Genomic DNA, 57,671 nt, shown 5'->3' with positions numbered 1-57,671 from the left:
TGGAAGCCGTCCGTGAAGAGCTGGCCGAGGCCGCCGTCGCCGATGTACGTCGCCACGGAGACCAGCGAGATCGACATGACCGTCGCGATGCGGACGCCCGCCATGATCACCGGGAGCGCGAGGGGGAGTTCGACGGTGAGGAGGGCGCGCAGGGGGCGCGTGCCCATGGCTTTCGCGGCTTCCTTCGTCTTCACGGGGACGGAGTCGAGGCCCTCGACGGTGTTCCGGAGGAGGACGACCAGGCTGTAGATCGTCAGGCCGATGACCGTGGTGGTGCGGGTCAGGCCGGAGACCGGGAGGAGCAGCACGAAGACCGCGATCGACGGGATCGTGAAGAGGACGTTCGAGAGGCCCAGGAGGAGGCCTCGCAGGGGGCGGATCCGGTGGGCCACCACGGCCAGCGGGAGGGAGATCAGCAGGCCGACGAAGACGGCGGAGAGGGCCGCCTGGAGGTGGGAGAAGGTGAGGGTGGTGAGGTCGTCGGTGTGGTCGCCTATCCACGACCAGTCGATGGTCATCAGGCGACCCGGGCTTCCTCGTGGGCGAGTCCGGCATGCGCGTGGATCTCGTCGCGCGACGTCACGCCGGTGAGGGCGCCGTCGGCGTCGACGCGGGCCACGAGTCCGGTCGGGGAGGCGATGGACTCGTTGAGGGCGGCGAGCAGGGAGTCGGCGTCGCTCAGCGGCCGTACGGGGAGTTCGGTGTCCTCGGTGCGCCAGTGCAGGGGCCTGCGGGCGCCGTCCAGCACCAGTTCCCAGGTGCCGCCCTCGGGGGCCGGCGCCTGCGGTATGCCCTTGAGCGCTGTCAGCGACAGGAGCTTGAGGCTGCGCTCGGCGCCCAGGAAGTCCGCCACGAACTCGTCCGCGGGGTGCGCGAGCAGCTCGGCGGGCGGGGCGCACTGGACGAGGTGGCCGCCGGTGCGGAAGATCGCGATGCGGTCGCCGAGCCGGACCGCCTCGTCGATGTCATGCGTGACGAAGACGATCGTCTTGCTCAACTCCTTCTGGAGTCTGAGCAGTTCGTCCTGGAGCTGGGTGCGGACGACCGGGTCGACCGCACCGAACGGCTCGTCCATCAGCAGCACCGGCGGATCGGCGGCGAGCGCGCGGGCGACGCCGACGCGTTGCTGCTGGCCGCCGGAGAGCTGGTGCGGGTAGCGCTTGCCGGCCTCGGTGGTCAGGCCGACCGTCTCCAGCAGTTCCGCCGCCCGCGCCCGTGCCTTCCTGCGGCCCCAGCCGAGGAGCAGCGGCACGGTCGCGATGTTGTCGAGCACCGTGCGGTGCGGGAAGAGGCCCGACTGCTGGATGACGTAACCGATGGAGCGGCGCAGCTCCGCGGCGTCCTGTTCCAGCACGTCGCGGCCGCCGACCCGGATGGTTCCGGAGGTCGGGTCGACCATCCGGTTGATCATTCGGAGGGTGGTCGTCTTGCCGCAACCGGAAGATCCCACGAGGACCGTCACGCCACCTTCGGGCATCTCCAGGGAGAGGTCGTGGACCGCCGTGGTGCCGTTCGGGAAGCGCTTGTGGACCGCATCGAATTGGATCATGAGGTGTCCCTTGCCCGACGTGTATATCGTCATGCAGAGTTCTTGGTATCTGAATAGGTTGTCAACGCTCCCGGGTAAATCGCTGGTTACAGATGACTGTCAGGCGAGATGGGATGTCTGTGTTTGGGAGGAGTTTGCGCGTGATGTCGTCTCGAATCGTGGACGTACCGGGGACCGCCGGCCCGAACTCCGGTGTCCCCAACCCGGGTTCCCGTGCCGCCACGCCCGGTCTGGTGGTCCTCGACGGGTACAGCACCGGCGTCGCCGACGTCGTGCGCCTCGCCGACGGGGCCGCCCGGCCGGTCCCCGGCACCGAGGCGCTGAAGCGCGTCGAGGATTCCTGGGACGCGGCCCGGCGGATCGCCGCGACCGGGCGCGTGTACGGCCGCTCCACCGGCGTCGGCGCCAACCGGAACGAGGACGTGCCGACCGAGGCGGCGACCGGCCACGGTCTGCGGCTGCTGCGCAGCCACGCCGGCGCGATCGGCGCGGAGCTGCCCGCGCGGCAGGTGCGGGCGATGCTGGCGGTACGGGCGAACCAGCTGCTCGCGGGCGGGGCCGGGCTGCGGCCCACCGTGGTCACGGCGCTGTGCGAGGCGCTGGAGAGCGGGGCGTATCCGGTCGTGAACGAGTTCGGCTCGGTGGGCACCGGGGACATAGCGGCGCTGGCCCAGGTGGGGCTGGCGCTGGCGGGAGAGCATCCGTGGCGCGGGGCGGGCGCGCCCGCACCACAGCCCCTCGACAACAACGACGCCCTCGCCCTCATCAGCAGCAACGCCCTCGCCCTCGGCCAGGCCGCGCTCGCCCTGCACGAGCTGCGTGGGCTCATCGGGGCCACGCAGGTCGTCGCCGCGCTGTCACTGCTCGCGGTGGACGGCTCGTACGAGGCGTACGCGGCACCCGTGCACGCCGCGCGCCGGCACCGCGGGACGGCCGAAGTGGCGCGGCGCATGCGCGAGTTGCTCGGCGCCGCCGACCACCCGACGCCGCCGCTCGGACGCCTCCAGGATCCGTACGGATTCCGCTGCCTGCCCCAGATCCACGGCCCGGCACACGACGCGGCCGATGCCCTGGAAGAAATCCTCGCCGTCGAGATCAACGCTGCCGCCGAGAACCCGCTGATCTGCGTCGAGGACATGGCCGCGTACCACCACGGCGGCTTCTACCAGGCCGGGCTCGCCCTGGCCCTCGACCACTTCAGGCTCTCCCTCACCCAGGTCGCGCGCCTGTCGACGTCCCGGCTGTCGACGCTGAACGAGCCCGCCTACACCCGCCTGCGCCCTTTCCTCGCCGACCACGAGCCCGCCTCCTCCGGCGTGATGATCCTGGAGTACGCCGCCGGAGCCGCCCTCGGCGATCTTCGCGCCTTCTCCGCACCCGCCTCGCTCGGCCACGCTGTACTCTCCCGAGGCGTCGAGGAACAGGCCAGCTTCGCCTCCCTCGCCGCATCTCAGACGCTGCGCGCGTGCGATGCGTACCGCCTCGTCGTCGGTTGCGAACTCGTCGCCGCCGTACGGGCGTTGCGCCAGCGTGAACTGCGGCCGGAACCGGATCTTCCGGTGGGCCGGGCGCTGGAACTCGCCGAGTCGGTGCTCGACCCGGGCCAGGCCGACCGGCCGCTCACGGACGATGTGACGGCGGCGGCCGCACTGCTCGACCGGTTCACGGACATCTGGAGGGGGAGCACGGCATGAGCGTGGACAGGGGTACGGATGCGAGTGCGGGCGTGGAAGGAGACCCGGGCGTGGGCAGGAGCAGAAACGTGATGGACAGTTCTGCCGCGCGTCTGCAGGCGCTCTTCGAGGGTCACCGGCTGACACCGACGCAGCGGCGCATCGCGCACAGCATGGTGCGGCGGGCGGCCGAAGTGCCGTTCCTGTCGAGCGTCGAGCTCGCGGAGCTCGCCGGCGTCAGCCAGCCGTCCGTCACCCGCTTCGCGGTCGCGCTCGGCTTCGACGGCTATCCGGCGCTGCGCAGGCATCTGCGGGAGGTCACGCCCACGGAGCCGGTCGCGGACACGGCCTCCTACAACGAGTACCAGCAGGCCGTGGAGGCCGAGATCGAGAACCTGCGGCATCTGGCCTCCGCACTCGCGGACCCGCGGCCGGTGGAACGGGCCGGGCGGCTGCTCGCCGCGTCGCGTCCGCTGCCGGTGCTCGGGCTGCGGGCCGCGGCCTCCCAGGCGTACGGCTTCTCGTACTTCGCGGCCAAGGTCCATCCCGACGTACGGCTGCTGCACGAGGGCGGCACCATGCTCGCCGACCGCATCGACGCGGCGGCCCGGGCGGGAGCCACGGCACTGCTGTGCTTCGCGCTGCCGCGGCATCCGCGCGAGGTCGTGGACGCGCTCACGCACGCCAAGGAGACCGGACTGACCGTGGTCACCGTCGCGGACTCGGCGTTCGCGCCGGTGGCGAAGGTGTCCGACCTGCTGCTGCCCGCCGCGGTCGGTACGGGCCTCGCCTTCGACACGGCCTGCGCGCCCATGCTGCTCGGGCGGGTGCTGCTGGAGGCGATGTGCGACGGCCTTCCGGACGCGCAGGCGCGGCTCGAGGAGTTCGACGCGCGGGCGGCGGCGCGGGGACTGTTCGTGGAGTAGGCGCGGGAATCGGAGAGTTTCTCAGACTCGTCTCACCTTCGGTCGCTACCCTGCGCGCCCGAAGAGACTTCGTACCTTCGACGAGGACGACGAGGACGAGGAGGCGGGAAGGTGACGCGCGGAGGTCAGGGACTGGCTCGGGTGGCCGTCGTCGTACGGGCCGGGGTCGTGCCGTTGTGGTGGCTCGGAGTGTTCGCGGCGGGCATCGGACTGCTCGTACCGGGCGTGACCGGACGCCGGATCGGGGTGATGGCGGGAGCCGCGCTCTTCCTCGTCACGGTGGCCGCGGTGCTGGTGCCGCGCAGGAAGCGGTACGTCGCGCTCGCCGACGGCGCCGCCCGCGCGGGCAAGCACGATGTGCTCCAGGACCGGGCCGTGACCGTACGCAACTGGCGCCGGGGACATCGCTGGTGGCTGCTCCTCGCCTTCGTGGCCGCGCTGGGCAGCGCGTTCGCGGTGCCCGCCGCGGGCGGCATGCTGCTAGCCGGGGCGGGGGCCGGCCTGCGTCTGAAGGCCGCCTGGCTCGGCCGCCTGGAGCGGGGCTCCGACGCCTTGCTGTGGGTCCGGGTCGACTGGCTCGGCCGGGGGGCGGGTGCGCCCGCGGGCAAGCGGGTGAAGGGGTACCGGGCCACGGGGATCGCGGCGGGCGACGCCGCGCCTGGTGGGGCGCGGCGTCGGGGCGAGGTGCTGGTGTAGGACCGCGCCTCGGCCTGCGGCCGGGCGTTGTTCTCCCGCCCGCGCACCGGCCGTGCGGGTATCGCAGTTCTGGGCGGGTTTCTTGTCGGGGTTTCTCGTCGTTGGCGGCTGCGGCGTCGTGCTTCAGTCCTCGCCCCGGGCCCGGAGCACCAGCTTGTTCACCGCCCACAGCCCCACGCCGATCGCGAGCAGGACGCCCGCGCGGATGTAGACGTCCGCCGGGCGGTCGGCCAGGGGGCTGGCGAGGATCAGGGCGGTGACGGCGCCGAGCACCGGGAGGGCGGTGGGGGTGCGGAAGTGCGTGTGGTCCACGGGGTCGCGGCGCAGGACGAGGACCGCGACGTTGACCACGGCGAAGACGCACAGCAGCAGGAACGCCGTCGTGTCGCCCAGGCCCTCGATCTCGCCCGTCGAGACCAGGCCGATCGCGAGCAGGGCCACGAAGACGATGCCGACCACGGGGGTGCGGCGGCGGCGCAGCACGCGGCCCATGGCGCGGGGCAGGATGCGTTCGTTGGCCATGCCGTAGCACAGCCGCGAGGCCATCATGATGTTGATCAGCGCGGAGTTGGTGACGGCGAACAGTGCGATGAGCGCGAAGAGCTTGTGCGGGAAGTCGACGCCGCCCGCCTTCACGACCTCCAGCAGCGGGCCGCTGGATCCTTCCAGAACCTTGTAGTCGACGAGGAGCGACGAGACGAGCGCCACCAGCACGTAGATCGTCCCGGTCACCGTCACCCCGATGAAGATCGCCCGCGGGAAGGTGCGGACGGGGTCCTTCGTCTCCTCCGCCATGTTGACCGAGTCCTCGAAGCCCACGAAGGCGAAGAAGCCCAGGGCCGTGGCCCCCAGCACGCCGGTGATCAGGGCGTATCCGGTGCCGCTCGCCTCGAACTCGGTCAGCCGGGACGGCTCCCCGTCGCCCGTCAGTACGGCGTACGCCCCGATCGAGAGGATGATCAGCAGGCCCGTCAGCTCGACCAGGGTCAGGATCACGTTCGTCTTCACCGACTCGGAGACGCCCCGCAGGTTCAGCGCGGCGAGGAGCAGGATGAAGCAGATCGCGACGAGCGTCGGCGGCAGGGCGTCGCCCGTCAGCTCGGCCAGATAGTCACCGCTGAACGCGCGGGCCGCCGCGCTCGCGGACGACAGGCCCGAGCACATCACCATGAAGGCGATGATGAACGTGAAGAAGGGGACCTTGAACGCCTTCTGTGTGTAGAGGGCCGCCCCGGCTGCCTGCGGATACTTGCCGACGAGTTCGACGTACGAGGCCGCCGTCAGGATCGCCACGGCGAAGCCGATGACGAAGGGCAGCCACAGCGCTCCGCCGACCTTCCCGGCGACGCTGCCCGTGGTGGCGTAGATGCCGGTTCCGAGGATGTCGCCGATCACGAAGAGGATCAGCAGCTTGGGACCGATGGCACGTTTGAGTGCCGGTTCCTCGGCCGGAGACTGCGCGTCGGTGCTTGTTTCGGTCGTGGACAAGAGAACCTCCCCCGGTCGGTGATCTGTCCGGGGGAGTACTGCCCGGTCGAAGGCCCGCGATGCGTGCGCGATCGATTCTCAGAGGTTTGTCAGAGGTTGTGCGCGACCCTCGTCGTGCCTCGCGGCTCCTCGGAGCTCCGAGGAGCCGCGAGGAGCCGCGAGGTCGCCTTCGCCGGACCTCTCCAGGCCGGTGTCAGACCTCCAGGTCCGCCTCGATCTTCTTCAACTGATGGCGCGCCATCGCCAGGTTGGCCCGCTTGGAGTCGAGGACCAGGTAGAGGAAGAGGCCGTTGCCGCCGCGGCCCGACATCAGGCGGATCAGGTGGTACTGGTCGGACAGGGTGATCAGGATGTCCTCGATGTCGCCCTTCAGGCCGAGGTGCTCCATGGTGCGCAGCTTGGCGCGTACGACGTCGGTGTTGCCTGCGGCCGCGACGTTGAGGTCGAAGCCCTTGCTGCCGCCCATCGTGCCCAGCGCCATGCCGCTGGTGTAGTCGACGAGCGCGGCTCCGGTCGCGCCCTCGATGGAGGCGAGGGCTTCCTTCAACGCGGTTTCGGTGTTCGCCATGGTGTGGTGTCCTTTCAACTCTCAGTGGCGGTAGGGGGATTCGGGATCGCGCGGGTGTTGCTCCGCGCGCCGGCCCGGGCGTTCGCCCGCGCATTGGTTCGCGCGGTTCGGGCTCGTGCAGGGACGGACTTGTCGGTGGAGGTGGAGGTGGCTTCGGAAGGGGTTGTGGAGGTGGTCTTCGCGGTCCCTCTGGAGGGCAGTGGGGCCGAGGTCTTCGCGGGAGTCCTGGCTCCGGCTCCGGCGGTCCGCGGGGGTGGTTCGGCGCGGGCCGCCGCGGCGTCGACCAGCTCGCCGATGCGCGTGCCGGCGCGGCGCCCCTCCAGGTGCAGGCGTCCGACGTTGACCCGGTCCTGCGCCAGCAGCGTCAGTACGGCCGACGAGCCCGCCGCGTACGTCGCCACATAGCCGTTCACGCCGCGGACGAGCAGCTCGCGGAAGTCGCCCTGCCCGGTGGCGTCCGTCATCCGCAAGCCGACGCCCAGTACGGCGGCCGTCAGCGCGGCGAGGCCCTCCGGTTCCACGCCGGGGGTGTCCTGGGCGAGCACGAGCCCGTCGACGCTGGCCGCGAGGGCGCCGGTCAACTGGGGCACGCGGGCCCGCAACCGATGGAGCTCATCGAGGACTTCGGCCTCCGCCGCCATGAGCAGTCTCCTCTCGGCACGCTGTCGAAGCGCGCGGATCACAGGTCCTCCCGTACGTCGCCGCCGGTCAGGGGGGTGTCTTGGGCGCCGCCGGTCACAGGGCCTCCAGGGCGTCTCGGAGCCGGCGCAGCAGGGCGATGTCGGGGTCGGCCGAGGTCTGGGTGAGCAGGGCGGACACGGGGTCGTGGTGCGGGGGCGGCGGCTCGGGTGCCGCGTCTGCCGCGGCGGGGCCCGTTGCCCCGGGCACTTGGGGTGCCCGGAGGGACTGGGGGGCGGCCGTCGTGACGATGCCCGCCGCGGCCAGCCTGCGCAGATCGACCAGGGTGTGGAACGCCGGGCGGCCCAGGGCGAGCGAGATGTCCGCGGCCGTGCGGACCCCGTTCACCTGGTCGAGTACCGCTTCCTGGCGGGACGGGACCGGGGGCTCGGCGGCGCGGTCGGCCCTGATCAGCGGGGCGGTGTCCGTCGCCGGTGCGGGCCAGATGCGGTGCAGCAACTCGCGGCGGCGCAGGCTCTCCCGCTCCAGCGCGGCCACCGGTACCGGGCGCACCGCTCCGAGCCAGTGCGCGGCACCGTACCGGAAGCGCGCCGGGGCGCCGGACGGCCCGAGCACGAAGTACGCCGCGTCGAACAGGGCCGCCACATGGCACAACTCCAGCGCGCCCTCGGCGACCCGGCCGCTGTCGACGAGGAACCGCCCGACCTGCCGCCGCGCCCCGGCCCGCGCGATCGCCTCCCGCCAGGACTCGGCGTCCAGGGCGCCGCCGGTGGCGAGCAGCACGTCGAGGCCCGGGGTCTCGGGGCTCTCGGCGTGCGTGACCTGGCCGTCGGAGAGGTAGAGCGTGCCGTGCTCGCGCAGCAGTACGCCGGTGGCGCGCTCGGCGGCGAGCCGGTGCAGCATCGGGGAGACGCCGGGGCCGGTCGTCGGGGATACGCCGGGTTCGGCCGGCGTCTGCCGTACGGGCAGCCGGGGCGGAGGCGTGTCGATCACGGTCATCCCAGCACCAGCCGTCCGGCCATCTCGCCGAGCCGTATTCGGGCCAGCGCGAGGTTGCCGTCGGCGCGGGCGAGCCACAGATGGAGGAAGACGCTGCTGTCGAAGGTCGTCGCCACGAACCGCAGGACGTGGTACGTGTCCCGGTTGCTGACGATCAGGTCCTCGACGGGCGGGTCCTGCCCCTCCTGGTCCGGGCCCTTCTCCGGCGCGAACGCCCCGTGCTCCGCCGCGAGCCGCGCCAGCTCCGCGGCCTCCGCCGCGGTCGTCTCGTGGTCACCGCCCGGCGCCTCACCGACCGTGCCCAGCGCCAGGCCACTGGTCCAGTCGACCACCGCGGCGCCCAGGGCACCGGGCAGCCTCATGGCTTCCACCAGACACTCGTCGATTCCGGGCACCGTGGCTCCCCTCCCGCCTCGGGTACGGCTGAGTGACGACGAAGCTACGCAACGTGTGCGTGGGAGGTGAGAGTTACGGCATTTTCCAGTGGAACATGCCCGCGCTGACTAAAGTGGGTCGACTGGCCGTCTTCCGGGGCGAGTTGACGCCTGGCGCGCCGTTGGCGCTCTGACGTGAGCGGATGGCTCCGAGTGACGTCTCAGGGTGGCGGCATCACCGCGTCAATGCGGCAACGGCGCGCGAATGAGTTGAAGCACGGCACTCAGCCGCGCGCCGGGCGCACCTGTGGGTGCGTACGCCGGGCGCGCAGGCCGTTGGAGTCCTTGTGCTACAGCCCCGCCAAGCCCCCCACATGGCGACCGCCCGACTCCGCCACGATCTCCTCCAGCGTCTGCGGCGTCCGTACGGTCGCGAACCGCACCCCGCCTTCCGTATCCGGCCCGAACCCGTAAATCCCCGGCCGCGCCAGCGAGTTGTACGCGTAGTGGTGCGCGAAGTAGTAAGCCCCCGTGTCCAGCACGGCCGCGTAGTCGCCCTGTTCGAGCAGCGGCAGCGAGCGCCCCTCGGCCAGCAGGTCACCCGCGAAGCACGCCGGCCCCGCCACGTCCTGCACCACGTCGGGCCCTGCCTTGGGGCGTCCCTTCGCGTCGTACGCCCCCACCCGCAGCGGCCATGACGCCGGCGCGTACACCGTGCGGGCCGCCACCTGCACCCCCGCGTGCGTCACCGCGATCGCTCGCCCGCCGGCCGTCTTCGCGTACTCGACCCGTGCCAGCACCACCCCGTGCTTGGCGAGCAGCGACCGCCCGAACTCCGTGACCAGCCCGTAGCGCCCGTCGAACAATCCCGGCACGCTCGCCGCCAGCAGCCGCGCGTACTCCCCGTACGTCGGGCTCTGGGCGTCCGCGGTGAAGTTCACCGGCAGCCCGCCGCCGATGTCGAGCGTGTCGATCTGCCGTCGCCCGGCGCGCGCGTTGATCTCCTCGGCGAGGCCGTACGTCTCCGCCACCCCGCGCGCCATCAGCTCCAGCGGCATTCCCTGTGAACCGGAGTGCGCGTGCAGCCGGGTCAGCCACGGCCGGTCCAGATAGGCCTGTACGACCCACTCGCGCGCCCCCTCGTCCCGCAGCGCGACCCCGAACTTCGAGGTCGCCGTCGCCGTGGACAGCGCTTCGATGGAACCCCCGCCGACCTGCGGGTTCACCCGCAGTCCCAGGGGGGAGCGGGTGGCAGCCGACTGGACGAGTGCGTCGATGCGGGCCAGTTCCTGCGGGTTGTCCGCGTTGACCGCGATGCCCAGGGCGAGCGCCTCGCGCAGCTCGGCCGGGGTCTTGGCGGGGGAGTCGAGGACCGTCCGGGACGGCGGCACCCCGGCCGCGCGGGCGAGGGCCAGCTCGCCGGGGCTCGCCACCTCCGCGCCGATGCCCGCCTTGTGCAGCAGCCGCAGTACCGGCACGAGCGGAGTCGCCTTCACCGCGAACGCGTGCAGGACGGGTGTGCCCGGTGCGGCCACCGCGTCGAAGGCCGCGTGCAGCGCCGCCGCCGCGGCGCGGATGCCGGTGACGTCGAGGAGTCCGATGATGGGGGTGGCGGGGCCGACGAGCCCCTGTTCCACGGCCGCGCGGACGGCCTCGTCCCGCCGCGCGCCCCCGTCCGACGCCGTGTCCGGCGCCCGTTCTGTGGGGTCCGTGTCCCCTGTGTGTGCCGCCATACATCCAGCCAAACACCCGCGGCCCGCTCGTGCGGACGTACGAACGTATTGACTAGCTCTATTCATGAAGACAGGATGTGAATAGCTACTCCAACATTGGAGCGTTCACGTCCGCTAGGAGGCAGACCATGTCAGGACCCCGCCCCGTACGAGCCCCGCGCGGTACGGAACTGAGCGCCCTGGGATGGCAGCAGGAGGCCGCCCTGCGGATGCTCCAGAACAACCTCGACCCCGAGGTCGCCGAGCACCCCGACCAGCTCGTCGTCTACGGCGGCACCGGCAAGGCGGCCCGCGACTGGCGCTCCTTCGACGCGATGGTCCGTACGCTGCGGACCCTGAAGCAGGACGAGACGATGCTCGTCCAGTCCGGCCGTCCCGTCGGCGTCATGCAGACCCACGAGTGGGCCCCGCGAGTGCTCATCGCCAACTCGAACCTGGTGGGCGACTGGGCGAACTGGGAGGAGTTCCGGCGCCTGGAGCAGCTGGGACTCACCATGTACGGCCAGATGACGGCCGGTTCGTGGATCTACATCGGTACGCAGGGCATCCTGCAGGGCACGTACGAGACGTTCGCCGCGGTGGCCGCGAAGCGGTTCGGTGGTTCGCTCGCCGGGACGATCACGCTCACCGCCGGGCTGGGCGGCATGGGCGGCGCCCAGCCGCTCGCCGTCACCATGAACGACGGCGTCGCGATCTGTATCGACTGCGATCCGCGTGCGATCGAGCGGCGCATCGAGCACCGGTATCTGGACGTGCGGGCCGACTCCCTGGAGCACGCACTCCAGCTGGCGGTCGAGGCGCGCGACGCCCGCCGCCCGCTGTCGATCGGCCTGCTCGGCAACGCGGCGGAGCTGCTGCCGCGCATGCTCGCCGAGGGCGCCCCCGTCGACATCGTGACCGACCAGACCTCGGCGCACGACCCGCTGTCCTACCTGCCGCTCGGCGTGGACTTCGACGACATGGGCTCCCGTGCGGCGAAGGACCCGGCGGGCTTCACCACCCTCGCCCGCGAGTCGATGGCCCGGCATGTGGAAGCCATGGTCGGCTTCATGGACGCCGGTGCCGAGGTCTTCGACTACGGCAACTCCATCCGGGGTGAGGCCCAGCTCGCCGGGTACGGCCGGGCGTTCGCCTTCCCCGGCTTCGTGCCCGCGTACATCCGGCCGCTGTTCTGCGAGGGCAAGGGCCCCTTCCGGTGGGCGGCGCTCTCCGGCGAGGCCTCGGACATCGCCAAGACGGACAAGGCGATCCTCGACCTCTTCCCGGAGAACGAGTCCCTGCACCGCTGGATCAAGATGGCCGGCGAGCGGATCCACTTCCAGGGCCTCCCGGCGCGCATCTGCTGGCTGGGCTACGGCGAGCGGGACCGGGCGGGCGAGCGCTTCAACGACATGGTGGCGAGCGGGGAGTTGCGGGCCCCGCTGGCGATCGGCCGCGACCACCTCGACTGCGGCTCCGTGGCCTCGCCGTACCGCGAGACCGAGGCCATGCTCGACGGCTCCGACGCGATCGCCGACTGGCCCCTGCTGAACGCCATGGTGAACGTGGCCTCCGGTGCCTCCTGGGTCTCCCTCCACCACGGCGGCGGCGTGGGCATGGGCCGCTCCATCCACGCCGGTCAGGTCACCGTCGCCGACGGTACGCCGATCGCCGGGGAGAAGATCCGGCGCGTGCTGACGAACGACCCCGGGATGGGCGTCATCCGTCATGTGGACGCGGGGTACGAGAGCGCGGAGTCGGTGGCGGACGAGCGGGGCGTGCGGGTTCCCATGCGCGAGGGTGACGAGGCGTGAGCCCGTACGACGGCGCGTCTGCCTCCTTTCATGAGATGTGGCGGGAGCTGAAACCCATCGGGCGGCACCCCGACTCCGGTGGGTACCGGCGGTTCGCCTGGAGCGAGGCCGACATCGAATGCCGGGCCTGGTTCCGGGCGCAGGCCGAGGGGCGCGGGCTGGCCTATGAGGTGGACCGGAACGGCAATCAGTGGGCCTGGCTCGGGGACCCCGAAGCCGGGGACGCCGTCGTCACCGGGTCCCATCTGGACTCCGTTCCCGACGGAGGTGCCTTCGACGGGCCCCTCGGTGTCGTGTCCTCCTTCGCCGCGCTGGACGAACTCCGCGGCCGGGGCGTCGAGTTCGGCAAACCGCTCGCCATCGTCAACTTCGGGGACGAGGAAGGTGCCCGGTTCGGGCTTGCCTGTGTCGGGTCCCGGCTCAGTGCCGGGCAGCTCGGCATCGAGCAGGCGCGGCGGCTCACCGACGCCGACGGGATCAGCCTGCCGCAGGCGATGGAGCGTGCCGGGTACGACCCGACCGCCATCGGGCCGGACCCGGAGCGGCTCGCCCGGATCGGGGCCTTCGTCGAGCTGCACGTGGAGCAGGGGCGTGCGCTCGACCTCTCCGGGGACCAGGTCGGTATCGCCAGCGCCATCTGGCCGCACGGGCGCTGGCGGTTCGACTTCCGGGGCGAGGCCAACCACGCCGGTACGACCCGCCTCGTCGACCGCCGCGACCCGATGCTCTCGTACGCCGAGACCGTTCTCGCCGCCCGGCGGGAGGCCCGGCTCGCGGGCGCCGTCGCCACCTTCGGCAAGATCTCGGTCGAGCCGAACGGTGTGAACGCCATCCCCTCTCTCGTGCGCGGCTGGCTCGACTCGCGCGCGGCCGACCAGGCGACCCTCGACACCGTCGTCACCGGCATCGAGAAGGCGGCCCGCGAGTACGCCGACGCCCATGGCGTCGAACTCGACATCGTCCGCGAGTCGTTCACCCCCGTCGTCGAGTTCGAGCACGCCCTGCGTGACGAGATCGCCCGCATCCTGGAAGGCGCGAGCGATTGCCTGAAGGTCCCCGTCCTGGGTACCGGTGCGGGACACGACGCCGGGATCCTCTCCGGCTCGGTCCCCACCGCCATGCTGTTCGTACGCAACCCCACCGGCGTCTCGCACTCCCCGGCCGAGTACGCCGCCGAGGACGACTGTGTGGCCGGGGTGATCGCACTCGCCGACGTACTGGAAGGGCTGACCCGCAGGTGACGCAGACGTACTGGCTGGAGCATGCCTGGCTCGACTCGTTCGTCGAGCCGGGCGTGGCCGTCGAGGTCGCGGACGGCAGGATCGCGGTCGTCCGCAAGGGCGTGGACACCCCACCGCCCGGCGCCGAAGTCCTCCGCGGCCTGACCATTCCCGGCCTCGCCAACGCCCACAGCCACGCCTTCCACCGCGCCCTGCGCGGCACCGTCCAGGTCGGATCCGGGACCTTCTGGACGTGGCGTGAGGTCATGTACTCCTTCGCCGACCGGCTGACCCCGGAGACGTACCACGCGCTCGCTCGCGCGGTGTACGCCGAGATGGCGCTGGCCGGTGTCACGGCGGTCGGCGAGTTCCACTACGTCCACCACGCACCCGGCGGCACCCCGTACGCCGACCCGAACGCGATGGGTGAGGCGCTGATCGAGGCCGCGGCGGACGCGGGCATCCGCATCACGCTCCTCGACACCGCCTACCTCTCCTCCGCCATCGTGAACGAGCACAGCGGGAAGCCCCCGAACCGGCACCAGCTCCGCTTCTGTGACGGCACGGCGGAGGCCTGGGCGGAACGCTGTTCAGTTCTCAAGGAACGGGATCACGCGCGGATCGGTGCGGCCATCCACTCCGTACGGGCCGTGCCCGCACGGCAGTTGGCGACGGTGGCGCGATGGGCCGAGGAACGGCGGGCCCCGCTCCATGTGCACCTGTCCGAGCAGACGGCGGAGAACGACGCCTGCCGGGCCGCGCACGGCTGCACCCCCACCCGGCTGCTCGCCGACCACGGCGTGCTCGGCCCGCGCACCACGGCCGTCCACAGCACCCATCTCACGGCCGAGGACATCATGCTGCTCGGCGACTCCGAGACCGGCACCTGCATGTGCCCGACCACCGAACGCGATCTCGCCGACGGCATCGGGCCCGCCGCAGCCCTGCAGAAAGCAGGCTCGCCGCTCTCCCTCGGCTCTGACAGCCACGCCGTCATCGACCTGCTCGAAGAGGCGCGCGCGATGGAGCTGAACGAGCGCCTGCGCACCCGCACCCGCGGTCACTGGACGGCGGCCGCACTCCTGCGCGCTGCCACCGCCGACGGCCACGCGGCCCTCGGCTGGGACCGGGCGGGCATCCTGGAGCCCGGCGCCCTGGCCGACTTCACCACCATCGCCCTCGACTCGGTCAGAACAGCGGGACCGCTGCCACGCCTCGGCGCCGAGACCGCCGTATTCGCCGCGACGGCCGCGGACGTACGCCATACGGTCGTGGCCGGCCGTCACGTCGTACGCGACGGGGCGCACACGCGTGTCCCCGATGTGCCGTCAGCGCTCGCGGACGCCGTCGAAGCCCTGCGCGCCTGAGCCCCGCGCGCCTGACACCGACCGCCCCCAGCCCCCACGCCCCCGAGGACGCCATGAGCAGCACGACCACCGTCATCACCAACATCGCCGCCCTGGTCACCAACGACCCCTCCCTCGGTGACGGATCCCCCCTCGGTCTGATCCAGGACGCGGCCGTCGTCATCGACGGCGACCGCATCGCGTGGACCGGTGAATCAAGCAAAGCACCCGCCACTGACAATCGGGTCGACGCCGGCGGCCGGGCGGTCATCCCGGGCTTCGTCGACTCCCACTCGCACCTGGTCTTCGCGGGCGACCGCACACAGGAGTTCAACGCCCGTATGTCAGGCCGGGCCTACAGCGCGGGCGGCATCCGTACGACCGTCGCCGCGACCCGCGCCGCGACGGACGAGGAACTGGAGCGGAACCTCACGCACTACCTCGCCGAAGCCCTCCGCCAGGGCACCACCACGCTGGAGACGAAGTCGGGCTACGGCCTGACCGTCGAGGACGAGGCCCGCGCCCTGCGCATCGCCGCCCGCCACACCGACGAGGTGACCTACCTCGGCGCGCACATCGTCAGCCCCGACCTCGCCGACGACCCCGCCGGCCCCGCGGAGTACGTCGCCCTCGTCACCGGCGAGATGCTCGACGCCTGCGCCCCGTACGCCCGTTGGATCGACGTCTTCTGCGAGAAGGGCGCCTTCGACGGCGACCAGGCCCGCGCGATCCTGACGGCCGGCAAGGCGAAGGGACTGCACCCGCGCGTCCACGCCAACCAGCTCTCGTACGGCCCCGGCGTCCGGCTCGCGGTCGAACTGGACGCGGCGAGCGCCGACCACTGCACGCACCTCACGGACGCCGACGTGGACGCCCTCGCGAACAGCTCGACGGTGGCCACCCTCCTGCCGGGCGCCGAGTTCTCCACCCGCGCCGAGTGGCCCGACGCCCGCCGTCTCCTCGACGCAGGCGCCACGGTCGCCCTCTCCACCGACTGCAACCCGGGCTCGTCCTTCACGTCCTCCGTCCCGTTCTGCATCGCCCTCGCGGTGCGGGACATGAGGATGACCCCGGACGAGGCCCTCTGGTCGGCGACAGCCGGCGGCGCGGCAGCGCTCCGCCGTACGGACATCGGCCGCCTCACCCCTGGCGCCTACGCCGACCTGGCGCTCCTCGACGCCCCGAGCCATGTCCACCTGGCGTACCGCCCGGGCGTACCGCTGGTCAGCCAGGTGTGGCGGCGCGGGGTCCGGGAGGCCTGAGCAACTGCCTGCAGAATTCTGAACAACAGCCCGAGCACAATTCCCTCACGCTGCGCACTTGGCCCGGTGCTCACTGTTCTCGCTATCGTTGCCCGTCACGGCAAGAGGCGTGAGCACAACGGGGGTTGTCTGTGAGCACACACACCGGTCCTTCGCACAGGTCGGGCGATCCGGGTGGGGAATGGCTCGAACTCGCGGCGCGGGTCGGAGCGTTGGCCAGGAGGGCGGGGCTCGGCACCACGGCCACCGCACTCGACACGCTCGTCACGCGCCTGTCCAAGCCCACACGCCGGATCGGCTTCGTCGGCAGGACATGCGTCGGAAAGTCGCATCTGATCAACCAGTTGATCGGGCAGGACGTGCTGGACACCGGCGAGGTGCCGACCACCACGCGATGCCATCTCCTGCGCCCGAGTTCGGCCGACGACGCCGGTCCGGTCGGCCCGGCCTGGATCACTGTCCCGTGCGACCATTCCTGGCTGGTCGACGAGCGTCTCGAACTCGTGGACATGCCCGGCATCGACGTGGAGGCCGACGAGAGGTTCGCGGGCCTCGGATCCTCCGGCTTGTTCGAGGGAAGAAGGGCCGTCGCGGCCAAGGACGTCCAGCAGGTCGTCGACCACGCCCTCGCGGGCTGTGACGTCGTCGTGCTGGTCACTTCGGCGACCCAGCCCCTGCCTCGCACGGACCAGGCGATCCTCAAGAACCTGGTCGACTCCTCCGCCGTGCAGGCGTTGATGGTGGTGGTCACCATGACCGACCAGGTCAAGGGGCAGACGGAGGACGTACTCCGCCGGATTCGACGGCTCGCCGGAGACATCGCGCCGGGCTGCGCGGTACTCACCGCGCCGACCGGCACGGGCGACCCCAGGACCGATCAGGCCCTGCGCCAGGGCATCCGTGAGGCACTGCAGAGCGCGGGCAGCGGTGCCCAGCTGCTGCCCCTGCGCATGCAGCGGCTGACCGAAAGCCTCAGGAACACCGTGCACGCGATCGCCAGGATGGCCTTGGACGGCCTGGCCGACGAAAGCCTCGCCCAGGCCGAGAGGGCGGCACGGCAGAACGCCCTGGAGAGGGAACGGCTGGTGTTCAGCGCGGCATGGACCTCGGCCCGGCACGAGTTGCTCACCGCCGCCGAAGCCGCCCACGAAGAGATCCGGGAAGAGGCGCGGCGCGCCCGCACGAAAGCCGTCGCCCTGCTGGAACAGACCATACGCACGCACCAGGATCCCCTGGCCGTGTGGGACAGCCACATCCCCTTCGCGCTGCGCACGGAACTCGCGGACTTCGCCAACCTCGCGCTGAGCACGGCCCGCAGCAGCCTGCGCGCGGCCGTGGTGGCGGCCTTCGACCGCCTGAGCGAAGCGCTGGAACACGAGTCGGGCAGCGGGCCGGGCAGCGGGTCGGGCGTCGAGTCCGGCATCGAACACGACGTCGACGCCTACCTCGCACTGCTGGACGACATGGACGTAGAGGCGGCGCTGGCGGCCGACGTCGACGCGCCGATACCGGACGGGCTGACACCGGCTTCCCGCGCCCACGCACGGCTTCGGCTGCTGTTCGAAGGAACGGGCGCGGTGCTGGACCTGGCGCTGAACCTCGCCTTCAGCGCCCTGCCGGTCGCCCGGGTGGTGACCGCCCCGCTCGTCTTCGTCGAGCAGAAACTCGCCGACCGGTCCGTGGCCGCGCGCCGGGATGTGGCCATCGCCCATGTGCCCGACGCGGTGCAGGACGCGTTCGACGCCTGCCTCGGCTCTTTCCGCGCCGAGATCGACACCGTCTACCGGCGCTGCGCGGATCTCCTCGAGTCGTCCTCGGACGACTGGTGGAACAGGCAGGCAGAGGCTCTCACCGTGGACGGGGGCGCCGAGTGGCGAGACATCCGGAGCCAGGCCCTCGCACTGGCCGAGGAGATCCGGATCGTACGAGCGGAACCGTCCGCCTCCTGACCGCTTCCGCCGACTTGCCCGCACCGCGACCGCTTTTCCCGCTTTCCCTCCCGCATCTCCCGTTCCCCCAAGCTCTCCCGCTCCCAACCTCCCGCGGAGAACAGATGTCCCCAACAGACGAGCAAGCGCGCCCGGCAGCCATGGAACCGCAGACGACATGGGTGAACCGGCGTGACCGTCTCGCCTCCTTCTTCCAGAAGGTCGGACGGGTCGAATCGGCACTGCGCGCGCATCTGGGCGATGCCCTCGACCCGGAGATCACGGACCGTCTCGAAGCGACGACGAAGGCCCTGCTGCACTCCTCGTTCCGCATCATGGTGTTCGGTGACTTCAGCAGCGGCAAAAGCACCCTCATCAACGCTCTGATAAAGCGGGAGCTGCTGCCCACGAAGGAGAATCCGACCACGGCGTTCACCACCGTGCTCACCCACGGAGAGAGGGAACAGGCCTTCCTCTTCCGGGACTTGGAGTATCCCCACAGGATCAGGCCGGAGACCGTCGGCATCAACGAGTTCCGGCAGGCCGTGGAGCTTCAGTTCGACGCCGACGACATACTGCGGGACAGCCCCTATGTCATGGGAGAACTCCGTGCGCCGCTGCCGATGCTCGCGGACGGCGTGGAGCTCATCGACTCGGCCGGTACGAACGAGAACCCCGCCCGCGAACGGGTGACCCTCCACTTCCTCCCGCAGGCCGACGCCGTCATCTTCGTCACCCTCGCACGGGGCAGCTTCAAGGACCGTGAGCAGTCCCACTACCTGACGCTGATGAAACGGATGGGGTTCGAGGACCTCTTCTTCGTCGTCAACCAGATGGACATCATCCGCAAGAACTCCGACCGCGACGACGTCAGGCGTCGCTGCCGCCAGATCGCGTCCGAGCACACGTCCAACGTCGCCGAGCGGCTCTTCTTCGTCAGCGCGGCCGACTACCTGGATCGCCTGGGCGGCGCGGAACGCGTGGACGAGTCCGCGGACGGCGTGGACGCCCTGCGCGAGGCGCTGCTCGCCTTCTGCCGCACCGAGCGGGCCCGCGTGAAACTGCTCAAGCCGGCGGACTTCCTGCGCCGGGAGATCGTTCTGCTGCGCGACAGCATCAGCGAACGGCGCGCGCTGCTCGCACGCGATGTGGACCAGCTCGCCAAGGACCTGAACGCCCAGCGCGGCCTCGAGCAGACCCTTCTGCAATCGCGTGACCAGATCCGTCAGGTTGTCGAGCAATGGTGTGCCGACACCTCGGAAGGCATCCGGCGCGCGATGGAAGGTCACCTCACGAGGGTCGCGGAGGACATCCCGTCCTGGGGTCGGGACATGCGTGAGCCCCTCAAGGTACGGCTCGCCTCGTTCAAGGCGTCCCGGCGCTGGGAGGACGCCATCGACACGATCAAGGGACGTCTCGAGATCACTCTGCAGAAGTCGATCCTGGACTTCGCGTCGACCGATCTCGCCGCGTATCTCGACGCTCGCCAGCAACAGCTGATCGACCTCCTCATGCCGATGCTGCGGACCTACTCCGACGACCTCGGACACCTGCAGCAGACGCTCGCCCGCACCAGTACGGAGATTCCGGACGAGGAACTGCGCCGCTGGCTGCGTTCGATGAGCGCGCACGTCCCGGACCGTGTACTGGCACGGACCTCACCCCTGCTGTCGTGGTCGAACTTCGGCCAGGCCACCGTCCAGACCGGAGTGGGCGGCGCGGCGATCGCGGGCCTCGCGGCATCCGGCCTGCTCGGCTGGGTCCTGGTGCCCATCGGCCTCACCGCCGGAAGCATCGTGGCGACGGCGAAGGTCATCGCGCGCAGGCGGCTCCGGGACAACGCGGTCCAGATGTTCGCCGACGCCGTGGCGGAGGAGCGGGCCGAGATCGCGCAGGCGTACGCCGATCAGTACACGTCGCACATCCAGGACCTCCCCGACGTCATCGACCATCAACTGGAGTCACGGCTCACCACCCTGCTCACCGGAGCGCGCAACATAGTGGAACTGCAGGGTGACCAGACGGCGGTGGAGGAGCAGCGCAGGCTCCTCGACGCCCTGGACAAAGATCTCACCCAGGTGGACATGGAGCTCATCGAGCTCATAGCGCCTCTGCACCCGGAACGCTGAATCCCGGACCGCTGAACCACTGGTGTCAGGCAGGCCTCGCGCCCGCCTTCCACCGCTGGTCGTCGCGCCCCTGTGCCGGAGCCAGGGCGAGACGGTCGCCGAACGGGGTGACCGCGTGGTCCGGGGCGATGGCGGGGCGGAGCGCGCCGCTCTCGTCCACGGTGAACCGGAGGTTCGTGCCGTTGGGGCCGTCGACCGACCGGCACTCCCAGATGCCGACGCCCCGGTCCGTGGCACCGCGGCTGTCCAGGCAGTAGTCGGGGTCGGCGTACGACTGGACGACGTCGCGGTCGGCGTCGACCCGCCACATCTGGGTTCGGGACGCCTCGCAGCGGGCCATCACGACATCGGTGCCGAGCCGGAGGTCGCCGTCGTGGATGTCCAGGCACAGCCCGGAGTCGACGTTGACGACTTGGGCGTAGCGGCTGTTGGGCGGATGGGGTTTGGGGAGGTTGTCGGCCGGGGGTGACGGGCGCGGGGTCGTGGACGGTTTCGGGGAGCTCGTGGGATCCGAGGGCTTCGAAGTCGTCGTCGGCTCGGGCGACTTGGTGGTGCGGGTGGGGGAGGGTGACGGGGACGATGTCGCCGAGACCGTCGCGGTCACCGTCACCGCGGGGGGCTGCGCGGGTGTGGGTACGGAGTTGGCGGCGCGCTGCGGGTCCGCACCGCTCGACGAGAGCAGGTACACCAGGAGTGGCGCCACGGCGACGCCCAGGGCGGCGGAGGCGAGGGCGAAGCGCCGTGAGGGCCACCAGGTCGCCGTGGTCGCCGTGGTCGCCGCGGCGGCGACCACGGCGGTCCGGGATCTCCGTGAAGCGGGCCGTGATGTGACGGATCTGTCCGTGACGTAGGCGGCGCCGCCCCAGATCAGCAGTCCGTCGGCCAGTGCGGTGCGCGGAGTGTCCCGCAGCGCGCACTGTTCCTCGTACGCGGTGGCGCAGGCGGAGCAGACCGCCATGTGGGCGTCCAGGTCCATCCCGTACCGGGGATGTTCGGGGCGTACGGCCTCTTCGATCAGCCGGCGGAAGTCCTGGCACCGTGGATCGCCGGAACGGGGCAGCCGTACCCGCAGACAGGCCTGACGCAGCGTCTGGAACGCCGACTCCTCGCCGTACTCCACGTCTTGGGGTGTGAACCCGAGGAAGACGGCCGCCCCGGCGTCGGGTTCCTCGTCCACGAGGCCGTACCAGACGATGCCCTGAACGCGGGTCGGGAGGCTGTGGAACGCGGCGAGCATCGGCGGTACGGGGCTGTCGGCGTCCGTTGCGCGCAGGCGGGCGAGCAGGCCCGGGTCGAGCCGGTGGCCCCGGTCGTCCGTGGCCCACGCCGCGGCCACGCGCGTGACGATCAGGAGGAGTTGGTGCCGCCAGGGGCCGCGCGGTTCGACGCCCCGTGCCGTCTCGCGGGCCGCGAGGGCGAACGCCTGGGCCGTGAGCCGGCGTGCGGCGGGCTCGTCCACGGCGCACAGCCGCGCGTACGCCAGGACGGCGGGTCGGTGGCGCCGGCGCAGTTCGCGCAGTGCCGGGTACGCGGTGGAGGTGTCGGCGCGTATCAGGGTGGTGAGCCGTGCGTCGGGCGCCGTCGCGTGCGGCCCTGCTCCCGGGTTGTCCTCATCGGTCCACTCCGCCCGAGCCATCCCCGCGCCTCCTTGCGCCCACGTTGAGGGGGTTGCCCATAGTGGTGGAAGGAGACCAGTGGGGGTAGGGGTTTCCCCCAGTAATCACCAGCAGCACAAGCCTGGTTGACGCGGCGCGCTCCCCATCGGCGGGTCGGGGTACGCCCTTTCAGGGGCGCGGGGAACTACGCGACCAGCCACGACCGGACCGCGGCCGAAAACAGAGATGGCGCTCGTCGAGTCCTGCTCGGCAGGACCTCGGACGAGCGCCATCGACGATTCCCGGCACCAAAACGTCGGGGATCACTCTTCGACAGTCAGACCCTTGCGCAACCGCACCAGCGTTCGCGACAACAGACGCGACACGTGCATCTGCGAGATGCCCAGCTCGTCGCCTATCTCCGACTGGGTCATGTTGGCGACGAAGCGAAGGGACAGGATCTTCCGGTCGCGGGACGGGAGGTCCGCGATCAGGGGCTTCAGCGACTCGACGTACTCGATGCCCTCAAGACCGTGGTCCTCGTAGCCGATGCGGTCGGCCAAGGCGCCCTCGGAATCGTCCTCCTCGGGCTGGGCATCCAGCGAGGATGCCGTGTACGCGTTGGACGCGGCCATTCCCTCGACGACCTCGTCGTTCGACAGCCCCAGACGTTCCGCCAGCTCTCCCACTGTCGGAGCGCGGTCCAGCTGCTGCGCGAGTTCGTCGCCGGCCTTGGCCAGGTCGAGTCGGAGTTCCTGGAGTCTGCGAGGGACACGCACCGACCAACTGGTATCGCGGAAGAACCGCTTGATCTCACCGACGATGGTCGGCATCGCGAAGGTCGGGAACTCCACGCCTCGGCTGAGCTCGAAGCGGTCGATCGCCTTGATCAGGCCGATGGTGCCGACCTGGATGATGTCCTCCATCGGCTCGCTGCGCGAGCGGAACCGAGAGGCGGCGAACTTCACCAGAGCGAGGTTCAGTTCGACGAGTGTGTTGCGTACGTAGGAGTACTCGTGCGTGCCTTCTTCCAGGGACTCCAGCCGCTCGAAGAGGGTCTTGGACAGGGCCCGTGCGTCCACCGGCCCCACCTCGTCGTACGGGGGGATCTCCGGAAGTCCGGCGAGCACGTCGAGTTCGTCCTCGATGAGGTGCGCGTGTTCTGGAGCGGGTGTCGACGTCGCTCGGGGGGTATGCGATGCGTCGAGCCGGGGTGACATGATGTCCTCCATCGTTCTCGGCATATGGCCGCCGATGCCAATACGTGCACTGCGGTGTGCGGCGCCTCCAAAGCCGGCCGTTTCGATTTGTGTCCCTACTAGCCCTACCCGCTTTCGCAAGGTCGCCGCAAGTGCGCTTAGCGGCGAAATGTCCGTTTCCGGGCGGTTGTTCAGGTGTCTGAGGTCGTAGAGAAGGCGTAGTGTTCGAGGGCGTCAAGCAACAGCCACGACGGTCGGAAGAGAGAGACGGCATGGACCGCGGGACGGTCGGCAGCGCACAGTCGGGCCGGCTTCTGGTCGAGGTGCGGGAAGAGGGCCCCAGTGCCGTCGTGATCCCGGTGGGTGAGTTGGATCACCATACGGCCGATCTGTTGCGCGAGCCGATCGAGGGTTACCTCGACCGCGGGTTCGCGCGCCTCGTCGTGGACTGTTCGCGGCTGGAGTTCTGCGACTCCACCGGCCTGAACGTCCTGCTCGGCGCCCGGCTGAAAGCCGAGGCCGCGGGTGGCGGAGTTCATCTGGCCGGGATGCTGCCGGTGGTCGCCAGGGTCTTCGAGATCACCGGGGCGGACGCGGTTTTCACCGTGCACGACACGCTCGAAGCGGCCCTGGCCGACTAGGTGACCGAGGTCATCGTGCAGAGTTATGGCTCGGTTGTCTCTGTGTGACCGAGGCGTTACCAGCGTCACAGCGTCCGTGCCGAATAAGTGGGTGTTCTGACGGTTCGCTCGGGCAGGAGACATCCTGAATATGTCAACAGACCGAACGGCAAGCGCGCGGCAGTCCCGGATCCCGAGTGTCCTGAGCTTTCTGAACGTCCTGAACCTTGAACTGGTGAATCGGTGAGGTGAAGCGCTGATGAGCACCACCCGGCCTTACTCGCCGGGCGACCGCGGCCCGGAGTCGGGCGCCGACGGGGCGTGCGGGGTGGCCCGAGACGGCGGGGCCGCGCACCCTGCCGCCCGCCAGGCCCGTCGGCTGAGCCTCGTCGGCGCGAGCGGTGTCGTCCCCCTCGCCCGCGACTTCGCCCGCGAGGCGCTGTACGCGTGGGGCTGGCTGCCCGCCGCGACCGCCGACCGGCGCGCCGCCGCCGAGGATGTACTGCTGGTCGTCTCCGAACTCGTCACCAACGCCTGCCTGCACGCCGAAGGCCCGGACCAGCTGTGGATCGCCTGTGACAACAAGGTGCTCCGCGTCGAGGTCTCCGACCGGGGCACCGGTCAGCCCGCCCCGCGCACCCCGCACCGCGCCGGGCGTCCCGGCGGCCACGGGATGTTCATCGTGCAGCGATTGTGCCTGGACTGGGGGGTTTTCCGGGACCCCGGGGTCGCCGGCAAGACGGTGTGGGCGGAGCTCGGCGCGCCCGCATAGGCGGAAAGCGACCGTTCCCCGTCGCGCGGCGCAGCCGCACAGGGGCAGGGCGCCGCCGGTTTCAAACCTTCTTCGTGCGCGCTTTCTACGCGTCGGACCGATCAGGATCCGGCGCGTCCTTTGTCTTCCCTCTACAAGGCCCCGGGCGTACCTTGACGGCCGATCTGATGTGCCGTCAGGAATGAGGGGACCGTGTCATACCGGACGTACCAGAAACGAACCGCCGCGCTCGCGTTCGCCGCGGCCCTGGCCGGCTCGGCGGTGCTGATGGCCGCCCCCGCAGCCCAGGCCGACGTCGTGGACGTCAAGTACAACTGCAAGACGCCGATCGGCGACAAGTCCGCCGTCTCGCCCATCGACATCAAGAGCGCCAAGAGCGGCAGCGGCTACAAGATCACCATGTCCTGGCAGAAGGGCGTCTCGTCCAGCCCGGTGGAACTGGGCAAGGGCTCGATGAACCCGAGCGCCACCATCAAGCTCGGCGGCGCCGAGAGCGGCACGCTCACGGTGAAGGGACCGGCCAACGACGCGGCCATCCCCGCCAACACCCCCATCAAGATCAGCGACCTGAGCGGCACGTACACGCCGTCGAAGACCGGCAAGGTCACCTTCACGCCGGGCGTGCTCACCATCAAGGCGCTCGGTACGACGACCACCTGCACGCCCGGCAACAACCCGGGGCCTGCGCTGAGCCTCGACGTGACGGCCGCAGGTGGCGGCGGCTCGTCAGGTTCCACCGAAAGCGGCACGCAGGGCGGCACACCCGCCGGTGGTGAGGAGTTGCCGCAGACCGGCCCCGAGGACTCGGCGATCGCTCTCGGCACGCTCGGCGGCACGGTACTGCTCGCGGGCGTGGCCGGGGTGCTGTGGCTGACCCGGAGGCATCAGGCGGCGCGCTGATCCGCCCTTTCCGCACGCGCATCAGGAGCCGCCCGTGACGTCCGTGCCGTCCGCCGCCCGTGTCCTTCGTCTCGCAGCCACGGCCACAGCCGCAGCTACAGCCGCGGCAGCCGTTGTCGTGCTCGGCGTCGCGCCGACCGCCGTGGCCGACGACAGATGGTCCGTCGTGCCGTCCACGGGCGGCGGAGGCCGGTCGGCGCAGGAGGGGCGGCCGTACTTCTACGCGGAGGGAGTGCCCGGCTCGGTCCTGCAGGACACGGTGTCGGTGATCAACCCGGGCAGGAAGCCGCTGACCGTACGGCTGCGTGGCGCGGACCCCGACAACAGCGAGAAGGGCGGCGGGTTCGCGCTGAGGGCGAGGCCGACGGACACCGGGGCCTGGATCACCTTCGCCGAGCGGACGGTGAAGGTGCCCGCGCGCACCCGAGCTGACGTCCCGTTCACCGTGAGCGTCCCCGAGGGGGCCACTCCAGGCGACCACCCGGGCGCGATCGTCGCGAGCGGCGGCGACCGGTCCGCAGCCGTACGTGTCCAACTGCGGGTCGGCGGCCCGACCCTGTCCGCGCTCACGGTCGAGCACGTGGCCGTACGGGACGGCCGTATCTCGTACGAACTGGTCAACCGCGGCAACACCGTGCTGGAGTCGAGGCTCGCCGTGCGCGCCGACGGACTGTTCGGCGAGGTGCTCGACCGCGCCCCGCGCACCCTGCCCCTCGAACTGCTCCCCGGCCGTCGCGTCACCCTCAGCGAACCCTGGCCCGACCGGCCCGCGCTCGACTCGGTCGACGTGCGGCTCACGGTCAGTGCGGCGGGCGGGGCGCACGACGAGGCGGGCGCGTCGGCACGGTTCGTGCCGTGGGGGGCGGTCGCAGGGGCGGCGGCGGGCGGGTTCGCGCTGTGTGCGGGTGGCGCCTATGGGCTCGTACGACGTCGAAGGCGCACCGAGGAGAAGCCCGGTGAGCGCGGCGAGTCCGGGGAGCCCGGTGGGAGCGGCCGTACGGAAGTCGAGTTGACGGGAGCGGTGACGTGAGCGTGAGCGGCGCGGTGCGGATTCCGGCGTTGGCGGCGGTCCTCGCCTCGCTACTGCTGCCCCTGGCCCTGGTCCTGGCCGGCGGGCCGGCGGTCGCGGCGGACAAGCCGGCCGTCAAGTTGTCCAAGTCGCAGGCGGGGACGGGTGGCTCGATCACCGTGAACGGCACCGGATGGCGGCCGGACACAGTGCTGATGATGCTGATCTGCGGTCAGTCGTCGCCCGACCGGGGCGTGATCGGCGGCACCAACTCGTGCGCCAACGCGGACGGCCGGACCGTCACCACCGACGCGAAGGGTGCGTTCAGCAAGAAGCTGCCTGTCACCGAGCCGCCCGAGCCGTGCCCGTGCGTCGTGCACGTCGCGACCGCGACCGGGGCGAAGGCAGCGGCGGACACCGCATTCCTGGTCGCCGGGCACGAGGTCGAGCCACTGCCGAAGGAGGAGACGGGCGGGCGGCTCTCGGTGCTCACCGACACGCGGCTCGACGGGTCGAGTGGCCTGCTGACCTGGTTCGGCGCGCCGCCGTCCCGCGAGTTCGTCTTCACCGTCGGCAACGTCGGCTCCACCGCCGTCAAGGACCCCGTCTTCCACATCGGCACCTCCCACGGCGTGTTCGCCCCGCAGTGGGAGGAACAGCAGTGGCGCGGCACCATCGAGCCCGGCAGGAAGGCGCGGATCAAACTGCCGGTCGAGCTGTCGGCCGGCGCGCACGGCGACTACACGGTCTCGCTGAAGTTCGGCGGCAAGGTGCTCGCCGAACAGCCGTGGGGCGTCGGGCGCCCCTGGGGTGTGACGCTCTTCTGGATCCTGCTCTGCGTCGTCGTACCGGCCGCGGTGTTCCGGATCGGGATGGCCGTGGTGGACCGCGTACGGCCGAGCAGGTCGTCCGGGCGGGCCGGAAGGAGCGGCGGGCGGACGGGGCGTGGCGGGCACGCCGGCCGGCGCCGGAGTCTGCGGCTGCCCGAGGTCACCGTGCGGCTGCCGAAGTTGAGCCTTCCGTCGACGGGCGCTGACGCCGACTCCGGCTCAGGCTCCGACTCCAGCAGCACCAGCAGTAGTACCCGTACGCGTTCGCGTACGGCCCCGACCTTGCCCTGGTTCACCCCGGACACCGATCCGGGCACCGAGGCCGGTCAGCTCTCCGCACCGCAAGAGAACAGTCCGACGACTCCGAGCAGGAAGGGAACCACGTGAGCACGCAACGGAGAGTCCGGCCGGAAGACGCCCGCGGCCGCAGAGCGAGCGCGGCCGGAGTCGCGCTGATGCTCGGCGGTGCGGGCATCCTGCTCGGCGTGGCCGCGGCGCCCGCCCAGGCGGCCGAGGTGGCGTACCGGACCGAGTGCATACCGCCCCCGATCTCGCAGATGGACCCGGTGCAGGGCACGACGAAGGTGGAGATCAGCGCGCCCGCCGAGGCGAAGGTCGGGGACGAGGTGGAGATCACCTGGAAGTTCGTCCAGGCCGCCGCCAAGAACCCCGACATCATCGACCTGGAGAAGGACACGGTCCAGCCGACCGGGACGCTCAAGGCGGCCGGCGCGCAGACCGGGGACATCGCCATGCAAGGGCCGCGGGAGAACCCCGCCATCCCGAAGAACAGCGACATGAAGCTGTCCGCCATGAAGGGCAAGCTGAAGCTGACGGCGGCCGGCGAGGTCACGCTGACCCCGGACGCGTACAACGTCAACGTCAGCAAGCCGGTGTCCGCGGACACCAAGTGCTCGCCGAAGGAGACGGTGAAGCCGGCGGCGACGATCAAAGTGAGCGGGGGAGGCTCCGGGGGCACGACGGGCGGGCTGCCGACAGGGGTGCCCACAGGGGTGCCGACGGAGGTGCCAACCGGGACGGCTCCGCCTTCCTCTCCGTCCCAGAGCGCGTCGGGAGGAAACGCCGGGGGCAGCGGCGGAGGGTCGTCGGACTCCGGCGGCTCCGGTGGCGGACAGACCGATTTCACGGGCAAGGAAGTCCAGATCCCGTACGAGTGCAAGACGCCGATCGGCGACAAGAACGCGACCTCTCCCGTGCAGATCAACGCCAAGAAGGACGGCGGGAGTTTCGATCTCACGGTCCAGTTCAAGAAGTCGGTCATGGACAGCCCCGCGTACATTCCGAAGGACTCCGTGAAGCCGTCGATGGAGGTCGTACTGGGCGGCGCGGACAAGGGCACGGTGCATGTGGAGGGCCCGACCAACTCGGAGCCGATCAAGTCCGGCGAGCCGATCGAGGTGCCCGATCTGACGGGCACGTACAAACCGGGCGCGGACGGCGAGTCGACGCTCTCGCCGGGCGTCCTCACGGTGAAGGCCCTCGGCACGACGACGACCTGCACACCGGCCAAGAGCCAGGTCTCCCTGACCCTGGACACCACGTCCCAGCCGGGCGGTGCCGCGGGTGGCTCGGGTTCCGGCTCCGGCTCCGGTTCCGGCACGTCGGGCTCGGGCTCGTCCTCCTCGGGCGGCGGCCTCGCGGACACGGGCTCCGACGACAACGGCCTGCTGCGGGCACTCGGCCTCCTCGCGGGCACGACGATCCTGCTGGGCGGAGCGGTGTTCACCTTCATGCCACGCCGCCGCCTGCGCTGACCGACACCGAAGGGCCGCCGCACCCAGCGGTGCGGCGGCCCTCATACGCGAGGCGCGACGTCAACGGACGTCGCCCATCTTGTTGAGGTCGACGCCCGCGGTGGAGAGCAGACCCGTCGTGGCGTCGCCCGGTCTTCTCGGAACCGGGGGTGCCCGGTGCGGCCGAGTCCTTCGTCAGGCTGGACGCCATGGTCGTTCCTTGCTGGGGTCGTTCCTTTCCAGGCCGGCGATCACCAGCCCGCACACAAAAGAGACCCTCGGCGTCAGGTGCTCGCCGAAGGCCACCGTGTGTTGCTACAGGCGTCCAGTCACCATACGGCACAGGAATGCCGTATATAAAACGACATGAGGCGCGAATCACAGGTGGAAGCGCAACCGCGACCCCGCACTCCAAGGTCATACACAGGATCACACCCCCAAGTCGCAGGGGCACATCACAGTTGCTGATCATCCCTCCGACGTGCGTCCGAGGCGGTCTACCATCACTCCATGACCCGTGTACTGCTCGCCGAGGACGATGCGTCCATCTCGGAGCCGCTGGCCCGCGCCCTGCGCCGGGAAGGGTACGAGGTTGAGGTACGCGAGGACGGACCCACCGCGCTCGACGCCGGCATTCAGGGCGGCGTCGATCTGGTCGTGCTCGACCTCGGGCTGCCCGGTATGGACGGACTGGAAGTGGCCCGGCGGCTCCGCGCCGAAGGCCACGCGGTGCCGATCCTCATTCTGACCGCTCGTGCCGACGAGGTGGACACCGTGGTCGGCCTCGACGCGGGTGCCGACGACTACGTCACCAAGCCGTTCCGCCTCGCCGAGCTGCTCGCCCGCGTGCGGGCTCTGCTCCGGCGCGGCGCCGCCGAGCCCCAGCAGCCGCCCGCCACGCACGGTGTGCGCATCGACGTCGAGTCGCACCGCGCCTGGATGGGCGACGAGGAGCTCCAGCTCACGGCCAAGGAGTTCGACCTCCTGCGGGTGCTGGTGCGGGACGCGGGCCGGGTCGTCACCCGAGACCAGCTGATGCGCGAGGTCTGGGACACCACGTGGTGGTCGTCCACCAAGACTCTGGACATGCACATCTCCTGGCTCAGGAAGAAGCTCGGCGACGACGCGGCGAACCCGCGCTACATCGCCACGGTGCGCGGGGTCGGCTTCCGCTTCGAGAAGAGCTGAGCGCTCCGCTTCGAGAAGAGCTGAGAGCTCCGCGGAGCCGAAGCTGATCTCCGGACAGCGATGGGCGCGCCGGCCGGGGAAGCGGGGCGCCGAGGCACACTGGTCCACATCAAGCAATCCGCCCCCGCCCGGAGGGCCCCGTGCGTCGCCGTCTCATCAACTCCACCCTGGCCGTCGTGCTGGTCGTGATCGCCGTGTTCGGCGTCTCGCTCGTCATCGTCGAGACCCGCACGGTCAGCACCGGCGCCCAGGAGCGTGTGAACTCGGAGGCGGTGCGGCTGGCGAGCATCGTCGACGGCCGGATCATCGGCCATGAGCGCATCAGCGCCGAGATCCTCGCGGACCAGGTCGGGGACGAGCGCTACGCGCGCATCGACCTCCCGGACCAGGCCCCGATCGAGATCGGCACCCAGCCCACCGGTGACGTCATCCGGTACACCGCCGACGGCGGGGAGGGGGAGAAGGTCACCGTCGAGGAGTCGCGTTCCGCCGTCACACGCGAGGTCGCCCGTACGCTCCTGATCATCGCGGCGGTCGCGCTGCTCGCGGTGATCGCCGCCGTACTGCTCGCGGTACGCCAGGCCAACCGGCTCGCCTCCCCGCTCACCGACCTCGCGGAGACCGCCGAGCGGCTCGGCTCCGGGGATCCGCGGCCCCGCCACAAGCGGTACGGGGTGCCGGAGCTGGACCGGGTCGCGGATGTGCTGGACGGCTCCGCCGAGCGCATCGCCCGGATGCTCACGGCCGAGCGCAGGCTGGCCGCCGACGCCTCCCACCAGCTCCGTACGCCCCTCACGGCGCTGTCCATGCGCCTGGAGGAGATCACCCTCACCGACGACCCGGACACGGTGAAGGAGGAGGCGACCATCGCGCTCGCCCAGGTGGAGCGCCTCACGGACGTGGTCGAGCGGCTCCTCACCAACTCCCGGGACCCTCGCACCGGCTCCGCCGTCACCTTCGACCTGGACGAGGTCATCCAGCAACAGCTGGCGGAATGGCGTCCGGCCTACCGCAGTGCCGGCCGGGCCATCGTCAGCTCCGGCAAACGCCATCTGCGGGCCGTGGCCACCCCTGGCGCGGTGGCCCAGGTCCTGGCCGCTCTGATCGAGAACTCGCTCATGCACGGCGGCGGCACGGTCGCCCTGCGCACCCGCGTCATCGGCAACCAGGCGGTGATCGAGGTGACCGACGAGGGCCAGGGCGTCCCGGCCGACCTCGGGGCCCGCATCTTCGAGCGCGCCATCAGCGGCCACAATTCGACGGGCATCGGCCTCGCCGTGGCCCGCGATCTCGCGGAGGCCGACGGCGGTCGCCTCGAAATGCTCCAGACCCAGCCCCCGGTCTTCGGCCTGTTCCTGTCGCGCTCGCCGGTCAAGCGGCCGATGGGGGAGGCGCCGGAGCCCACGATCCGCTAGGCCCTGTATGCCCTGTAGACCCTGTCCGGCGGATCAGGGTCAGGAAAGGCCCTGGACCCGCTCTTGGGCCATGAGGTGACGGCTCAGGGGACCCGCTGGGCGGGCCGTGGCTGCCGTCGTCCCTCCTCCAGGAACGATTCCGCGTCGGCCACGGCCTCGCGGCCCGGGAGCGTGCGGAAGACCCAGGTGCGGTAGGACCAGAAGCGGAACAGGGTCGCGATGCCGATGCCGACGAACTTGAAGATGTTGGTCTGCAGATGGCTGTCGAAGCCGAGGCCGTAGGTGGCGACGTACAGAACGCCGTTCTCGATCACCAGGCCCACCGCGCTGAACAGCAGGAAGAGCGAGAGCTCCTTGGTGCGGCGGCTCTTGTCGCGGTCACGGTACGTGAAGTAGCGGAACCCGAGGTAGTTGGAGAAGATCGCGACGAGTGTGGCGATCACACTGGCCCGCACGACCTGCAGATCCGTGACGCTCCGTACCAGGTTGAACACCAGGAGGTTGACGAGCAGACCTGCCCCGCCGACCGCCCCGAACTTGGCGATCTCCCGCGTCAGACGGTCGATCCGCTTGCGCAAGGGGCCGGGAAGCGCCCCAGACGCCCCAGGTGCCCCACGTGAACCACCGTTGCCCATCGTGTCGCTCAGCCCCCGTCTCGTCGGATAACGCCAACGTCGTCGAACTTCGCCGACCCAGCCATGCTAACCAGCCGGTCGTCGGCATGTCCGGGCACGCCCATGAGATGTGGCCACGCTGTGACGAGTATGCGGAAATGTGAATGACCATGCGTGCTGCAAAGGCGCCCCCACGCGGCCGTTACCCTGGGTGCGTGACGTTCCCGGTAGTCGGCATGGTCGGCGGGGGCCAGCTCGCTCGTATGACACACGAGGCGGGCATCCCGCTCGGCATCAGATTCAAGCTCCTCAGTGACACTCCCCAGGATTCCGCGGCGCAGGTCGTCAGCGATGTCGTCGTCGGCGACTATCGCGACCTCGACACGCTGCGTGACTTCGCGCGGGACTGTGACGTGATCACTTTCGACCACGAACACGTCCCCACCGAGCACCTCCGGGCCCTGGAGGCGGACGGCATCCCCGTACGCCCGGGCCCCGACGCGCTCGTGCACGCCCAGGACAAGGGCGTGATGCGCGCGAAGCTCGACGCGATCGGTGTGCCGTGTCCCCGCCACAGGATCGTGAGCGATCCGCAGGACGTGGCCGCGTTCGCCGCCGAGGGCGACGGCTTCCCCGTGATCCTCAAGACGGTCCGCGGCGGCTATGACGGCAAGGGGGTGTGGTTCGTGAGCTCCGTCGAGGAGGCCGCGGAGCCCTTCCGGGCCGGTGTCCCCGTGCTGGCCGAGGAGAAGGTCGACTTCGTACGCGAACTCGCCGCGAACGTCGTCCGCTCGCCCCACGACCAGGCCGTCGCGTACCCCGTCGTCGAGTCACGGCAGGTCGACGGCGTCTGCGACACGGTGATCGCACCGGCCCCGGACCTCCCCGAGGAGCGGGCGCTTCACGCCGAGCAACTCGCCCTGCGCATAGCCAAGGAACTCGGTGTCGTCGGCCACCTCGCCGTCGAGCTCTTCGAGACCCGCGACGGCCGCGTCCTCGTCAACGAACTGGCCATGCGCCCCCACAACTCCGGCCACTGGTCCCAGGACGGCGCGATCACCTCGCAGTTCGCCAACCATGTGCGCGCGGTCCTGGACCTCCCCCTCGGCGACCCGCGCCCGCGCGCCGGGTGGACGGTCATGGTGAACGTCCTCGGCGGCGACTTCCCCGACATGTACTCCGCGTACCTGCACTGCATGGCCCGCGACCCGCAGCTCAAGATCCACATGTACGGCAAGGACGTGAAGCCCGGCCGTAAGGTCGGCCATGTCAACACCTACGGCGACGACCTGGCCGACGTGCTCGACCGCGCCCGTCACGCAGCCGCATACCTGAGAGGGACGATCACCGAATGAGCACCTCGGCAGAGCCGTCACAGTCTCCCGCCGTCGGCATCGTCATGGGCTCGGACTCCGACTGGCCCGTCATGGAGGCCGCGGCCGAGGCCCTCGGCGAGTTCGAGATCCCCTACGAGGTCGATGTCGTCTCCGCGCACCGGATGCCGCGCGAGATGATCGCGTACGGCGAGGAGGCGGCCGAGCGCGGCCTCAAGGTGATCATCGCTGGTGCGGGCGGGGCCGCCCATCTGCCGGGCATGCTCGCCTCCGTCACCCCGCTCCCCGTGATCGGTGTGCCGGTGCCGCTGAAGTACCTGGACGGCATGGACTCGCTGCTGTCCATCGTCCAGATGCCCGCGGGAGTGCCGGTCGCCACGGTCTCCGTGGCCGGCGCGCGGAACGCGGGCCTGCTCGCGGCCCGCATCCTCGCCTCCCACGACGAGGAACTCCTCGGCCGGATGCGGGAGTTCCAGCAGGAGCTGAACGAACAGGCGACGGAGAAGGGCAAGCGGCTGCGCGCCAAGGTCGAGGGCGCGGCGGGCGGCTTCGGCTTCGGCTCGGGGAAGTAGGAGAACCCGGAGCGGCAGGCGAGCCAGGAGCGGTAGGGAAACGACGACAACCAGGGGGACAGGGAAATGGCACCGATGACGTCGCTGGACGAGGCCCGGGAACTGCTGCGGGAGTTCCCGGTCGTCGACGGGCACAACGACCTCCCCTGGGCGCTGCGCCAGCAGGTCCGCTACGACCTGGACGCGCGTGACATCGCCGGCCACCAGAACGCACACCTGCACACGGACCTGCCGCGGCTGCGCGAGGGCGGAGTCGGTGCGCAGTTCTGGTCGGTGTACGTCCGCTCGGACCTGGCGGGCGACGCCGCGGTCAGCGCGACGCTCGAACAGATCGACTGCGTACGGCAGTTGCTCGCGCGCTATCCCGCCGACCTGCGGGCCGCGCTGACGGCCGGTGACATGGAGGCGGCGCGGGGCGAAGGCCGTATCGCGTCGCTGATGGGCGCGGAGGGCGGCCACTCGATCGCCGACTCGCTGGCGACGCTGCGGGCGCTGTACGCGCTGGGCGTGCGCTACATGACCCTGACGCACAACGACAACATCGCCTGGGCGGACTCCGCGACGGACGAGCCGGGTGTGGGCGGCCTGTCGGCCTTCGGCCGTGAGGTGGTGCGAGAGATGAACCGCGAGGGCATGCTCGTGGATCTCTCGCACGTCGCGGCGACGACGATGCGGGACGCGCTGGACACGTCCGTCGCGCCCGTGCTCTTCTCCCACTCCTCCGCGCGCGCGGTGTGCGACCACCCGCGCAACATCCCGGACGACGTGCTGGAGCGCCTGCCGGGCAACGGTGGCGTGGCGATGGTGACGTTCGTGCCGAAGTTCGTGCTGCAGGCGGCCGTCGACTGGACGGCCGCGGCGGACGAGAACATGCGCGAGCACGGCTTCCACCCACTGGACACCACGTCGGAGGCGATGAAGGTCCACCGCGCCTTCGAGGAGTCGCATCCGCGCCCCGTCGCCACGGTGGCGACGGTCGCCGACCACCTGGACCACATGCGCGAGGTGGCCGGAATCGACCACATCGGCATCGGCGGCGACTACGACGGTACGGCCTTCACCCCGGACGGCCTGAACGACGTCTCGGGCTACCCGAACCTCATCGCCGAGCTCCTGGACCGCGGCTGGTCGACGTCCGACCTCGCCAAGCTGACCTGGCGGAACGCGGTACGGGTCCTCGGGGCGGCGGAGGACGTGGCACGCGACGAGCGGTCGCGCAGGGGCCCGTCGAACGCGACGCTGGAGCAACTGGACGGCCAGTAGCGGCTGTTGTCACGTGACGGGCCGACCGTCATGCGGCGGGGTGCCCCAGCAGCATGGTCGGTGCGCCCTGCACCCGGGTCAGGAACACCGTCGCCGCGTTCGGCCCCTGCGGCTTCACCCTGCGGCGCAGTTCCTCCGGCTCGACCGCCGAGCCGCGCTTCTTGACGGTCAGGATGCCGACCTCGCGCTCTCGCAGCAGCGACTTCAACTTCTTGACGCTGAAGTGCAGTTGGTCGGTGATCTCGTATGCGGTGGCGTACGGGGTGGGGCGCGCCTCGTCTGCCGTGACGTACGCGATCGTCGCGTCGAGCAGCCCTCCGCCGACCTCCTCGGCGACCTCCGCGACCAGGTGGGCCCGGATGACGGCGCCGTCCGGCTCGTACAGGTAGCGCCCCGGCGGCCGCACTTGAGGGTCGGGCAGTTGGCGGCCGGTGAGGCTGCGCGGGCCGGGCAGCAGCGTGGCGCGCACAAGGCCGGGCTCGGTACCGAACCACAGCACGGCCTCCTTCACATCGCCCGAATCCGACACCCATTCGGCCTCGGCCTCGCCCGGGATCGCCTCATGGGGGATGCCGGGCGCGATCTTCAGAGCGGCGTGGGGCGCCTCGAGAGCGGCGGCGACGGCCCAGGACAGGGGCGGCGAGTAGGCCTCCGGGTCGAAGATCCGGCCCCGCCCGCCGCGCCTGCCGGGGTCCACGAAGACGGCCTCGTACGAGGACGTGTCGACCTCCGTGACATCCGCCTCGCGCACCTCGATCAGGTCGGCGAGCCCGAGCGCCTCGGCGTTCGCACGCGCCACCGCACAGGTCAGCGGGTCGCGGTCGACGGCGAGGACGCGCACTCCCGCGCGGGCGAGCGCGATGGCGTCCCCGCCGATGCCACAGCACAGATCGGCGACGGACCGCACGCCGAGCCCGGCGAAACGCTCCGCCCGGTACGCCGCGACCGTCGCCCGGGTCGCCTGCTCGACCCCGTTCGCCGTGAAGAACATCCGGCCGGCATCCGCGCTCCCGAACTTCCCGGCCGCGCGCTGCCGCAACCGTGCCTGCCCCATCGCCGCGGACACGAGCTCAGCGGGGTGCTCACGCCGCAGCCGGGTGGCCACGGCCAGCTCCTGAGCCGCCTCGACCTCCCGCACCTCGTCGAGCAGAAACCGTCCACGGTCGGTGAGCAGAGCGGCGAAGGAGGCCAGCGGGTCGTGATCGTTCACCGCCCCATTGTGGGCCAGCCGGTGGACGGTGCGCGCCCGGCGGCGGTGTCGGCGGCTGTTTCCGCCCTTTCCGCCGTTTCCGCGACCGCTGGTACGGGAAGGGCACCGGGCGCGGCATGATCCGCCGCTTCATGCAGCCCTTCATGCAGCCGTCCACGGACAAGGGGGACGCGGTGGCGCGTCTGGAGGCCCACCGGTGAGGCCACGGTGGTGTGCGCCGGCCGTCGGCCTGCTCGCGTCCGCGCTGCTCGCCTCGGGCGCGGGCTGCGCCGGGCCCGTCGACCCGGTCGAACGGCCGGGCACGACGGAGGCACACAAGGGACACGGGCACGCCCCCAGCGCCGCCTCGTACCGCCGCTGGGGTCTCCCGTCCCCGCTCGCCCCGGCGCCGAAGCCGCCCGAGCGGCCCACCGTACGCACCGGCGCGAGGCCGGGCCCGCCACCCGTCGTCGACCGCATCCCCACCCGCGACAAGGTCGTCTTCCTGACCTTCGACGACGGGGCCGAGAAGGATCCGCGGTTCGTCGACATGGTCCGTGAACTGCGGCTGCCGGTCAGCATGTTCCTGACGGACAGCATCGTCGGACCGGGGTACGCGCACTTCGGACGGCTGCGGGCGGTCGGCGCGACCGTCCAGAACCACACCCTCGACCACCCCCGCCTGCCCGGCCTCCCGTACGCGGGCCAGCGCGCCGAGATCTGCGGCCAGCAGGAGAAGCTCAAGCAGCACTTCGGTATCCGTCCCCGGCTCTTCCGGCCGCCGTACGGCGCCTACAACGACGACACCCTGCGCGCCGCCGCCGACTGCGGAGTCGCGGCCGTCGTCCTGTGGCGTGCGTCCATGAACATCAACGACCTGAGCTATTTCGAGGGGAACCACCTGCGCCCCGGCGACATCGTCCTCGCCCACTTCCGGCGGCCGTCGGAACTGAACGGGGCGTCCCTCACGGAGATGACGACCCGGCTTCTGCGACGCATCCAGGAGCAGGGGTTCACGGTGGCGCGGCTGGAGGACTATCTCTAGGGCTCACCCATCTCCAGGGCTCACCCACCGGCGCGGCCAGGACGACGCCGAAGGCCGGCACGGGGGTCTGGGGGCGGAGTCCCCGGGAGACGGCGACACCAACTCCGGGGTGCCCTAAAACCGGCGCCGCGCCGGAGGTAATTGGCACTCCGCTTGACCGAGTGCTAATCACGGTCATAGTCTCTGGTCTGGCACTCCCCACTGGAGAGTGCCAACAAGCGACGGGCAGGTCCGGCACCCGCGACGACGGATCGACCTGGTCGCCACCTCAGACAGTTAACCCCGTGAGATCTCCGAAGGGGGAGGTCGGATCGTGACGACCGCCAGCTCCAAGGTTGCCATCAAGCCGCTCGAGGACCGCATCGTGGTCCAGCCGCTGGACGCCGAGCAGACCACGGCCTCTGGCCTGGTCATCCCGGACACCGCGAAGGAGAAGCCCCAGGAGGGCGTCGTCCTTGCCGTGGGCCCGGGCCGGTTCGAGAACGGCGAGCGCCTGCCGCTCGACGTGAAGACCGGCGATGTCGTGCTGTACAGCAAGTACGGCGGCACCGAGGTGAAGTACAGCGGCGAGGAGTACCTCGTCCTCTCGGCTCGCGACGTGCTCGCGATTGTCGAGAAGTAATTCACCGAAGCAGATTGCTTTTGCTTTGAGCTGCGCCCCTGGCCCCCGCGACCTTATGAAGCCGGGCGCCCGGGGCGCTGTTCGTGTTCCCGCGATGGCGGTCGTTTCAGGAAGCGGCCGAGGATCGCAACGAGAGGACTGAAACGCTCCTATGGCGAAGATCCTGAAGTTCGACGAGGACGCCCGTCGCGCCCTCGAGCGCGGCGTCAACAAGCTTGCCGACACGGTCAAGGTGACGATCGGCCCCAAGGGCCGCAACGTCGTCATCGACAAGAAGTTCGGCGCTCCCACCATCACCAACGACGGTGTCACCATCGCCCGCGAGGTCGAGGTCGACGACCCGTACGAGAACCTCGGTGTCCAGCTGGTGAAGGAGGTGGCGACCAAGACCAACGACATCGCGGGTGACGGTACGACCACCGCCACCGTGCTCGCCCAGGCGCTCGTGCGCGAGGGCCTGCGGAACGTCGCCGCGGGTGCCTCCCCGGCGCTGCTGAAGAAGGGCATCGACGCGGCCGTCGCCGCGATCTCCGAGGACCTTCTCGCCACCGCGCGCCCGATCGACGAGAAGTCCGACATCGCCGCCGTCGCCGGTCTGTCCGCCCAGGACCCGCAGGTCGGCGAGCTCATCGCCGAGGCGATGGACAAGGTCGGCAAGGACGGTGTCATCACCGTCGAGGAGTCCAACACCTTCGGTCTGGAGCTGGACTTCACCGAGGGCATGGCCTTCGACAAGGGCTACCTGTCGCCGTACTTCGTGACGGACCAGGAGCGCATGGAGGCCGTCCTCGAGGACCCGTACATCCTCATCCACCAGGGCAAGATCTCCTCCATCCAGGACATGCTGCCGCTGCTGGAGAAGGTCATCCAGGCGGGTGCCTCCAAGCCGCTGCTGATCATCGCCGAGGACGTCGAGGGCGAGGCCCTGTCCACCCTCGTCGTCAACAAGATCCGCGGCACCTTCAACGCGGTGGCCGTCAAGGCCCCCGGCTTCGGTGACCGCCGCAAGGCCATGCTCGGCGACATCGCCACCCTCACCGGTGCCACCGTCATCGCCGAGGAGGTCGGCCTCAAGCTCGACCAGGCCGGCCTGGACGTGCTGGGCACCGCCCGCCGTGTGACCGTCACCAAGGACGACACGACGATCGTCGACGGCGGTGGCAACAGCACCGACGTCGCCGGCCGCGTCGCCCAGATCAAGGCCGAGATCGAGACCACCGACTCCGACTGGGACCGCGAGAAGCTCCAGGAGCGCCTCGCGAAGCTGGCCGGCGGCGTGTGCGTGATCCGTGTCGGCGCCGCCACCGAGGTGGAGCTGAAGGAGAAGAAGCACCGTCTGGAGGACGCCATCTCCGCGACCCGCGCCGCGGTCGAGGAAGGCATCGTCTCCGGTGGTGGCTCGGCTCTCGTCCACGCGGCGAAGGTCCTGGAGGGCTCCCTGGGCAAGGAGGGCGACGAGGCCACCGGTGTGGCCGTCGTCCGCCGCGCCGTCGTCGAGCCGCTGCGCTGGATCGCCGAGAACGCGGGCCTCGAGGGCTATGTCATCACCTCGAAGGTCGCCGAGCTCGACAAGGGCCAGGGCTTCAACGCCGCGACCGGCGAGTACGGCGACCTGGTGAAGCAGGGTGTCATCGACCCGGTCAAGGTCACCCGCTCCGCCCTGGAGAACGCCGCCTCCATCGCCTCCCTGCTCCTCACGACCGAGACCCTGGTCGTCGAGAAGCCGGCCGAGGAGGAGCCGGAGGCCGGCGGCCACAGCCACGGGCACGCCCACTGAGCCGCTGAGCTGAGCTGAACTGAGCCGAACCGAAGGTCCGGTGCCCGTCGGGGCACCGGACCTTCGCGTTGTCCGCGGCCCAGCCGCGGATCGCCACCGCCGTATGCGGACGCCCACAGCACGGCCGCGCAGGCCAGACCCACCGCGGCCCGGACGGCTTCCGCCGAGGATGGCCGAGGGCACGGCCGATTCTCCGAAGGCGAGGTAAGGCGGCGGGGGCCCGGTACGCGCACGGGCGCACCGGGCCCTCGACGGGCTGCGGACCTGGATCTCCTGGCTGTGGTGACTAGATCTCGTACTGGTCGAGCACACCGAGCTGGGTCATCAGCCCCAGCCGGTCGTACTGCCACCAGCCCTCGGCGATCTTGCCGTCCTCCTGGCACCGGAAGATGGTCACGCCGGTCATGGTGACCTGCTTGCCGGTCGCCGGAATCCCGAGGAAGTCGCCCTTGTGGGTGCCGTTCCAGGTCCAGCGCGTACAGACCTGGTCGCCCTGGGCGATCTGGTCCTCGACGGTGAACGCGAAGTCGAACGCCCCGCGCCACATCTCCATCTCGCGCCGGATCGCGTCCAGGCCGAGGACGTCCTGCTCGTTGGCGGGATCGTGGTCGTGGTAGTTCTCCGCCATCAGGTCGTTGAGCGGAGGCAGTTGGCCCTTGGTGGCTGTCACCTCGAAGAGCCTGCGGACATTGGCCGCGTACAGCTGCTCGTCCCGCACCACGTCCAGGTCCGTGAAGGTCGGCATCTCGTCGCAGAGCGCCACCATCTCCCGGAAGACCTCGTCCGTCTCGGGGAGATTCGAGTTCCGCATCGCGTCCTCGTACGACGGGAACTCGACGATCTCGATGATGTGCGCCGAGTCGGACCGGTCCTTGCCGATCAGGCTGTGCGTCGCCGTCCGCTTACCCTTGGTCCGTTCGACCCACGTGTCCATGAGCCGATTCATCTCGTCGAACCGACTGGTCTTGCAGTCGATCAGTTGCACAAATGTCATGACGACGCCTCCGGTCCTCCGGGATTCGGTCGAATGCCTCCATTTTAGTGAAAATCGCCTAATGTGCCCGAGTTGAACAAGTAGTTGAATAGGCGACGTTGAACGAGCGACTCCTGCCGAGACCCGCTCCAGCGGCCTGTCTACTGCGACCCGGTGCGACCCGGTTTTCCTGCGCCCCGGTTCTACTGCGGCCCGTACTTCCGGCCGGTCTTCGTGCTGATCCCTCCGAGCAGAGCCCGCGGGGTCACCTTCACGATCCCCATGAGGGCCTTGTACCGCGGGTCCGGAATGGAGAGCGACTTGCCGCGGGCCAGATCCGCGAGGGCCGCCGTGACCAGTTTGTCGGCGTCGAGCCACATCCACTTGGGGATGTTGTCCGTGCCCATCCCGGCCCGCTGGTGGAACTCGGTACGCACGAAGCCGGGGCACAGGGCCATCAGGCGGACTCCGGACCCGGCCAGGTCCTTCGCCGCACCCTGCGTGAACTGCACGACCCACGCCTTCGACGCGCCGTAGGTACCGCGCGGCACGAATGCGGCGACCGACGCGACATTGACGACACCCCCGCGGCCGCGGTCCCGCATGGACTCCGTCGCCGCCGAGGTCAGCCGGAGCACCGCCTCGCAGTGCACCTTGAGCATCTTCAGCTCGTCCGCCATCGGTACGTCCAGGTAGCGGCCCTTGTTGCCGAAGCCGGCGTTGTTGATCAGCAGGTCGACCGGGTTCTTCCGGTCCGCGAGGCGGGTGGTCACCGCCTCGATGCCGTCGTCCTCCGCCAGGTCCGCCGTCAGCACCTCCGCCTCGATGCCGTGCCGGTCGTGCAGCTCGGTCGCCTGTTCGGCGAGCCGCTTGGTGTCACGCGCCACCAGGACGAGGTTGTGGCCGTCGGAGGCCAGGCGCCGTGCGAAGGCGGCGCCGATGCCTGCCGTCGATCCCGTAATCAGAGCCGTTGTCATGGGCCAAGGTTATTGACTGGCCCTTCGCGCGAGAGCACCGGATTCCCTGCTTCCACCTCTGACGGAACCGACCGTTCCGTCAGGCCGAACCGTCGGTTCCGTCAGGCCGAACCGACGGTTCGTCGCCGGCGGGCCTCCAGTCCGTCAGCTCTGCCGCGCCACATACGCACGCGCCTTCTCCAGCGCCTCCGGATGCAGCGCGTCACCCGCCGCGAACAGTCGTGGCAGCAGTTCCCGCTCCGTCGTGACCGCACGGAACTGCAGCGCGACGGTCACCTCGTGGTCCGGCCGGTGCACGATCCGGATCGGGTCCCCGGCCCGTATCTCCCCGGGCGTGATCACCCGCAGATACGCGCCTGGCGCCCCCTTGTGCGTGAACCTCTTGACCCACCCCTTCTCCCCGAGGTGGCCCTGGAAGGTGCGGCAGGGAATCCGCCCGCTGGTGACCTCGAGCACGACCTCGGAACCGATCCGCCAGCGCTCCCCGATCTTCGCTCCGGACACGTCGAGTCCCTCCGTCGTGAGGTTCTCGCCGAACGCGCCACCGGCCAGCGGCCGCCCCAACTCGCGTTCCCAGTCGTCGAGGTCCTCGCGCGCGAAGGCGTACACGGCCTGGTCGTTCCCGCCGTGATGCCGCGTCTCGCACACCGCGTCCCCGGCCACACCGCTGGCGCCGACCCCCTTGGGCCCGGGCGCCGCCACCCGCACCGGCCCGTCCGCCGGTCGCTTGTCTATCCCCGTTACGCCGTCCGGGTGATCCGTGTACTCGACGAACGTGGGCCGGCCCAGATTCAGTGACAGAAGCTTCATATCGGCACGCTAGAGGACTCAGGGTCAAAGGCACGACGCAATATTCATCGCCGCACCCAAGCCTCGCTTATGATCAAGCGGTGATCGAGGCCCGTCATCTCCGTGTGCTGCGCGCCGTGGCCGCCACCGGCTCCTTCTCCGCGGCCGGCCGTGAGCTGGGCTGCACTCAGCCCGCTGTCAGCCAGCAGATGAAGGCCCTCGAAGCCTCCGTCGGCACACCACTGGTGGTCCGCGCCGGCAGGGAGATGCGTCTGACACAGGCCGGTGAGGCGCTCGTACGGCACGCCGCGGGCATCATCGCCGGCCTCACCGCCGCCGAGGAGGAGGTCGCCGCGATCGCGGGGCTGCGCGCGGGCCGTGTCCGCCTGGTCTCGTTCCCCAGCGGAAGCTCCACGCTCGTACCGACCGCGCTCGCGGCCCTGCGCGCCGCGCACCCCGGCACCCGGGTCTCCCTGGAGGAGGCCGAACCGCCGAAGTCCGTCGAAATGCTCCGCGAGGGTGACTGCGACGTGGCTCTCGCCTTCCGGTACGAGGGTGCGGCGGACGAGGGGGAGTGGGCGGATCTGGTAGTACGTCCGCTGCTCATGGACCGGCTCGTCGGACTCGTGCCCGAGGGGCACCGGCTGGCCCGTGCGGAATCGGTCGCCATCGGCGAACTCGCCGGAGAACCATGGATCGCGGGCTGCCCCCGCTGTCGCGGCCAGCTGGTGGAGGTCTGTGAGGCCGCGGGTTTCACGCCCCGCATCGATTTCGCGACCGACGACTATCCGGCGGTGGTCGGGCTGGTCGGGGCAGGCCTCGGTGTCGCCGTCCTGCCGGAGCTCGCCATCGAGTCCGTACGCCCCAAGCGGGCCCGCACGGTGACGGTGGATCCGGCGGTCCGGCGGGAGATCGTCGCGCTCACGCTGCCGGACCTGGCCCAGGTGCCGGCGGTGGCGGCCACGCTGAACCAGCTGGCCCGGGCCGCGACGCGCTGAGAACGGCGTCGTCCGGGCCTCTTGAAGAAACGTTCCTTCAGTTAGTCGGCGAAGTGTTTCCGTTGGATGCCGACGTCGAGACCAGGCGGTGGCGTGCGCGCCCCATGAGCTCTTCTCGCTCGTCCTCGGTCAGCCCGCCCCACACCCCGTACGGCTCGCGTACCGACAGTGCGTGGGCGGCGCACTCCGCGCGTACCGGGCATCTCATGCAGACCTCTTTGGCCGAGTTCTCGCGAGCACTCCGCGCCGCACCGCGCTCGCCCTCCGGGTGGAAGAAGAGCGAGCTGTCGACTCCGCGGCAGGCCGCAAGGAGCTGCCAGTCCCACAGATCCGCGTTCGGTCCGGGAAGGCGGGAGAAATCTGCCATTGCGTTGTCCCCTTGTTGCCGTTCTGTGCGGATACCTGCTCATGACCGTACAACGACGATCTAAGGAGATGAAAATATGACTCATTGCGAATCTATCTACAGACACCAACGAATGGGAAGAAAACCGGCTAAATGGGGCACGGCATGTGATGAAACCTTGTGGGTCCGTCGCGGGCATCTGCACCGTGTCCGCGCCCTCACGTAGAGTGCCGAAGATGGCTCGCGGCCCCGTAACTCTTTCGAGTGACCGTCGTTGAGAGTGCGAGGCGGTTGAAGGAACAAGCGCTCGGGAGACGGCAGTGTCCGTCGGCGAGTGTCGACCGCACAGGTGACGATTTCGTACCAGCCTGGAGGCTCAAGGTGACGCGCATCAGCTGGGGAGGGCGGCCATGACATCCGTCCTCGTCTGCGACGACTCCCCGCTTGCCCGAGAGGCGCTCCGCCGCGCGGTCGCGACCGTGCCCGGCGTCGAGCGCGTGACGACGGCGGCCAACGGCGAGGAAGTCCTCCGCCGCTGGGGCGCCGACCGCTCGGACCTGATTCTGATGGACGTACGCATGCCCGGTCTGGGTGGCGTGGAGACGGTCCGGCGGCTGCTGTCCGCCGACCCCGGTGCGCGCATCATCATGCTCACCGTCGCCGAGGACCTGGACGGCGTGGCGCTCGCCGTGGCCGCAGGGGCCCGCGGCTATCTGCACAAGGACGCCTCGCGCGCGGAGCTGCGGGCGACCGTGACCCAGGCGCTCGCCGACCCGACGTGGCGGCTCGCCCCGCGCAGACTGAGGTCGGCCGAGATGGGCGCAGCCCCCACGCTCACAGCGCGTGAGATTCAGGTCCTGGAGGGCATGAGCCACGGCAGGTCGAACGCGGAGATCGGCCGTGAGCTGTTCCTCTCCGAGGACACCGTGAAGACCCACGCGCGGCGTCTCTTCAAGAAACTCGGCGCCTCGGACCGCGCACACGCGGTGGCGCTCGGCTTCCGGTGGGGCCTGGTCCGCTAGGTGAGCGAGCCGTCGCGGGGACACGGCCATCCCCGCCCGCCGCACGGCGGGTGGGGCCGGGCCGGAGGGGGATCGAAGTCTGCTGCTCGGGTGCCCGATGCCCGTTTCCCGGCTGATGCCGCATCCTTGAGGTGTGGAGTTCCTCGGGGACGAGTCGGTCGAGCGGGAGGGGAGGGCGCAGGAGATGAGTTCCGGCGCACCTGCTCATAACGCTTCGGTGCACAACTACGGACGCGGTGCCACGGATCGGAAGACGCCAGGGCACCATGGATCGATGCGCGACGACGAGACGACGGTGATCGGTGCGCTCGTCCATCGTGCTGTCGACGGCGACGAGCAGGCGACGCACGACCTGCTCGCGCATGTTCACCCTCTCGCGCTGCGCTATTGCCGCACCCGGCTGTCGAGACTTCCGGGTGACGCGCGGCACTTCGTGGAGGACCTGGCACAGGAGGTCTGCGTGGCGGTGCTCCTCGCGCTGCCGCGCTACAAAGACACGGGGCGGCCCTTCGAGGCCTTCGTCTTCGCTATCGCCGCGCACAAGGTCGCCGATCTGCAGCGCGCCGCGATGCGCCACCCGGGCTCGACGGCCGTGCCGTCGGACGAGATGCCCGAGCGCCCCGACGACTCCCTCGGCCCCGAGGAGCGCGCTCTCCTCAGCAGCGACGCCGAGTGGGCCAAGAAGCTCCTCGCCAACCTCCCGGAGAACCAGCGCGAGCTGCTCCTCCTGAGGATCGCGGTGGGCCTCACGGCGGAGGAGACGGGCCAGATGCTGGGAATGTCACCCGGCGCGGTGCGCGTGGCCCAGCACCGGGCGCTGAGCCGGTTGAGGGCGCTGGCCGAGCAGTAGACCGGAACTGCCGTACGCCCGCGGATGCGCGGGCGGGACCGCAAGACCGTGCCTCTCGGCCAGGTGCGCACGGGATGAACGGGGAGGTCACCCCACCCGTAGATACCTACGAAGCCGCAGGGCGGCCCGGAGCGTGGAATCAGAGACCCCTGCTTCCCGTTAGCATGGACATCCGCACCGATCAAGGCCATTGGGGAAGGTGTCATGACTGCCAACGTCGACGGAGTGCCCGAGAAATTCGCGACACTCGGGCTGACCTACGACGATGTGCTGCTCCTGCCGGGCGCGTCGGAGGTTCTTCCGAACGCGGTCGACACCTCGTCCCGCATCTCCCGCAACGTGCGCGTGAACATTCCGCTGCTCTCGGCGGCGATGGACAAGGTGACCGAGTCCCGCATGGCGATCGCCATGGCGCGGCAGGGCGGCGTCGGCGTACTCCACCGAAATCTGTCCATCGAGGACCAGGTCAACCAGGTCGACCTGGTGAAGCGCTCCGAATCCGGGATGGTCACCGACCCGATCACGGTGCACCCGGACGCGACGCTGGCCGAGGCCGACGCCCTGTGCGCCAAGTTCCGCATCAGCGGTGTCCCGGTCACCGACGGCAACGGCAAGCTGCTCGGCATCGTCACCAACCGCGACATGGCGTTCGAGACCGATCGCAACCGTCAGGTGCGCGAGGTCATGACGCCCATGCCGCTGGTGACGGGCAAGGTCGGCATCTCCGGGGTCGACGCCATGGAGCTGCTGCGCCGCCACAAGATCGAGAAGCTTCCCCTGGTCGACGACGCGGGCATCCTCAGGGGCCTCATCACGGTCAAGGACTTCGTGAAGGCCGAGAAGTACCCGAGCGCCGCGAAGGACGCCGAGGGCCGGCTGCTCGTCGGCGCCGCCGTGGGCGCCAGCCCCGAGGCCCTCGAGCGGGCTCAGGCGCTCGCCGAGGCCGGCGCGGACTTCCTGATCGTCGACACCTCCCACGGACACAACAGCAACGCCCTCAACTGGATGGCCAAGATCAAGTCGAGCGTGAGCGTCGACGTGATCGGCGGCAACGTCGCCACCCGGGACGGCGCCCAGGCCCTGATCGACGCCGGCGTCGACGGCGTCAAGGTGGGTGTGGGACCGGGCTCGATCTGTACCACCCGAGTGGTCGCCGGTATCGGTGTTCCGCAGGTCACCGCCATCTACGAGGCAGCTCTCGCGGCCCGCGCCGCGGGCGTCCCGGTGATCGGCGACGGCGGTCTGCAGTACTCCGGCGACATCGGCAAGGCCCTGGCCGCCGGTGCCGACACGGTCATGCTCGGCAGCCTGCTCGCGGGTTGCGAGGAGTCGCCCGGCGAGCTGCTCTTCATCAACGGCAAGCAGTTCAAGTCGTACCGCGGCATGGGTTCCCTCGGCGCCATGCAGTCCCGGGGCCAGGGCAGGTCGTACTCGAAGGACCGCTACTTCCAGGCCGACGTCGCCTCCGACGACAAGCTGGTGCCGGAAGGCATCGAGGGGCAGGTGCCCTACCGCGGCCCGCTGGCCAACGTGCTGCACCAGCTCGTCGGCGGTCTCCGCCAGACCATGGGCTACGTGGGCGCCGCCACGGTCGACGAGATGGAGTCGAAGGGCCGGTTCGTACGGATCACCTCGGCGGGCCTGAAGGAGAGCCACCCGCACGACATCCAGATGACGGTCGAGGCACCGAACTACAGCCGCGGCCAGTAGTCGCGCGACGTCGTGAACGGCCCGTACGCGCGCGTGCGGCACGTCCGAGGGCGGTCCCGGAGGCTCCGGGACCGCCCTTGCCGTGGGTGTCGGGGATACTGGACGGTGCTGAAACGCAGAGGGAAAGGCCACACACGTGACTGAGATCGAGATCGGGCGCGGCAAGCGCGGCCGCCGGGCGTACGCCTTCGACGACATCGCCGTCGTCCCCAGCCGCCGTACGCGAGACCCGAAGGAGGTCTCGATCGCCTGGCAGATCGACGCCTACCGCTTCGAGCTGCCCTTCCTGGCCGCTCCCATGGACTCGGTCGTCTCGCCGGCCACCGCGATCCGCATCGGCGAGCTCGGCGGCCTCGGCGTACTGAACCTCGAAGGGTTGTGGACGCGGTACGAGGACCCCCAGCCGCTCCTCGACGAGATCGCCGCGCTGGACGCCGAGACCGCGACCCGCCGCCTCCAGGAGATCTACACGGCTCCCATCAAGGAGGAGCTGATCGGGCAGCGCATCAAGGAGGTGCGCGACTCGGGCGTGGTCACCGCGGCCGCGCTCTCGCCACAGCGCACGGCCCAGTTCTCCAAGGCCGTCGTGGACGCGGGCGTCGACATCTTCGTGATCCGCGGCACGACGGTGTCGGCCGAGCACGTGTCGGGCGCCTCCGAGCCGCTGAACCTGAAGCAGTTCATCTACGAGCTGGACGTCCCGGTCATCGTCGGCGGCTGCGCCACGTACACGGCGGCGCTGCACCTGATGCGTACGGGCGCGGCCGGCGTCCTGGTCGGCTTCGGCGGCGGCGCCGCGCACACCACGCGCAACGTGCTCGGCATCCAGGTGCCCATGGCGACGGCGGTCGCCGATGTCGCGGGCGCGCGCCGTGACTACATGGACGAGTCCGGCGGCCGGTACGTGCACGTGATCGCGGACGGCGGTGTCGGCTGGTCCGGCGACATCCCGAAGGCCATCGCCTGCGGCGCCGACTCCGTGATGATGGGCTCCCCGCTCGCGCGCGCCACGGACGCGCCCGGCAAGGGCAACCACTGGGGCATGGAGGCCGTCAACGACGAACTGCCGCGCGGCAAGAAGGTCGACCTCGGCACGGTCGGCACCATCGAGGAGGTCCTCACCGGCCCCTCGCACACCCCGGACGGCTCGATGAACTTCTTCGGTGCACTGCGGCGGGCCATGGCCACGACCGGGTACAGCGAGCTGAAGGAGTTCCAGCGGGTCGAGGTGACGGTGGCGGACTCGCAGCACAAGAGGTAGGCCTTACGGCAACAAGGGGCCCGGACCTGGGTGGTCCGGGCCCCTTCGTGTGTCCAAGTGGGGCTGATGGGGCGCGTTTTGCAGTAAGGGGGCGCACGGTTGTCTTCGGGGCGAATGCGCATCTAATAGCCGCATCGGGGCGATAGTGTCCGTGTTTGGCGCCCCAGTTGTGTGGGGCGCCCCCTTCCAAGGACGACGTTCCGGACCCCGGCCCTCGGGGCCCGGCCCGAACTCCAACGTGCCGCCTACCGGGTCAATGGGTGGTGTCGTGGAAGGGGGCGCCCATGGGCCGCCACCGCAAGCCCACCCGCTGGGACCGGATCCGTCTGTGGATGGTGAAGTGCCGGAGGAGGTGGATCTTGCGGATGTACGGACGGTGAGCGGCCGCCCCTATACACAGTAGGGGCGGACACCCGTAACCCGTCAGGAGCCTGCCGCAGTACCCCCTGCGGTGGGCTCCATCTTTTTGTACGGTACCGGATCCGCCATCGGGCGGCTTGACGCCGGGGAGGTGGATCTTGCCGATTTTCGGATGGTGAGCGGCCACCCCCACAAGGACTAGAGGTGGACACTCCGTTCACTATTCAGGAGCCTGCCGCAGTGCCTGCCGCGGTGGGCCCCACCTGCCCACACGCTAGCGGCGCAGCCGCCCCACCCGCCACCAGCCCCAGAGGCACAACCACCCGCACGCGCCCCCCTCACAACCGATGCGCCGCCCCCGTGGGCGTAGCCCCCCGCGTGTCGAACAACAGCTGCGCCTTCACCGACAGCCCCTGCAGGTCGTACGTCCGGTGGTGCTGAAGCAGGATCGTCAGGTCCGCGTCGGCCGCGGCCTCGTACAGGGAGTCCGCGCGCGGGACCGGGCGGTCCAGGACGCTCCAGGACGGTACGTACGGGTCGTGGTAGCTGATGGCCGCGCCCAGTTCCAGCAGCCGGAGCGCGATCTCGTGGGCGGGGGAGCCCTGTTGGTCTGCGTGGTCCGGCTTGTACGTCACGCCGAGGAGCAGAACGCGTGCGCCGCGGGCGGATTTGCCGTGCTCGTTGAGGAGCGCGGCCGCGCGCTGGATGACGTACTGGGGCATGTGGTGGTTGACCTGCTGGGCCAGTTCGACCATGCGCAGGGAGCGGGCTCTGGGGCCCGCGAGGTCGCGTGGGACGGCGTGACCGCCCACCCCGGGGCCGGGGCGGAAGCCCTGGAAGCCGAACGGTTTGGTCTCGGCGCAGCGGATGACGTCCCACAGGTCGACGCCCAAGTCATGGCAGAGGACGGCCATTTCGTTGACCAGGGCGATGTTGACGTGCCGGTAGTTGGTCTCCAGGAGCTGCACGGTTTCCGCTTCGCGTGGTCCACGCGCGCGTACCACCTTGTCGGTGAGGCGGCCGTAGAAGGCGGCGGCCGACTCGGTGCAGGCGGGCGTGAGGCCGCCGATGACCTTCGGGATGTTGGCGGGGGTGTGGTCGCGGTTGCCCGGGTCGACACGGCTGGGCGAGTACGCGAGGTGGAAGTCGCGGCCGGCGCTCAGCCCGGAACCCTCTTCGAGGAGGGGACGGAGGAATTCCTCCGTGGTCCCCGGGTATACGGGTGACTCCAGGATCACGGTGGTGTGCGGGCGCAGCCGTGCGGCCAGGGCGCGGGCGGCGGTGGCCACGTGGCCGAGGTCGAGCGTGCCGTCCGCACCGAGGGGGGTGGGCGCGCAGATGACGGCGGTTCGTACGCGGCCGAGCTCCGCGGGGTTGGTGGTGAGCCGGAAGCCTCCCGACAGCATCCGGCGCAGGTCGGCGGCGGACAGGGGTGCGGGGTCGCCGCTCTGGTAACCGAGCGTGGGGATGCCGGCGGTGACGGCGGCCTGTGCCAGGGGCAGGCCGAGCTGGCCGAGGCCGATGACGGCGAGATCTGCGGGCATGGCGGTGGGCCGTCCTTCCCAATAGCCGAGGTGGGGCGGGGGCGCAAGCCCTGTGGACAGAACGGGCGAGCGCAATGTCAGACTAGGAGTAAATATGACCGATTTACGGGATTGCTCGGCCGTGATTCCTTGCGCGTCGCCGAGCGTTGTCCACAGGCTGGCCGTGGGTGGTGGCCGATGGTGGGCAACCCGGCGAGAATTCGGGCATGGGGGATGTGAGCCGGCATTGCCGCACGGCGAGACCAGCGCGACAGACAGCGGGAGGCAGCGGTGAGGACAGCGACACTGGGACCGGCCGAGCGTGCCGAGTCCCTCGCGGGAATGGCCGAGCGCGAGCTGGATGTACTGGTCGTGGGTGCGGGGGTGGTCGGCGCGGGCACCGCGCTGGACGCCGCGACGCGCGGCCTGTCCACCGGTCTGGTGGAGGCGCGTGACTGGGCGTCGGGCACGTCGAGCCGGTCGAGCAAGCTGATCCACGGCGGTCTGCGGTATCTGGAGATGCTCGACTTCGCGCTGGTACGCGAGGCGTTGAAGGAGCGCGGGCTGTTGCTGGAGCGGCTGGCACCGCACCTCGTGAAGCCCGTCCCGTTCCTGTATCCACTGCAGCACAAGGGCTGGGAGCGGCTGTACGCGGGATCGGGCGTCGCGCTCTACGACGGTATGTCGATGGCGCGCGGCCATGGACGCGGACTGCCCATGCACCGCCATCTGACGCGTCGCCACGCCCTGCGCGTCGCCCCTTGTTTGAAGAAGGAAGCGCTGGTCGGGGCGTTGCAGTACTACGACGCGCAGATGGACGACGCCCGTTATGTGGCGACGCTGGTGCGTACGGCGGCGGCGTACGGCGCGAAGGCCGCCAACCGCGCGCGCGTGACCGGCTTCCTGCGCGAGGGCGAGCGGGTCGTCGGCGCCAGGGTGCAGGACGTGGAAGCGGGCGGGGAGTACGAGATCCACGCCAAGCAGGTCGTCAACGCGACGGGGGTGTGGACGGACGACACCCAGGCGATGGTGGGGGAGCGGGGGCAGTTCCACGTCCGGGCGTCCAAGGGAATCCACCTGGTCGTACCGAAGGACCGGATCCACTCGACGACGGGGCTGATCCTGCGGACCGAGAAGTCCGTGCTGTTCGTGATCCCATGGGGGCGCCATTGGATCGTGGGCACCACGGACACCGACTGGGACCTCGACAAGGCGCACCCGGCGGCGTCCAGCGCGGACATCGACTATCTCCTGGAGCACGTCAACTCTGTGCTGGCGGTGCCCCTTTCCCGGGACGACGTGCAGGGCGTGTACGCGGGGCTGCGGCCGCTGCTGCGCGGGGAGTCGGAAGCCACCAGCAAGCTGTCGCGCGAGCACACCGTGGCGCATCCGGTGCCGGGACTCGTCGTCGTGGCGGGCGGCAAGTACACGACCTACCGCGTGATGGCCAAGGACGCCGTGGACGAGGCGGTGCACGGCCTCGACCAGCGCGTCGCCGAGTGCGTCACCGAGGACATCCCGCTCATCGGCGCCGAGGGCTACCGGGCGCTGTGGAACGCGCGAGCGCGGATCGCCGCGCGGACCGGGCTCCATGTGGTGCGCGTGGAGCATCTGCTGAACAGGTACGGGTCGATGGCCGAGGAACTGCTCGATCTCATCGCCGCGGACGCCAGGCTGGGCGAACCGTTGCCGGCTGCCGAGGACTATCTGCGCGCCGAGATCGTGTACGCCGCCTCGCACGAGGGGGCACGGCATCTGGACGACGTGCTGACACGGCGGACGCGCATCTCGATCGAGACGTTCGACCGTGGGACACGCAGTGCGCGGGAGGCGGCGGAGTTGATGGCGCCGGTGCTCGGCTGGGACAAGGACCAGATCGAGCGCGAGGTGCAGCACTACGAGAAGCGGGTGGAGGCGGAGCGCGAGTCGCAGCGGCAGCCGGACGACCTGACGGCGGACGCGGCGCGGCTGGGTGCGCCGGACATAGCCCCGTTGTAGGCGGCTCCGGGGCGCCGCGGGTGGGCGAACGTCCCTCCACATCCCTCGAAACGTCACTCGAACGGGTGTCGTGAGCTGGGATCTCTGCTCGGAACAGGCTCGTTCTAAGAGGTGAGAGGGCAGAACTCGGCAGCGAGCAGGGCGGGTTCGAGGCGGGGATCTGCTATCTCGTCCGTGTTCACGCGGAAGGTGACGACGCGACGGCCGTCGCGAGTGGCCGCGGTCCGGACGTAGCTGCCGGATATGCGGCCGTCGTGGCCCCACACCGTCGTGCCGCACGGGAGCTTCACGGGGTAGAGGCCCATGCCGTACGAGCCATGTGCGGTGCCGGTGTCGAGCATCTCGCGCAGTTGACGTGGCGGCAGCAGGTCGCCGCGGAGCAGGGCCGCGTAGAAGCGGTTCAGGTCCGTGAGCGTGGTGATCAGCTCGCCCGCCGCGCCGGCCACGCGGGGGTCCAGTTCGGTCACGTCGGAACCGTTGGTGGCGTACGCACGGCCGTGCGGGTCGGGCAGCGAGCGACGGCTGCCCGGGAAGGAGGTGCCAGTCAGACGGAGAGGGGTGACTATGCGCCGCTCGGCCTCGGCGGCGTACGAGTGACCCGTGACCTGCTCGACGACCATGCCGAGCAAAACGTAGTTGGTGTTGGAGTAGGCGAAGCGGCCTCGGTCGGCCGGAGGGCGGGTGAGCGCGATGCGTACGGCCTGAAGGGGCGTCAGGGAGACGGCGCCCTTGGTGATGGTGGTGAAGTCGGCTATGCCGCTGGTGTGCGTGAGCAGGGCGCGCAGGGTCAGGGCACGACCGTCGTTGCCCGCGCCGCGCACCAGGCCCGGCAGGTGGGCGTCCACCGAGTCCGACAGGGACAGGCGGTGTTCGGCGGCCAGTTGCAGGACGAGCGTCGCGATGAAGGTCTTGGTGATGCTGCCGGCGCGGAAATGATCTGCGGCGCGGATGGCGGTGCTGGGCTGGGGCTCGGGGTGGTCTGCGGGGCGGCCGGTCTCGGTGCCGGCTGCGGTTCGGCTGGGGGTGCGGTTCGTGGTGCGGTTCTGAGGGCCGTCCGTGGTGGGGGTCGGCGTGTCGGCCGCGGTGCCGTTGGGAGTGCGGTTCGGGGGGCCGTCAGTGGTACGGCCGTTGGTGCCGGTGCCGGTGGAAGTGCTGTCCGCTGAAAGGGGGGCTTCCATATGGGCGAAGTGGGTGCCGGTTTCCTCGCGGGCCATCAGGGCGGCGGCCGGGGCCCTGCCCCGGGTGACGAGTTGTGCGAGGGCGGTGTCCGAGGCCGGGGGAGTGGGGGCCGATGAGGCGGTCGGCACCAGGCCGAGAAGGGCCACGGATACAGGAATGACCAGTAGTGTCCTGGTTGGCGGCATCACGGTCCTTCCTGTCACGGCCCATCATGCGGTACGGCTCGTTCCGGTTGACGGGCGGTCCCCGGGGCGGCGACGGCTCGGGGGCGGGGTGCTTCCGGAGAGAGAGGACCACCCTGGGGCATGGACCGGTCCCGGGGTGAGGGACAATGGAGGCTCTGTCGGGGCGGGTTGCATGAGGGGACGCATGTCGGAGGCGGAGCGGAGCGGGGCATCCCGTCAGGGAAAGAGCGAACGTCTGCTCGCCGGGCGGTACCGGCTGGGAGAAGTCCTCGGCCGCGGCGGCATGGGCACCGTGTGGCGGGCCAAGGACGAGACGCTGGGCCGGACGGTCGCCGTCAAGGAACTGCGGTTCCCGTCGAGCATCGACGACGAGGAGAAGCGGCGGCTGATCACGCGCACCCTGCGTGAGGCCAAAGCGATCGCGCGGATCCGTAACAACGGCGCGGTGACGGTCTACGACGTGGTCGACGAGGACAACCGGCCATGGATCGTTATGGAGCTCATCGAGGGCAAGTCCCTCGCCGAGGCGATCCGTGAGGACGGGCTGCTCACACCGAAGCGCGCGGCCGAGGTCGGGCTCGCCGTCCTCGACGTGCTGCGTGCGGCGCACCGTGAGGGCATTCTGCACCGTGACGTGAAGCCGTCGAACGTGCTCATCTCCGAGGACGGCCGGGTCGTGCTCACCGACTTCGGCATCGCGCAGGTCGAAGGTGACCCGTCCATCACGTCGACGGGCATGCTCGTCGGCGCGCCCTCCTACATCTCCCCCGAGCGGGCGCGAGGCCACAAGCCGGGGCCGGCGGCCGACCTGTGGTCCCTCGGTGGACTGCTGTACGCGTCGGTGGAGGGCGTGCCCCCGTACGACAAAGGGTCTGCCATCACGACGCTCACCGCGGTGATGACGGAGCCACTGGAACAGCCCAAGAACGCCGGGCCGTTGGAGCCGGTCATCTACGGGCTGCTCGTCAAGGACCCCGAGCAGCGGCTCGACGAAGCGGGTGCGCGGGCGATGCTCAGCGAGGTGATCCACGCCCCCGAGCCCAAGGAGACCGAGCCGGAACCGGCCGAAGCGACGAAGGTCGTGCCGTTGCCGGAGGTGCCGGACGCGCCGGATGCCCCTTCGAAGAAGGGCAAGGCGAGCAGATCGAGCAAGAAGGGCGAGGAGGCGGCGGAGCGGCTGCGCGGGGCGTTCCGGTCCGTGCGGAAGGGCGCTGCCGAGGCGGCGGCGGGAGCGGCCACAGCGGTCGCCGGGGCCCGCGGGAAGACCTCCGGCGGTTCCGGCTCGACCGGCTCTTCAGGCCCGACAGGATCTTCCGGTTCCTCCGCCCCTGCCGACACCGGTACTTCCAGCTCCTCCGCCTCTTCTGGTGAGGGTGCGGCCACGGCTTCCCGGAGCGACGGGGCTTCCCGGAGCGGCGTGGCTTCCGAGAGTGCGGTTTCCCCGGAGAAGGCTGCCTCGGGGACAGCGGCCGCGGATACGGCCGCCTCGGGTGCGGAGGCGGCCGCCGGGAAGAAGGCCGGGGCATCCGCAGGAGTTTCTGGCGGCGCCACGGCCGGGTTGAACTCCGACGCGGCCGGCGGAACTTCAGGGACGGGCGGCGGTACACCGCCGCGCAAGCCGCCGGGAGCGCAGCTCACCGACGTGGTGCCGCGGCGGGCGTTGGTGATCGCCGCGGTGGTCGTGGTGCTCGCCGTGCTCGGTACGGTCCTCGCGGTCACGTGGGGTGACGATGACGACCCCGGAGCGTCGGGCAACAAGAGCGGTGCCACGAGTTCCGCGTCCGGCGGGGCGGAGGCGGGGAGCGGACCCAAGCAGGACGAGAGCAGCGGCACCGGCTCCGACGGCAGTGAGAAGACGGACCCCGCCACCGGGGGCGCGTCCACGGGGAGCACGCCGAGCGCGAGTGCGTCGAGCGGGTCGGACGACGACAGCGGCGACGGTGCGGACGACGGCGCCGTGTCGACGTACAAGGGGAGCCAGGGCTTCTCGATCGGGCTGCCGAAGGGGTGGAAGTACCAGTCCACGGACGTGGCCGGGGCCAGGTTCACCGGTCCTGACGGGCAGAAGCTGCTGGTCGCGTGGACGACCAGGCCCCCGAGTGACCCGGTGGCGGACTGGAACAAGCAAGAGGGGTTCATGCGGCGGGCGCAGTACGAGCGGATCCGCATCGAGAAGGTGGGCTACCGCGGCTGGAACACGGCCGACTGGGAGTTCACCTACGTCGAGGGCGGGACGAAGTACCGGTCGATCGACCGTGGGTTCCGCGTCAACGACCACCTCGGGCATGCGCTCATGTACACCGCGAAGGCTTCGGAGTGGCGCAGCGACCTTCGCAGAGACACGTGGCGGACGCTGACCAAGACGTTCCAACCCAAGTCCTGACGTTCAAACCCAAGCCCTGAGGGATATGAGGGAAACGGAAGTCTTGAGATCTCGCATCCCCTCACTCCGGGTTGCCTCCGGCACGTATCGTGAGTGGTTGCGGACCGTACGGAGCCATATCGGCAGCCACAACGGGACGCGTGACGAGCGGAATTGACCGACCTGGCCGGCCGGGGGAGGCATCGTGGACGAATATGCGGGACGGGTACTCGCCGACCGCTACCGCCTGCCGCTGCCGCCCACGGACGAGTACGAACTCGCCGAGACCCGCGCCTTCGACACCTACAGCGGGCAGGAAGTCCTGGTCAGGCAGGTGCCGTTGCCCGAAATCGTCGAGGCGGAGGTGCTCGACGCGGACGGGTTGCCCGACGGGTTCGTGGCGCGGGACGCCGGGGTGCGGCGGGCCTCCGCGGGGACCACGCGGCGCCCCACCGAGCCTGCCGTGCGCCGGGCGATCGAGGCGGCGCAGGCAGCCGCCCAGATACCCGACCATCCCCGGCTCGACCAGGTCTTCGACGTGTTCGCCGAGGGCGGGTCGCTGTGGATAGTCAGTGAGCTGGTGGCCGCGCGGCCGCTGGCGGCGCTGCTCGCGGAGCGTCCGCTGAGTCCGTACCGGGCCGCCGAGGTCGCCGCCGACGTCCTGACCGCATTGCGGGTACTGCACGCCCATGGGTGGGTGCACCGGAACATCACCGCCCGTACGGTGCTGGTCTGCGACGACGGACGTGTGATGCTGACGGGGCTCGCGGCCGGGGCGGCCGAGGAGGCGCTGTGCGGGTATGACCCGGTGCCGGCTGCCGAGGGTGTGGGCGGTGAGGAAGGACCAGCGGTGTCCAGCCCCGACCCCAACTCCCTTTCCTCTCCCCCCTCCCCTTCCGGCTCCGGTTCGGGTTCCGGTTCAAGTTCCCCAAGGTCAGGCGCGCGTTCCGGGCTGGGCGCCGTCGAGGCGGTGCCGGGAGGCGGTGCGGCTGCGGCACCTGTGGCGCCCGTGACGCAGCCCTCGGCCGCGGGGCGGCGGGCGTTGGAGTCCGGCAACGACGTCAGGGCCGCGCGGGCCGGGGCCATCGCGGCCTATCGCGCCGGTGCGCGGGCCGCG

The 57,671-nt window shown here is 70.5% G+C and carries 49 protein-coding genes (1 of these 49 running past the window's edge); 31 read left to right on the top strand and 18 right to left on the bottom strand.

Annotated elements, in window-relative coordinates:
* Window positions 1–518: the 5' portion of an ABC transporter permease gene (locus tag FE633_RS33840; protein WP_138048993.1), read on the bottom strand. The gene continues 133 nt to the left of window position 1, outside the view; the window shows 518 of its 651 coding nt (coding positions 1–518); the start codon lies at window positions 516–518; the stop codon falls past the left edge of the window.
* Window positions 518–1,549 carry an ABC transporter ATP-binding protein gene (locus tag FE633_RS33835; RefSeq protein ID WP_138048992.1) on the bottom strand — a complete coding sequence of 344 codons (1,032 nt, stop codon included), beginning with the start codon at window positions 1,547–1,549 and terminating at the stop codon, window positions 518–520. Before FE633_RS33835 ends, FE633_RS33840 begins: the two co-directional genes overlap by 1 nt.
* A 143-nt stretch (window positions 1,550–1,692) precedes the next feature.
* Between FE633_RS33835 and FE633_RS33830 the strand changes: the two genes are divergently transcribed.
* The 3 genes from FE633_RS33830 to FE633_RS33820 all read left to right on the top strand — a co-directional run bounded on the left by FE633_RS33830 (window position 1,693) and on the right by FE633_RS33820 (window position 4,844).
* Complete coding sequence (locus tag FE633_RS33830; RefSeq protein ID WP_138048991.1) at window positions 1,693–3,243, top strand: aromatic amino acid ammonia-lyase; 1,551 nt, start codon at window positions 1,693–1,695, stop codon at window positions 3,241–3,243.
* A 71-nt stretch (window positions 3,244–3,314) separates the two neighbouring features.
* On the top strand, window positions 3,315–4,148 hold the full coding sequence (locus FE633_RS33825) for a MurR/RpiR family transcriptional regulator (protein ID WP_138049007.1): 834 nt from the start codon (window positions 3,315–3,317) through the stop codon (window positions 4,146–4,148).
* Window positions 4,149–4,259: 111 nt separating this feature from the next.
* Window positions 4,260–4,844 carry a hypothetical protein gene (locus FE633_RS33820; protein WP_138048990.1) on the top strand — a complete coding sequence of 195 codons (585 nt, stop codon included), beginning with the start codon at window positions 4,260–4,262 and terminating at the stop codon, window positions 4,842–4,844.
* A gap of 123 nt (window positions 4,845–4,967) precedes the next feature.
* Here FE633_RS33820 and FE633_RS33815 read toward each other — a convergent pair whose 3' ends face one another.
* The 6 genes from FE633_RS33815 to FE633_RS33790 form a co-directional block, all read right to left on the bottom strand.
* The gene (locus tag FE633_RS33815; RefSeq protein WP_138048989.1) at window positions 4,968–6,332 is read right to left on the bottom strand and encodes an APC family permease; all 1,365 of its coding nucleotides are present in this window, start codon (window positions 6,330–6,332) and stop codon (window positions 4,968–4,970) included.
* A gap of 193 nt (window positions 6,333–6,525) precedes the next feature.
* Window positions 6,526–6,900: a roadblock/LC7 domain-containing protein gene (locus tag FE633_RS33810; RefSeq protein WP_138048988.1), complete on the bottom strand. Its 375-nt coding sequence runs from the start codon at window positions 6,898–6,900 to the stop codon at window positions 6,526–6,528.
* Window positions 6,901–6,914: 14 nt separating this feature from the next.
* A complete protein-coding gene (locus FE633_RS33805) occupies window positions 6,915–7,541 on the bottom strand; it encodes a roadblock/LC7 domain-containing protein (protein ID WP_138048987.1) in 627 nt (208 codons plus the stop codon).
* Between the two features lie 94 nt (window positions 7,542–7,635).
* The gene (locus FE633_RS33800) at window positions 7,636–8,538 is read right to left on the bottom strand and encodes a hypothetical protein (protein ID WP_138048986.1); all 903 of its coding nucleotides are present in this window, start codon (window positions 8,536–8,538) and stop codon (window positions 7,636–7,638) included.
* Complete coding sequence (locus FE633_RS33795) at window positions 8,535–8,933, bottom strand: hypothetical protein (RefSeq protein ID WP_119102745.1); 399 nt, start codon at window positions 8,931–8,933, stop codon at window positions 8,535–8,537. The genes FE633_RS33800 and FE633_RS33795 overlap by 4 nt, the downstream gene beginning before the upstream one ends.
* A 329-nt stretch (window positions 8,934–9,262) precedes the next feature.
* Window positions 9,263–10,645: a type III PLP-dependent enzyme domain-containing protein gene (locus FE633_RS33790; protein WP_246113962.1), complete on the bottom strand. Its 1,383-nt coding sequence runs from the start codon at window positions 10,643–10,645 to the stop codon at window positions 9,263–9,265.
* A gap of 128 nt (window positions 10,646–10,773) precedes the next feature.
* Here FE633_RS33790 and hutU point away from each other — a divergent pair, with 128 nt between their 5' ends.
* The 6 genes from hutU to FE633_RS33760 all read left to right on the top strand — a co-directional run bounded on the left by hutU (window position 10,774) and on the right by FE633_RS33760 (window position 20,323).
* Window positions 10,774–12,438 carry a urocanate hydratase gene (gene hutU, locus FE633_RS33785; RefSeq protein ID WP_138048984.1) on the top strand — a complete coding sequence of 555 codons (1,665 nt, stop codon included), beginning with the start codon at window positions 10,774–10,776 and terminating at the stop codon, window positions 12,436–12,438.
* 35 nt (window positions 12,439–12,473) lie between these two features.
* Window positions 12,474–13,679: an allantoate amidohydrolase gene (locus tag FE633_RS33780; RefSeq protein ID WP_138049006.1), complete on the top strand. Its 1,206-nt coding sequence runs from the start codon at window positions 12,474–12,476 to the stop codon at window positions 13,677–13,679.
* Window positions 13,676–15,025 (top strand): formimidoylglutamate deiminase, encoded by a 1,350-nt coding sequence (locus FE633_RS33775; RefSeq protein ID WP_138048983.1) that lies wholly within the window; start codon window positions 13,676–13,678, stop codon window positions 15,023–15,025. Before FE633_RS33780 ends, FE633_RS33775 begins: the two co-directional genes overlap by 4 nt.
* 53 nt (window positions 15,026–15,078) lie before the next feature.
* Entirely contained in the window at window positions 15,079–16,266 is a 1,188-nt protein-coding gene (gene hutI, locus FE633_RS33770) for an imidazolonepropionase (protein ID WP_138048982.1), read from the top strand.
* Between the two features lie 131 nt (window positions 16,267–16,397).
* On the top strand, window positions 16,398–18,215 hold the full coding sequence (locus tag FE633_RS33765) for a GTPase (RefSeq protein ID WP_171060226.1): 1,818 nt from the start codon (window positions 16,398–16,400) through the stop codon (window positions 18,213–18,215).
* Window positions 18,216–18,319: 104 nt separating this feature from the next.
* Window positions 18,320–20,323 carry a dynamin family protein gene (locus FE633_RS33760; RefSeq protein WP_171060225.1) on the top strand — a complete coding sequence of 668 codons (2,004 nt, stop codon included), beginning with the start codon at window positions 18,320–18,322 and terminating at the stop codon, window positions 20,321–20,323.
* A 25-nt stretch (window positions 20,324–20,348) separates the two neighbouring features.
* On the opposite strand, the gene FE633_RS33755 is transcribed toward FE633_RS33760, so the two are convergent.
* Complete coding sequence (locus tag FE633_RS33755) at window positions 20,349–21,959, bottom strand: RICIN domain-containing protein (protein ID WP_138048980.1); 1,611 nt, start codon at window positions 21,957–21,959, stop codon at window positions 20,349–20,351.
* A 282-nt stretch (window positions 21,960–22,241) separates the two neighbouring features.
* Window positions 22,242–23,138: an RNA polymerase sigma factor SigF gene (locus tag FE633_RS33750; protein WP_119102759.1), complete on the bottom strand. Its 897-nt coding sequence runs from the start codon at window positions 23,136–23,138 to the stop codon at window positions 22,242–22,244.
* Window positions 23,139–23,389: 251 nt separating this feature from the next.
* Between FE633_RS33750 and FE633_RS33745 the strand changes: the two genes are divergently transcribed.
* The 8 genes from FE633_RS33745 (at window position 23,390) to FE633_RS33710 (ending at window position 31,605) form a co-directional block, all read left to right on the top strand.
* Entirely contained in the window at window positions 23,390–23,758 is a 369-nt protein-coding gene (locus tag FE633_RS33745) for an STAS domain-containing protein (protein ID WP_138048979.1), read from the top strand.
* A gap of 238 nt (window positions 23,759–23,996) precedes the next feature.
* Window positions 23,997–24,509 carry an ATP-binding protein gene (locus FE633_RS33740; RefSeq protein WP_138048978.1) on the top strand — a complete coding sequence of 171 codons (513 nt, stop codon included), beginning with the start codon at window positions 23,997–23,999 and terminating at the stop codon, window positions 24,507–24,509.
* A 192-nt stretch (window positions 24,510–24,701) separates the two neighbouring features.
* Entirely contained in the window at window positions 24,702–25,409 is a 708-nt protein-coding gene (locus FE633_RS33735) for an LPXTG cell wall anchor domain-containing protein (protein ID WP_138048977.1), read from the top strand.
* Between the two features lie 43 nt (window positions 25,410–25,452).
* A complete protein-coding gene (locus tag FE633_RS33730; RefSeq protein WP_425473263.1) occupies window positions 25,453–26,439 on the top strand; it encodes a COG1470 family protein in 987 nt (328 codons plus the stop codon).
* 2 nt (window positions 26,440–26,441) lie between these two features.
* Window positions 26,442–27,635, top strand: a complete 1,194-nt coding sequence (locus FE633_RS33725; RefSeq protein ID WP_171060230.1) for a hypothetical protein — start codon at window positions 26,442–26,444, stop codon at window positions 27,633–27,635.
* A gap of 68 nt (window positions 27,636–27,703) precedes the next feature.
* Window positions 27,704–29,023 (top strand): hypothetical protein, encoded by a 1,320-nt coding sequence (locus FE633_RS33720; RefSeq protein ID WP_171060229.1) that lies wholly within the window; start codon window positions 27,704–27,706, stop codon window positions 29,021–29,023.
* Between the two features lie 489 nt (window positions 29,024–29,512).
* Window positions 29,513–30,190 (top strand): response regulator transcription factor, encoded by a 678-nt coding sequence (locus FE633_RS33715; protein ID WP_138048974.1) that lies wholly within the window; start codon window positions 29,513–29,515, stop codon window positions 30,188–30,190.
* Between the two features lie 140 nt (window positions 30,191–30,330).
* Window positions 30,331–31,605, top strand: a complete 1,275-nt coding sequence (locus FE633_RS33710; RefSeq protein WP_138048973.1) for an ATP-binding protein — start codon at window positions 30,331–30,333, stop codon at window positions 31,603–31,605.
* An 83-nt stretch (window positions 31,606–31,688) separates the two neighbouring features.
* On the opposite strand, the gene FE633_RS33705 is transcribed toward FE633_RS33710, so the two are convergent.
* Window positions 31,689–32,240, bottom strand: coding sequence for a GtrA family protein (locus FE633_RS33705; protein WP_138048972.1), 552 nt, complete (start codon window positions 32,238–32,240; stop codon window positions 31,689–31,691).
* Between the two features lie 194 nt (window positions 32,241–32,434).
* On the opposite strand from FE633_RS33705, the gene FE633_RS33700 reads away from it, so the two are divergent.
* The 3 genes from FE633_RS33700 (at window position 32,435) to FE633_RS33690 (ending at window position 35,388) form a co-directional block, all read left to right on the top strand.
* Window positions 32,435–33,574, top strand: coding sequence for a 5-(carboxyamino)imidazole ribonucleotide synthase (locus FE633_RS33700; protein ID WP_171060224.1), 1,140 nt, complete (start codon window positions 32,435–32,437; stop codon window positions 33,572–33,574).
* On the top strand, window positions 33,571–34,125 hold the full coding sequence (gene purE, locus FE633_RS33695) for a 5-(carboxyamino)imidazole ribonucleotide mutase (RefSeq protein ID WP_138048970.1): 555 nt from the start codon (window positions 33,571–33,573) through the stop codon (window positions 34,123–34,125). Before FE633_RS33700 ends, purE begins: the two co-directional genes overlap by 4 nt.
* Window positions 34,126–34,200: 75 nt before the next feature.
* A complete protein-coding gene (locus tag FE633_RS33690) occupies window positions 34,201–35,388 on the top strand; it encodes a dipeptidase (protein WP_171060223.1) in 1,188 nt (395 codons plus the stop codon).
* A gap of 28 nt (window positions 35,389–35,416) precedes the next feature.
* Here the strand turns inward: FE633_RS33690 and FE633_RS33685 are convergent, their stop codons facing one another.
* Entirely contained in the window at window positions 35,417–36,598 is a 1,182-nt protein-coding gene (locus tag FE633_RS33685; protein WP_171060222.1) for a class I SAM-dependent methyltransferase, read from the bottom strand.
* Between the two features lie 196 nt (window positions 36,599–36,794).
* Here FE633_RS33685 and FE633_RS33680 point away from each other — a divergent pair, with 196 nt between their 5' ends.
* From FE633_RS33680 to groL, 3 genes are all read left to right on the top strand, one after another.
* On the top strand, window positions 36,795–37,622 hold the full coding sequence (locus FE633_RS33680; protein ID WP_138048967.1) for a polysaccharide deacetylase family protein: 828 nt from the start codon (window positions 36,795–36,797) through the stop codon (window positions 37,620–37,622).
* Between the two features lie 313 nt (window positions 37,623–37,935).
* On the top strand, window positions 37,936–38,244 hold the full coding sequence (groES, locus tag FE633_RS33675) for a co-chaperone GroES (protein ID WP_119103562.1): 309 nt from the start codon (window positions 37,936–37,938) through the stop codon (window positions 38,242–38,244).
* Window positions 38,245–38,395: 151 nt separating this feature from the next.
* Entirely contained in the window at window positions 38,396–40,021 is a 1,626-nt protein-coding gene (gene groL / locus FE633_RS33670; RefSeq protein WP_119103563.1) for a chaperonin GroEL, read from the top strand.
* A 286-nt stretch (window positions 40,022–40,307) separates the two neighbouring features.
* Here the strand turns inward: groL and FE633_RS33665 are convergent, their stop codons facing one another.
* The 3 genes from FE633_RS33665 to FE633_RS33655 form a co-directional block, all read right to left on the bottom strand.
* Complete coding sequence (locus tag FE633_RS33665) at window positions 40,308–41,015, bottom strand: ester cyclase (RefSeq protein ID WP_138048966.1); 708 nt, start codon at window positions 41,013–41,015, stop codon at window positions 40,308–40,310.
* A gap of 182 nt (window positions 41,016–41,197) precedes the next feature.
* Window positions 41,198–41,971, bottom strand: coding sequence for an SDR family NAD(P)-dependent oxidoreductase (locus FE633_RS33660; protein WP_138048965.1), 774 nt, complete (start codon window positions 41,969–41,971; stop codon window positions 41,198–41,200).
* Between the two features lie 144 nt (window positions 41,972–42,115).
* Window positions 42,116–42,781 (bottom strand): MOSC domain-containing protein, encoded by a 666-nt coding sequence (locus tag FE633_RS33655; protein WP_138048964.1) that lies wholly within the window; start codon window positions 42,779–42,781, stop codon window positions 42,116–42,118.
* A gap of 80 nt (window positions 42,782–42,861) precedes the next feature.
* Between FE633_RS33655 and FE633_RS33650 the strand changes: the two genes are divergently transcribed.
* On the top strand, window positions 42,862–43,758 hold the full coding sequence (locus tag FE633_RS33650; protein WP_138048963.1) for a LysR family transcriptional regulator: 897 nt from the start codon (window positions 42,862–42,864) through the stop codon (window positions 43,756–43,758).
* A gap of 37 nt (window positions 43,759–43,795) precedes the next feature.
* Here the strand turns inward: FE633_RS33650 and FE633_RS33645 are convergent, their stop codons facing one another.
* Window positions 43,796–44,125 carry a WhiB family transcriptional regulator gene (locus FE633_RS33645; RefSeq protein WP_138048962.1) on the bottom strand — a complete coding sequence of 110 codons (330 nt, stop codon included), beginning with the start codon at window positions 44,123–44,125 and terminating at the stop codon, window positions 43,796–43,798.
* A gap of 389 nt (window positions 44,126–44,514) precedes the next feature.
* Here FE633_RS33645 and FE633_RS33640 point away from each other — a divergent pair, with 389 nt between their 5' ends.
* From FE633_RS33640 to FE633_RS33625, 4 genes are all read left to right on the top strand, one after another.
* Window positions 44,515–45,126: a response regulator transcription factor gene (locus tag FE633_RS33640; RefSeq protein WP_003948568.1), complete on the top strand. Its 612-nt coding sequence runs from the start codon at window positions 44,515–44,517 to the stop codon at window positions 45,124–45,126.
* Window positions 45,127–45,400: 274 nt separating this feature from the next.
* The gene (locus tag FE633_RS33635; RefSeq protein WP_060901477.1) at window positions 45,401–45,976 is read left to right on the top strand and encodes a sigma-70 family RNA polymerase sigma factor; all 576 of its coding nucleotides are present in this window, start codon (window positions 45,401–45,403) and stop codon (window positions 45,974–45,976) included.
* Window positions 45,977–46,180: 204 nt separating this feature from the next.
* Window positions 46,181–47,686: an IMP dehydrogenase gene (gene guaB, locus FE633_RS33630; protein ID WP_138048961.1), complete on the top strand. Its 1,506-nt coding sequence runs from the start codon at window positions 46,181–46,183 to the stop codon at window positions 47,684–47,686.
* Between the two features lie 136 nt (window positions 47,687–47,822).
* A complete protein-coding gene (locus FE633_RS33625; RefSeq protein WP_138048960.1) occupies window positions 47,823–48,947 on the top strand; it encodes a GuaB3 family IMP dehydrogenase-related protein in 1,125 nt (374 codons plus the stop codon).
* A gap of 698 nt (window positions 48,948–49,645) precedes the next feature.
* Here the strand turns inward: FE633_RS33625 and FE633_RS33620 are convergent.
* Window positions 49,646–50,851, bottom strand: a complete 1,206-nt coding sequence (locus tag FE633_RS33620; protein WP_138048959.1) for a nucleotide sugar dehydrogenase — start codon at window positions 50,849–50,851, stop codon at window positions 49,646–49,648.
* 270 nt (window positions 50,852–51,121) lie between these two features.
* Here FE633_RS33620 and FE633_RS33615 point away from each other — a divergent pair, with 270 nt between their 5' ends.
* Entirely contained in the window at window positions 51,122–52,828 is a 1,707-nt protein-coding gene (locus FE633_RS33615) for a glycerol-3-phosphate dehydrogenase/oxidase (RefSeq protein ID WP_138048958.1), read from the top strand.
* Between the two features lie 104 nt (window positions 52,829–52,932).
* On the opposite strand, the gene FE633_RS33610 is transcribed toward FE633_RS33615, so the two are convergent.
* On the bottom strand, window positions 52,933–54,192 hold the full coding sequence (locus FE633_RS33610; protein ID WP_138048957.1) for a serine hydrolase domain-containing protein: 1,260 nt from the start codon (window positions 54,190–54,192) through the stop codon (window positions 52,933–52,935).
* Between the two features lie 184 nt (window positions 54,193–54,376).
* Here FE633_RS33610 and FE633_RS33605 point away from each other — a divergent pair, with 184 nt between their 5' ends.
* Both FE633_RS33605 and FE633_RS33600 read left to right on the top strand, forming a co-directional pair.
* Window positions 54,377–56,575 (top strand): serine/threonine-protein kinase, encoded by a 2,199-nt coding sequence (locus FE633_RS33605; RefSeq protein WP_138048956.1) that lies wholly within the window; start codon window positions 54,377–54,379, stop codon window positions 56,573–56,575.
* Between the two features lie 184 nt (window positions 56,576–56,759).
* Window positions 56,760–57,671, top strand: a 912-nt coding sequence (locus FE633_RS33600) for a protein kinase (protein WP_171060221.1), incomplete at its 3' end; no start/stop codon positions are given.

Source organism: Streptomyces montanus (assembly GCF_005786655.1).
GTDB lineage: Bacteria > Actinomycetota > Actinomycetes > Streptomycetales > Streptomycetaceae > Streptomyces > Streptomyces sporangiiformans.
The sequence above is the reverse complement of the archived record's forward strand: the minus strand, read 5'-3'. Positions and strand labels throughout refer to the sequence as shown.

Bases quoted from the DNA above. Each gene is read 5' to 3' on its own strand.
- FE633_RS33835 (WP_138048992.1), bottom strand. From the start codon at position 1,549: ATGATCCAATTCGATGCGGTCCACAAGCGCTTCCCGAACGGCACCACG.
- FE633_RS33830 (WP_138048991.1), top strand. From the start codon at position 1,693: ATGTCGTCTCGAATCGTGGACGTACCGGGGACCGCCGGCCCGAACTCC.
- FE633_RS33825 (WP_138049007.1), top strand. From the start codon at position 3,315: ATGGACAGTTCTGCCGCGCGTCTGCAGGCGCTCTTCGAGGGTCACCGG.
- FE633_RS33810 (WP_138048988.1), bottom strand. From the start codon at position 6,900: ATGGCGAACACCGAAACCGCGTTGAAGGAAGCCCTCGCCTCCATCGAG.
- FE633_RS33805 (WP_138048987.1), bottom strand. From the start codon at position 7,541: ATGGCGGCGGAGGCCGAAGTCCTCGATGAGCTCCATCGGTTGCGGGCC.
- FE633_RS33800 (WP_138048986.1), bottom strand. From the start codon at position 8,538: ATGACCGTGATCGACACGCCTCCGCCCCGGCTGCCCGTACGGCAGACG.
- FE633_RS33790 (WP_246113962.1), bottom strand. From the start codon at position 10,645: ATGGCGGCACACACAGGGGACACGGACCCCACAGAACGGGCGCCGGAC.
- hutU (WP_138048984.1), top strand. From the start codon at position 10,774: ATGTCAGGACCCCGCCCCGTACGAGCCCCGCGCGGTACGGAACTGAGC.
- FE633_RS33780 (WP_138049006.1), top strand. From the start codon at position 12,474: ATGTGGCGGGAGCTGAAACCCATCGGGCGGCACCCCGACTCCGGTGGG.
- hutI (WP_138048982.1), top strand. From the start codon at position 15,079: ATGAGCAGCACGACCACCGTCATCACCAACATCGCCGCCCTGGTCACC.
- FE633_RS33760 (WP_171060225.1), top strand. From the start codon at position 18,320: ATGTCCCCAACAGACGAGCAAGCGCGCCCGGCAGCCATGGAACCGCAG.
- FE633_RS33755 (WP_138048980.1), bottom strand. From the start codon at position 21,959: ATGGCTCGGGCGGAGTGGACCGATGAGGACAACCCGGGAGCAGGGCCG.
- FE633_RS33750 (WP_119102759.1), bottom strand. From the start codon at position 23,138: ATGTCACCCCGGCTCGACGCATCGCATACCCCCCGAGCGACGTCGACA.
- FE633_RS33745 (WP_138048979.1), top strand. From the start codon at position 23,390: ATGGACCGCGGGACGGTCGGCAGCGCACAGTCGGGCCGGCTTCTGGTC.
- FE633_RS33740 (WP_138048978.1), top strand. From the start codon at position 23,997: ATGAGCACCACCCGGCCTTACTCGCCGGGCGACCGCGGCCCGGAGTCG.
- FE633_RS33720 (WP_171060229.1), top strand. From the start codon at position 27,704: ATGCTCGGCGGTGCGGGCATCCTGCTCGGCGTGGCCGCGGCGCCCGCC.
- FE633_RS33715 (WP_138048974.1), top strand. From the start codon at position 29,513: ATGACCCGTGTACTGCTCGCCGAGGACGATGCGTCCATCTCGGAGCCG.
- FE633_RS33705 (WP_138048972.1), bottom strand. From the start codon at position 32,240: ATGGGCAACGGTGGTTCACGTGGGGCACCTGGGGCGTCTGGGGCGCTT.
- purE (WP_138048970.1), top strand. From the start codon at position 33,571: ATGAGCACCTCGGCAGAGCCGTCACAGTCTCCCGCCGTCGGCATCGTC.
- FE633_RS33690 (WP_171060223.1), top strand. From the start codon at position 34,201: ATGACGTCGCTGGACGAGGCCCGGGAACTGCTGCGGGAGTTCCCGGTC.
- groL (WP_119103563.1), top strand. From the start codon at position 38,396: ATGGCGAAGATCCTGAAGTTCGACGAGGACGCCCGTCGCGCCCTCGAG.
- FE633_RS33665 (WP_138048966.1), bottom strand. From the start codon at position 41,015: ATGACATTTGTGCAACTGATCGACTGCAAGACCAGTCGGTTCGACGAG.
- FE633_RS33660 (WP_138048965.1), bottom strand. From the start codon at position 41,971: ATGACAACGGCTCTGATTACGGGATCGACGGCAGGCATCGGCGCCGCC.
- FE633_RS33655 (WP_138048964.1), bottom strand. From the start codon at position 42,781: ATGAAGCTTCTGTCACTGAATCTGGGCCGGCCCACGTTCGTCGAGTAC.
- FE633_RS33645 (WP_138048962.1), bottom strand. From the start codon at position 44,125: ATGGCAGATTTCTCCCGCCTTCCCGGACCGAACGCGGATCTGTGGGAC.
- FE633_RS33640 (WP_003948568.1), top strand. From the start codon at position 44,515: ATGACATCCGTCCTCGTCTGCGACGACTCCCCGCTTGCCCGAGAGGCG.
- FE633_RS33635 (WP_060901477.1), top strand. From the start codon at position 45,401: ATGCGCGACGACGAGACGACGGTGATCGGTGCGCTCGTCCATCGTGCT.
- guaB (WP_138048961.1), top strand. From the start codon at position 46,181: ATGACTGCCAACGTCGACGGAGTGCCCGAGAAATTCGCGACACTCGGG.
- FE633_RS33620 (WP_138048959.1), bottom strand. From the start codon at position 50,851: ATGCCCGCAGATCTCGCCGTCATCGGCCTCGGCCAGCTCGGCCTGCCC.
- FE633_RS33610 (WP_138048957.1), bottom strand. From the start codon at position 54,192: ATGCCGCCAACCAGGACACTACTGGTCATTCCTGTATCCGTGGCCCTT.
- FE633_RS33605 (WP_138048956.1), top strand. From the start codon at position 54,377: ATGTCGGAGGCGGAGCGGAGCGGGGCATCCCGTCAGGGAAAGAGCGAA.